The organism is Paraburkholderia megapolitana (assembly GCF_007556815.1).
GTDB classification, from domain to species: domain Bacteria; phylum Pseudomonadota; class Gammaproteobacteria; order Burkholderiales; family Burkholderiaceae; genus Paraburkholderia; species Paraburkholderia megapolitana.
The window spans coordinates 3,587,031-3,644,701 of the sequence record NZ_CP041745.1 but is presented as its reverse complement, the minus strand read 5'-3'; the positions used below and the strand labels follow the sequence as shown (position 1 = coordinate 3,644,701).

Genomic DNA, 57,671 nt, shown 5'->3' with positions numbered 1-57,671 from the left:
GATGTCCTGATCTCCAGCGATGACCTTCGACGGTTCATCGTAGGGATTCAACGAGTCGTAGGCCGACTGGTAGGAGATTGCCTGGCCGTTGCTGGCCGGGCTCTGGATAACCGACGTCACATTGACGACGGGCTGGTTCTGCGCGTTGTTCGTGCGGTACAGCAGTTGTTGCGCGGTGACCGGCGTCGCAATTCCCGCGACGTGATAGGGCACGGTCCGCGTCTTGAGCACGGTACCCAGCGGGATCGAGGATAGCGGTGTGCTGCCGGTGTAGGTATAGAACGGATCGGTTGCGGCTACGGTAACCGGAGCCGCAACCGCCAGCGTCGTTGTCACCGCTGCCGCAACGGCTGCGAGTAAGCGAAGTTTCAGGCCCATACGATGACTCTCCTGGATGGAGCCGGCGATCTTTTCATGGTCCGCCCCCACGCATCCGTTATCGCGATAGCTTGGGTACGGGCGTCGCCGACATAAGCAGGCCGATCCGGGTAGCCGGAGATAACCTGCTGGATTGGGTGTACTCGGGATTGACTCAGTCGTGCTGTGGGGTACGACAGGTGTTGCGTCAGAAATCGGGGGGCGCCATCGCTCGTCTCCTCGTAGTTTTGGAATCCTATTTATCAAGCATATTTAATATTTCGCAACTGCCACTGGCTTACTCATTTAAGCACACAGCACGAGTTTTTACCGCCGTTTGGAGCTAAAAGCCTAATCGGATAACAAGCTAATTTTGAGATGCCGAGGGTTATCGCATTGCGGTGTTGGCGACGTCATAGTGGAAGGGTTTCAGCCGTTTCGAGTGCATCATTTGTGGCCGCCGGAAGGAGATTTTTTGAGTATTATCTGGCGCAGGAGTTTCTACAAAACCCCGTAATGAAACACAGAAGATTCAGGACCACCGAGCCATGACGAGAGTCACAGCACCCCGTTCGAACACAACGGTCTCCATTGCCTCGCTTAAACCGCGTGCGGTACTCCTCGTCTGCTTTGTCGGCTCCATGTGGATGGTCTGGGCGGTCTCGGCGGCTTTGCCGTTTCTGAACCTGGCACAGTATGGTGTCGTGCCTCGCACATTTCGCGGTCTCGTCGGTATTCTGTTCGCACCGTGGTTGCATGCCAACCTCGCGCACCTGATGGCGAACACGGGCGCCCTCGTCGTGCTCGGCTGGCTTTGCATGTGGCCGCGCATCGCGGAGTTCTGGCAAGCGACACTCGCCGGTATGCTCGGCGCCGGCGCGACTGCGTGGCTGCTCGGCGCACCGGACACGGTGCATATCGGCGCGAGCGGGCTCGTGTTCGGCTACGCCGGTTACCTCGTCGCACGCGGGTGGTATACGCACAGCGTCTTTTCTATTGTGGTCGCGCTGTTTGTCGCGGGCGTTTATGGCGTTAGCGTGCTGTCCGGCGTGTTGCCGCTCACGCCGGGCATTTCCTGGCAGAGCCATCTTGGTGGAGCGCTAGGCGGTATTCTTGCGGCGCGCATCGCCGCACGCGTGCGGCGCTCCGGCTGACTGCACACTCGCAGGGTCGCTTTTCTGATGCGAAAGGGATCGGACACAGGGCAGTTTCGCTCTCTGCGAACAGGCCAATCCACGCATTGAAGATAAAAGCACCGTCAACCTGGCTGACGGGAATAATAAATCAGTAATCCATATGTATTGGATAAGCTGGAAATCTAAAGCGATCCTCAACTCCGACATCGGTCGACCGAAAATATCGAGACGTGGCCTCGCGATAAAAGATTCGTTTAACTAATTTAAATCTAAAAAACGACCTGAATATCGCACGAGTTGGCCTCAAATAATCCCACTATTTGCAATGCCGTTCCAGGGGAAAAACCTAATGTCTGACCAAACCTTACCCGTGCATATTTGAACGAAATATTCATAGGTGGATTCAGCATAAATCTTACCAGGAGACATGATGAAAATTTTGGTCAATCAAAAGCGGCGCAAGCTGCTGAAGTTAGGGGGCGCGGCTGCCATCCTTCCGGTTGCAGGACATGCCGGCGCCGCCACCAGCTCTCCATCCGGTACAACCGGTGATCCCTCCGCATTCCCCACCGATTCAGCTTCCCTTTCAATATCGTCAGATTCATCGCTTGTATCCCCCGATCAGGCGCTGCTGTTCAACTACGACACGCCCGCGGTCGAATCGAGCATCCAGTTTCAGGGCTTGCCCGTCGGCAACGGACGTCTGGGTGCGATGTCGGGCGGCGCCAGCGACCGCGAAGCGCTCTACCTGAACGAAATCACGTTGTGGTCGGGCAGCAAGAACGTCGTCGATCTTGCCTACACGACGACGGGAATGGGCAGCTACCTGACGCTCGGCAAGCTCTACATCGATCTGCCCGGTCACGCCGGCGCGACGAACTACCAGCGTTCGCTCGACATCAGCAATTCGATCGTGCGTACGCAGTACAGCGTCGGCGGCAGGAGCTATAGCCGCGAGATCTTCAGCAGCTTTCCCGACAACGTGATCGTGATTCGTCTCGCGTCTCATGGCGGCACGTATAACGGCACGATTTCCCTTGTCGACGGACAGGGCACGCAGACCGTCGGCGAATCGAACCAGGCGCTGTCGTTCTCCGGTGCGGTGAGTGGCAGCGGTGAACTGTACTCAACCTACATGGCCGTCGTGCCGGATGCGGGTACTGCGACGCTCAATGCGGCCACTGCGCAGATCACACTCCAGGGTTGCCCGGCGCTCACGATCATCGTGGCGGCCCGCACCGACTACAACGGGCGTTACGTCGACAATTACCTGAACGGTGTCAGTCCGCGCGACACCGTGATCGCCGATGTGAAAAGCGCAGCGGGCAGGCGTTACCGCGACCTGCTCGAGCGTCACGTGCGGGACTACCGCGCGCTGTTCGGACGCATGGACCTCAATCTCGGCAGATCGACCGATGCGCAAAGAGCGCTGACGATTCCGGAGCGGCTGGTGGCGCGTCAGGCTAACCCCACCGTGGCCGATCCCGAACTCGAAGCGATGTATGTGCAGTTCGGACGCTACCTCACGATCTCGTCGTCGCGCGGCTCGCTGCCTGCGAATCTGCAAGGCTTGTGGAGCACCACGAACAACCCGCCGTGGATGGCCGACTACCACACCGATATCAACATCGAGATGAATTACTGGCTGGCCGATCGCGCCGGTTTGCCGGAGTGCCAGCAACCGTTCGTCGATTACGTCACCGGACAGTTGCCGTCGTGGCAGCAAAACACCCTGAATCATTTCAACGATGCCGCGAACGTGAATTACAGCAATTCGGACGGCAAGGTGGCGGGCTGGACCGTGGCGATTTCGACGGGCATTTACGGTTCGGTTGGCTGGGACTGGAGTCCGCCTGCGAGCGCCTGGTATTGCCGCACGCTGTGGAATCACTACCAGTACACGCTCGACAAGGCGTATCTCGCGAGAATCTATCCCGTCATGAAATCGGCCTGCGAATTCTGGCAGGCACGTCTGATCAGGGACCCGGTATCGGGCCTGCTCGTCGACGACAAGGACTGGTCGCCGGAGCAGGGGCCGCACCAGCAGCTCGGCATCACGTTTGCGCAGGAACTCGTCTGGGATCTGTTCACCAACTACGGAACAGCTAGCGGACTGCTCGGCAAGGATGCCAGCTTCGCGCAAACCATCGCGGGTCTGAAATCGCAACTCTATCTGCCGAAGGTAAGCCCGACGACCGGGCAGCTACAGGAGTGGATGGACGACAGCATCGTCGGCGAGGTGGGGCATCGACATCTCTCGCCGCTGATCGGCTGGTTCGAAGGCGAGCGGATCACGCTCGATAGCGACCCGAAACTCGTCGCCGGTGTGAAGGCACTGCTCACCGCGCGCGGTTTCGATTCGTTCGGTTGGGCGCTTGCGTGGCGCATCGCGTGCTGGGCGCATTTCCACGACGGCGCAACCAGCTATTCGATGATCCCGAAGTTGCTGCGTTATTCGGAGGGCAACGACGGTATCGACGGTACGTTTGCCAACATGTTCGATGCGTACGCGCTGTCGAGCAACTCGTCGGCGTTCCAGATCGATGCGAACTTCGGCGGGCCGGCAGCGATTCTGGAAATGCTGCTGCAAAGCAGGATGGATCGCATCACGGTGCTGCCCGCGCTGCCGTCGCAATGGGGCACGGGGCATGTCACCGGGTTGCGCGCGAAAGGTGGCTTCTCGCTGGATCTGAAGTGGAGCCGCGGCGCGCTGTCGTCGGTCAAGCTCACCAGCGTGGGTGGCACACGAACCACCTTGCAATACGGCAGCGTGGTGCGAGCCGTAACGGTGCGAGAAAACGGCACGGCAACATTCGACGGCAACCTGCGGCCGCTTTCGTGAACCACTAGTGAGTCACTAACGGGCCGCAAGGCCCGTAGCAAAACATCGTATCGGTGCTTACCGGGAAGCCCCCGGTTTCATTCAACCAAGGAAAATCATGAAAACCCTGAGTCGCACGCAGGTGTATCTGCTTTTCGTGAGCGTCTTGATGGTCTTCGGCCTGGTCGCCTGCGGCGGCGACCAGAATTCCACCGAGGCGGCAAGCGCCCTGAAGGCCGTGGCTAACACGGCCACATCGGCTGCATCGGCCGCAGATGCGCTCTCGCAACGAGGAGGCGCACCGGCGCAAAGCACGATCGCATTGCCGCCGATGGGCTGGGCATCGTGGAATGCGTATGGCTGCACCGTCACCGAAGATCTGGTGAAGACAGCCGCGGACGTGATCTCCGATGGTTTGAAGAAAGATGGCGCGCTGAAGAAAGCGGGCTACAGCTATATCAACGTCGACGATTGCTGGTTCGCGCCATCGCGCGACGCGCAGGGCAACCTGGTCGCCGACCCCGTCAAGTTCCCGAGCGGCATCAAGGCGCTGGCTGCCTACGTGCACGCTCGCGGCCTGAAGTTCGGCATCTACGAAGTACCCGCGGCCGAAACCTGTGCCCAGCGCAATAACCTGTACCCAGGACACACCACCCCGATGGGCAGCCTTGGGCACGAAGTTCAGGATGCCAACACGTTCGCCTCATGGGACGTTGACTACGTGAAGTACGACTGGTGCTCGCCGGACGGCACGGTCGACGATCAGGTCGCGGGTTTCCAGATGATGCGCGATGCACTGAACAGCGCGGGGGCCGCAAAGAATCGACCGATTGTCTACAGCATCAATCCGAACAGTTTCCACGTCGACAAGACGGGACGTTCGTATGACTGGGGCCAGGTGTCGGATCTGTGGAGAAGCACTGAGGACATCACGTACGACACGGGCACGCCGGGCCATCAAAGCACGCCCGATTTCTCCCGAATCGTGAACCAGAATTTCTACGGCAATCTGTTTCCGGAAGCGCAGCACACTGGCGTCTATAACGATGCGGACATGATGCTTGCCGGGTTCGGTCTGACGGCTGCGCAGGATCAAACGCACATGAGCTTGTGGGCGATTTCGGGTGCGCCGCTTATCCTGGGTCTCGACCTGACGACGCCGGTTAGCGCAGCAACGATGGCGACACTGACCAACCCCGAAGTGCTGGCCGTCGATCAGGACGTACGCGGTATGCAGGCAATTCGTGTCGCAGAGCCGCGCGACGGTCTGGGTGTGTGGGCCAAGCTGCTGTCCGGCCAGGGTCGTCGTGCGGTGGTCCTGCTCAACACGACGGGGACCGCGGCAGCGATCACGGTGAACTGGGCAGACCTCGGACTGAACCCCGCCGCTTCAGCCAGTGTCCGCGACATCTGGGCACACCAGGATCTCGGTTCGCACGCGTCCAGCTACACGGTCGCCAATGTACCCGCGGGCGGCTCCGTCATGCTGACGATCGCCGGTACAGACGATGCATCGAAAGTCGAGCCGGCCACACCCGAGAAGCACGAAGCCGGCGTAGCACGCTATACGCTGAACGCGACCAACGGCGGGTACATCGACGTCGACTACCAGAACACAGGGAAATCCGCGCTGAAGGTGCCGTTGATCCTCAACGAAAGCGTCCTCACGACGATTACGCTTCCCGTTACCAGCGGAAACGCGCAAGGCAGAATCACGCTGTACATGCCGTTCCAGCCGGGCAGCAACAAGTTGACGTTCGTGCTCCCCAACCCGGGCCGTCACGCACCGACTGTCGGCAAGGTGACGTTGATCGCCGGTCCGCAACCTGCATTGCCGCCGGTCATCTATGCGGCAGCAGACCCGGCCAATACCGTCCAGGACGCGTCGGTGGCGGAGTGCAACATCTGCAGCGGTAACGAGAAGATCGGCAATCTCACCAACTCGGATTCGAGCCTGCAGTTCAACAACGTCGTTGCTGCCGCCGATGGACAGTACGCGGTTCCCGTCGTGTACATCAGCGCGGATGACGGTGGCGGTGCGCCTCGCGCGTTGAATGTGAGCGTGAACAACGGGCCGCCGGTTGCCGTGCAGTTTCCGGGTGAAGGCACCTGGGACTTCCCGATCCTGTCGAGCGTTCAGGTCGTGGTGCCGCTGAAAGCCGGCACGAGCAACACGATCAAGTTCTCCACGATACCCGGCAACTACGGTCCCGATCTGGATGGCCTGGGCCAGGCAGCCAAACAGTAAGACGGTGTGTGACGAATCGATGCCGCCGGGTTGCCGGGTTGGATCGGCGGCATCGCATAGATAGCGATCTATAACGATCCATGGAGACAGGCATGAAGAATCTCTTGATGCGGATTGCGCTGCCGCTGGTACTGGCTGCGAGCGCGGTCCAGGTATCCGTCGCCGCCGACACGGTTGCTCAGCCCGATACCACCGCAACGACAGCGGCAGCGTGGCAAAAAGGCTCGCGTTTCCGGCATGACGAAGTCGCGGTTCTGTTCGTGATGGGGCAGAGCAATAGCGCGGGTCTGAACGGTCTACCCGCCAGTTTTGTGTTGACCGGTGCCGCGGCTCCGGGGGCCGGCAGTGGTGCAATGTCCGCGCCCAACGTTTGGGGTATTCGTAACGACGGGTGGGGGAATATCACCGGTAATGCCGACGGGTCGGGACCTTCATTTACACAACCGATCTCCACCATCGATCACGTGTCCTGGGTGAACTGGACCGACAGCACGTCGTCCGACATGAACCTCGGCTACTACGGCGGCAGCGGAAACGCCGCGAATTTCGCGGCCTATGCGTGGCAGTCGGCGATCAACGCGGGCGAGCCGCTGCCCGATCTGTACATCATTCATATCGGCTGGGGCAGCCAGGGTGTGGACGTCGCGGACGATGCATTCAGCGGCTGCTGCGACTGGACCGTGCATGGCGTCAATCTCTGGCAACCGATGCTCGATGCGACCAAAACCCCGACCTGGGCGCTTGCTCCGTTTGCGCGCCGCATGATGTACCTCGGGCTGAAGCAGATTCTCGCGACCGGCAAGAAGCCGCGCGTTCTCGGTCTCGAGTGGAATCAGTGGGAAGCGGAAGCTGCGCCGCTGAACTCCGCCGGGAATGCGACGACGATCGGTCGCGCACCGCAAAACTACGCTCATCTGTTCAGCAGCTTTTTTGCGTCGGTAGGTTCGGCGTTTCCAGTGATGATCGTGAAGCCGCTATCGACTGCGTACGACAACGTCACCAATGGGGCCGCGCCTTATAACCCCGCGGCGCTCGCGTCGATGCAAAAGGTGTTCGGCGGTTTTGTCGATGCGGATGCACGCGTCTTCAGTTTCGTCGATGCGTCGCAGTCACCCGACTGGAACGGCCAGGGACCGGGCTTCGGTATTTTCCAGGGGGGCTCGCTGGGCGGTGGGGATGGCAGCGTGCACTACAACCTCGATACGCAGAAGTGGTTCGGCGAACAGGCGATCGCGGCATGTCTCGGCGTCGCGAGATCGTGCGGGCCGCGCATTGCAGCGCTTCCGCGACGGTTACCGAATTGAGCGCAGATCACGCTTCAACGAGTCTATGAGGTAGCGACAGCGAAAGCTCCCCGAGGTGGGAGCTTTCGTTTTTTGTTGAACATAGTGAGTGCCTGAAAGGCGCATCAGCTGCCGAAATACAGCGAGCAGAAGCTCACCGGTCCAACACACGACGCACTGTGATTTGCGCTGCTCATCGGCGCGCGCGTACCGCTACTGCTGGCACCCGACGCCGCCGCGCCGACACCGCTCGTATCCTGCGCCTTCATCTGCGCGACCTGATGCGCGTAGATCGGACTTACGTCGGGATACGACGCATCGGTGACGAAACGCAGCCCGTCGTTTTCGGCCTGAATCAATTCCTGGCGGACTTCGGCACGGGTCTTTTCCTGTGCGAAAGCGTTCGTGAATACGCCGCTCGAAGCGATGGCAACGAAGGACACGGCGATAAGAGAGAGCTTGTTCATTTGGAACTCCTGAGTGGTGAGGGACGACTGCTGTGTTCATAGCCGTAAACCTCACCACACACGCCGATATTCCCGCGATTAGAAAAAACTTTAACGATGCCGCGCGTGAGCAGGCTGGCATCGCGCGACCGCACGAGTGCACAGAAAATATCGACGACAACGGGGAATAAGAGCGAACGTCAGGTGTTGTACGTCGCAATCAGCGCGATGAGCGCCCTACGAGCGCTGCATGGAAAGATGAAGCCGATCGTTACGCCGTGCGTTCGATGCTGACCGCACCAACCGGCCTTTTCGCCGGGACGAACGGCAACGGAAACCAGCGCGCCGCCAGCTTGAGCGTGCTGACCGATCCACCTACTGCAAGCAGGATCGGAATCAGCAGATCGTGATTGACGCGCGTGAACTCGAGAATCAGAACGACGGCGGTAATCGGCATCTGCATCGACGCGGCAAGGAACGCGGCAGCGCCAACGATAGCGAACGCGCCCGGTTGCATGCCAGGCCAGATCTGATTCAGCAAACCTGCAATCACCAGCGCGAACAGTGCGCCGATTGCAATTCCAGGCGTAAGCAGGCCACCTTCGGCGCCGCTGCGCAGACTGCTGCTGGTGATGACGACCTTCAGCACGAGCAGTATCGCCGCTAGCCCGACTGTGAGGTGGCTGTCGAAGCTGAGCCCCGCCGGTCCTTTGCCGTTACCGAGCAGTTGCGGCCACGACATCGCAAGCAAGCCGATCACAGCGAAGTTGAGTATCGTCAGAACCGGCAGCCGCCAGTCTTTCGGTGCGAGTGCGCGTGCCCGGCTCGTCAGACGCGTAAAGCCATACGCTGCGAGTCCGAACAGCGGTCCGCATACCACCGACGACACCATCAGTTGTGCGGTCAGCGTGAACTGCGGCACCTGGTACTGGTGCTCGTTGCCCAGACCGATCCACGCGACGACTGCTGCAATCGCGGAGGTCGCGAGAGCCGGCACGACAACGGCCCAGTCGAACGTGCAGAGCAGGACTTCGAGCACAAACACCGCGCCACCGAGCGGCACGTTATAAACCGCCGCGAGACCGGCTCCGGCACCGCAGGCCACCATGATCTGCCGGTCTCTTACCGAAAGCCCGGCGCGTTGCGCCAGCCAGGCTGCCCACACCGAGCCGATTTCGCGCGGTGCAACTTCGCGGCCGAGCGGCGACCCCATTGCCACGGTGATGATCTGCAGCAGTGCGTGGATGGTCGTGCTGACACCCGGCATGCGCGGGTTATCGCTTTTCACGGCCTGCCGGATGCTGACGAGCGGGCGGCCGAAACGATACAACGCCCACCATCCGAAACCCGCAATCAACCCGCACACCGTCAACACGAGCAACCGCCGCAGCGGCACCGTATCGGTCACGCCTTCGAGGAAGCTTTCCGTACTGATCATGTGCGCCACGCTGTAGCCGTAGGCGACGTGCTGGATTGCATGCAGCAGGAGCGCGAGCGCCATGCCGCCGATGCCAGCGCCCACGCCCGTCAGAACGGTGACCACGGCAAATCTCACGAGCGAACGAGGTGCCTCCGCGGGTCCCGTGCGACGATCGATCTCGGCTGACATGTTGTGGCTCCCGGTATAGGTGGACATTGAGTCGCGGCTGACGGAATCGTAACTCCCATCTGGCCGGATTCTTTGCCCTGAATACTATTCCGCAGCGCAACATGATTCAAATTGTTTATTTGAATCAATTGATGCGTGTTTTGAATATACCGGGGGCCACACGTCTTCTGATGGCAACTGCGGGGTGCTTCACGGCGTCGTCTTAAGTTGCCGGCCCAGTCAACATCGCCGTAGCCGCTGAGTCCGGCAGCGCATGCCGCGAACTCAACACATCGTCGATCAATCCATATTCCTTCGCCGCCGCGGCCGACATGAAGTTATCGCGATCCGTGTCTTTCGCGATCGTTTCGATGCTTTGCCCGGTGCGTTCGGCGAGTATCGAGTTCAGCCGTTGGCGCTGATAGAGCACTTCGCGCGCCTGGATGTCGATATCGGCGGCCGTTCCCTGGCTGCCACCCGACGGTTGATGGATCAGGATCCGCGCGTTCGGCAGCGCGTAGCGCTTGCCGCGCTGGCCGGCCGCGAGAAGAAACGAGCCCATGCTCGCGGCGAAGCCGGTACACAGCGTGGCCACTTCGGGCTTGATAAACTGCATCGTGTCGTAGATCGCCATACCGTCGTAGACTGAACCGCCAGGCGAGTTGATGTAGAAAGAGATGTCCTTGTCGGGGTTTTCGGATTCGAGGAACAGCAACTGCGCGACGATCAGGCTCGCCGATTGATCGTTCACCGGACCGACCAGAAACACGATGCGCTCGCGTAGCAGGCGCGAATAGATGTCATAGGCGCGCTCGCCGCGGCCGGACTGTTCGATGACGGTCGGCACAAGGCCGAGCCCCGAGAAACCGGGGGGCGGGGGATGGAAGGGCATGCGTTCCTCGCAGTGAAAGAGTGGCCCTGCGCCAGAAAGAAAGTAAGGTGGCGCGAGGTCCTAATCGCATGACGCAAGGGCGAGACACCGCGTGACAGATAAATTTTTTCGCTGGAGTGTCACGCCGACCATGGTTCAAACGTCAACCGGAAAAGCGCGTGAGCGCGCGCAGTTTTCACGTTCGTCTTTGGAGCGTTGCGAATGTCACACATGAGTCACACATGACGGAACAGACAAACGATCCCGCAGCGGCGTTCGATGCCGCACGCGCACGGCTGCTCGCACTCGCGTACCGGATGCTCGGCAGCCGCGCGGAAGCCGAGGACATCGTGCAGGACGCCTGGCTGAAGTGGCGGTCAGCCAGTGCCGACGAAGTGCGCACACCCGCTGCCTGGCTCACCACGATTACTACACGCCTCGCGATCGACCGGTTGCGGCATCTGCAATACGAGCGTGCGTTGCAGACGGGCGGCGCGTTCCCGCAACCGTGGCTCGACGAATTCGCGCCGTCGGCGGAAGAGCTTGTATTGCGCGCAGCGGAATTGTCCCGCGGCGTACTGCTGCTGCTCGAGCGGCTCAAGCCCGAGGAACGCGCGGCATTCGTGCTGCACGAGGCGTTCGATTGCGAATACGCGGACATTGCGAAGATTCTCGACCGGCCGCCATCGACTTGCAGGCAAATCGTGCATCGCGCGAAGAGTCGTCTGCAGCGGGCGGGTGCGCCGTTGCCGGCGGCCGATCCGGCCGCGCATACGCGGCTGGTCGAACAACTGCGGGTAGCGATCGATGAACAGGACAGCGCGAGCCTGCTGCGATTGTTCGGCGCGCTACCGGAAGTGGTCGACGACGCGCTCGACGTGGTAGCCACGACGACGTTCGTCGCCAGCATGAAGGGCTGCGCGGCCGAAGCCATGTCGATGGACGACACGCCGGGTCTCGCGCTGCTGCGCGCCGGCGAGATCGTGGCATGGCTGGATATCACGGCGGACGACGACGGCACCGACACCATCGCCGCGCTGCGTGTGGTCACCGATGCGACGAGCCTGCAGGCCGCTAACGAGCAATTCGGTCTGCTCGCCGTGCAGCGCCTGCTGAAGCGGATTCGCGCGCGTTCTCTCGTGCGCCCGTCCGTATCAGTTACGGTGTGCGGCGACTTCCCAGTTGATGTCGACGCATAGCACCTGAACGCCGTGCGCAGTCTGCGCGGCGATCGATGCGGTGACGCACAGGTGCGCCTCGTTGATCGACAGATACGGCGGCGTCACATGGACGAGGCCAGGTGTGCGCACGGCTTCGATGAAATACGGCCGACGTTCCCAGCTAGCGCCTTCCGAGTGCAGCAACGGACGAAACCGCTTCGCGCGCTGCGATGCGCGGCCGGGCGGCAACACGTTATCGCCGATCTGCCGGCCTGACGCATCGAGCAGGAAGCAGCGAGCGGTTTCGTCGAGCGCAAGCAGCGCGGTGGTTGCATCCGCCACGGTTTTGCCCGCGATCAGTTGCGTGCTCGCCTGTTTCAGCGCGATGACATAAGGGGCAAGGCGCTTCGCCTGGGCACGTTCGCGTGCGGCGACACGTTCGCGCAGCGCTGCCGATAGCGCATCCATCACGCCCGCGGCCGTCTGCGGTTTCACCGGGTCGACGCTCGGGCCCGCGAAGTACGTCCCCTGCACGAAATCCACATTGCACTCGAGCGCGATCAGGGCATCGCGTTCGGTGGACAGACCGCCCATCAGTACGAGCTGCCCCGATTCGTGCAACAGCGACACGAGGCCCGGCAGCACGCGCTCGATATGCGAATGCTCGCTCGCCTGCGCAAGAATGCAGCGATCGAGCGTAACGATGTCGGGTCGCAACTGCCACACGCGGTCGATGTTCGAGTGCTTCGCACCAAAGCCATCGAGCGCGATCAGAAAGCCGGATTTACGCAACGCGTCGACGATCTCGGCGAAGCGCGTCGTTTCGCCGCCCGCCTGTTCCGACACTTCGAGCACGACACGCTGCGGCGGCAAGCCGAGCGCCTTCAGGCTCGCGAGCAGCGCATCGCCGTAGCTCGTGTCCATCAGCGCGGCCGGGTGCAGGTTCAGGAAGAGCCACTCGTCGTGGCTGTCGAACGCATTGAAGTTGCCGAGATGCAGCGATTCGGCAAGTCGTCCGAGTTCGAGCAGATCGCCGCGCCGCGCCGCCTGCGTGAACACTTCGTGCGACGGCACTTGCAGCGCCTGTTCGTCGTGCGCGCGCAGCGATGCGTGGTAGCCGATGGCGCGCCGGTGCGACACCGAAAACACAGGCTGGAACACGCTGAAGACGGTGTAGCCGCCATACAGGACGGTGCGCCGGGCGCCTTCGTCGCCGGCCATGGGGCGCGGCGGCTGGAAACCGGGAGGATCGAGGTCGATGATGCTCATCATGTCGGTCTTGTGAAGGGCGGGCCGTGCGCAAGCTCGCTTGATTCGCTGGGGCTGCCCGCAAGTTTACAGGATAGGCGAGCAAGAAACATGCGCGTGGAGAAAGTGGTTTCTGCGCAGATCCGGCTGACGTTCGTGAGTTTTTGCTGCGCGTCGTGCGTCTTGCCGCACAGCGCTGGTGCGCGACGTGCCCCGAAGTGTTCGTGAAGTGCTGGTTTTGGCGAACGCACACGAGCATCCGTTGCGGGTAAACCAGTGCGCATAACCCGCACCATTGATTGAACCGCTGCGGGCGTACTCCGCGTCGAACGTCGAGCGCCGGGTCAGGTCCGCTCGGACGGATCGGTTTTCTTTGCCGCGCGGCGGATGTCCGGTGCGAGCTGCGCGAAGATCCACGACGTGCCGGCCGTGATGATGCCGACGCACAGGAACGTCGCGTGGAACGCGGGCAGCGTATTGACTGCGGTCGCGCGCGGGATCAGGCCGGTGAAGGTAGCGAGCAGTGCGCCTGCCACCGTGACGCCGAGGCTCATCGACAGCATCTGTACCAGCGAAAACAGGCTGTTGCCGCTGCTCGCGCCGCCGGTGCCGAGATCCTTCAGCGTGAGCGTGTTCATCGCGGTGAACTGGATCGAGTTGACGCCGCCGAAGAACGCAAGCTGCACGAGCCGCAGCCATAACGGCTGGTCTGCGCTCGTCAGCGAGAAGCTCGCCATGGCGAGCCCGACCAGCACCGTGTTGATGACGAGGATGCGCCGATAGCCGTACTTCGTGATCAGCTGCGTGACGATGCGCTTCGATGTCATACCCGCGGCGGCGACCGGCAGCATCATCAGGCCCGCTTCGAATGCCGAGTAGCCGAGGCTCACCTGCAGCAGCAGCGGGATCAGGTACGGCATCGCGCCGCTGCCGATCCGCGCGAACAGGTTGCCGAGCAGGCCGACGCTGAACGTGTGGATCCTGAACAGATCAAGCGAGAAAATCGGCTGCGGTGCGCGCACCGCGTGCAGCCCGTAGGCGACGAAGGCAGCGAGGCTGAGAATCAACAGCACCAGTACGGCGGCATGTTGAATGCCGAGTTCGGTGCGCCCGTCGAGCGCGAACGAGATCGCCACCATGCCGAGCACCAGCAGCAGATAGCCCTTCATGTCGAACGGCGCGGTGTCCGGATTGCGGCTGTCGGGCATGAAGATGAACGTCGCGATGCAACCAATCAACCCGACCGGCACGTTGATCAGGAAGATCCAGTGCCACGACGCGATCTTGACGAGCCAGCCGCCGAGCGTCGGTCCGATCAGCGGCCCGACCAGGCCCGGAATCGCGACGAACGACAGCGCTGGCAGATAACGCTCGGCGGGAAAGGTGCGCAGCACCGCGAGCCGGCCGACCGGCAGCAGCATCGCGCCGCCCACACCCTGCACGATGCGCCAGAGCACGAGCTGCGTCAGCGTATGCGCGTTCGCACACAACAGCGAGCCGATCGTGAACACGAGGATCGCGCTGAAAAATACGCGCCGCGTGCCGAAGCGGTCCGCGAGCCAGCCCGATACCGGGATCATGACCGCCATCGTCAGCGAATATGCGATCACCACCGATTGCATCCGCAGCGGCAGCTCGCCGAGGCTCGTCGCCATTGCGGGCAGCGCGGTGTTGACGATCGTCGAGTCGAGCGTCTGCATGAAGAAGCCGGTGGCGACGAGCCACAGCATCACGGTGAGCATTCGAGGGGATGGTGAGGCGGGCGGGGCGGCGGTCGATGGTGTGGACATGAGGGCGTTGGGGGCCTGAGACGCGCGGCTGCGACACAGCGCTGCGGTTGAACCTGGTGGACCGGGTAGGCCACATTCTAGGGAAAAGGTCGGGATAGCCCAAGTCCTGCTTCTTTGCCGGTCGAGCTGGCGCGCTACCATGCAAGCTTTCCGCCCCTTGTCCGTTGGCCCAAACCATGAATATCCGTTTCCTCGAGACCTTCATCTGGCTGGCGCGACTGCGAAACTTCCGCCTCACCGCCGAAAAACTGCATACGACCCAGGCGGCCGTATCGAGCCGCATAGCGTCGCTCGAAGACAGCTTCGACGTGCGTCTGTTCGACCGCAACTCGCGCTCGGCGACGCTCACGCCCGCTGGCCGCAAGCTGCTCGCTTACGCCGAGCGCATCGTGCGACTCGGCGACGAGATGCGCCGCGAAGTCGACGATGCGAGCGGCGATGCCGGGTTGATACGCATCGGCGTGATCGAATCGATCGTGCATAGCTGGTTTCCCGCGCTGATGACCGTGGTACGCGATCGCTATCCACGTCTCGAGATCGAGGTGACGAGCGACACGACGATCCATCTCGAGCAATTGCTGCGCACCGACTCCGTCGATCTGATCCTGCAAACCGATCTGCTTTCCGGGCCGGAGTTCGTCAATCATCCGCTGTGCGAATTTCCGCTGCGCTGGGTGGCGAGTCCGACGCTTGGCCTGTCCGGCAGCACGATCGATCTCGATCGCGTGGCCGAGTTTCCGGTGCTCAGCTTTTCGCGTCACTCGGGGCCGCATGCCGCGCTGGAACGTGTGTTCGCCGATGTCGAGCGGCCCGCGCGGATCAATTGCATCAGCTCCGTTGCCGCGATGATCCGGCTCGTCGCGGACGGTTTCGGTGTGGCCGTGCTGCCGCCCGCGATCATCCAGCGCGAACTGACCGAAGGCGCGCTGGAGCTGCTGGATGTGGACGGCGGCTTCGCGCCGCTGCCGCTTATCGCAACCCATCGCGCGCAGGGCGGCGAGCTGTCGGCGCGCATCGTCGAGCTGGCCGCCGAGCAGGCGAGGGTGTTCGTACACGCGCTTGGGCCCGCGCTCGTAGGCACCGCGACCGCGGCACGCCCGCCGCGTGCTGCAAGCAAACGCGCCGCAGCAGCAAAGCCGCGTCAAGGAAAGGCTAACGCCAAGGCTCCGGCGGCGAACGCGCCGCGCAAACGTAAGCCATAAGAAAACCTGTTCGCTGCGGATTTTTTTTCTTGTTGGATTGAAGTGGCGCGTACTGGCGACACTGTGCACTGACCGATTTCTCTCAGTGCGCAGGAGCGTTGCCCATGAATCTCAAACCACCCTCTCCGTTCGGCCAGCTGTGCATCTGGACCGATACCGAAGCGGATCCGCTGGTGGACGCCGACTTCAACGCCTGGTACGACCGCGAACACATGCAGGAGCGCGTTGGGTTGCCGGGCTTTCGGCATGCACGCCGTTTTCTGGCTAACGACGGTCAGGCGCGCCGCTATCTCGCGCTGTATGTGACCGACTCGCTCGGTGTGTTCGATAGCGCGTCGTACAAGCAGGCTTTTACCGTGCAGACGGACTGGTCGCTGCGCAACTTTGCGCGCATGACGAATACGCAGCGGCGCGTCGGCGAACTGGTGCTCGAAGCCGGCGCAGGCGAGGGCGGCCAGCTCGCCTTGTTCGTACTGCCGCCGCAAGCCGCCGATTCAACGCGCTGGCATGCGCACGCCGAAGCCAGCGCGCGGCAGGCGGGCATACACGCGATCCGGATGTTTTGCACCGATGCACGACTCTCCACTCCGCTCGCGACGTCCGGCGGCACACCTCAGCTTGCAGCGGCCGATGCGATTGTGTTCGTCGAAGGCAGCGATGCCGCGGCGACTCGCGCGGTGGCCGAAACGCTGGCACGCGAGGCCGGTGCATCGCCGGACGACGTGCGTACCTTCAGCCTCCTGTGGCGCCTTGGCGCGTAGCGAACTGCCATTCAACGCCCGACGACCGGCATCCATCCCAACCTGGAGAATCTGATGAACACCGTTGCACAACCCGCGGTGCTCGGCCGTCCGCGTGCGGGCCGGGGGCGGCTCGCGACCGCCAGCATGGTCGGCACGTCGCTCGAATGGTATGACTTCACGGTCTACAACACGCTTGCCGCGCTCGTCTTCAATCACCTGTTCTTTCCGTCCGTCGATCCGCTCGCTGGCACGCTGCTCGCGTTTTCCACCTATGCAGTCGGCTATGTGTCGCGGCCGCTCGGCGGTCTGGTGTTCGGCAATCTCGGCGATCGCGTGGGGCGCCGTGCGGTGCTGATGATCACGCTCGTGCTGATGGGCATTACCACCGCGTTGATGGGCGTGCTGCCCACCTACGAGACCGCCGGCATCCTGAGCCCGATCCTGCTGATTGCGCTGCGCTTCGTGCAAGGCGTGGCGCTTGGTGGCGAATGGGCCGGTGCGGTGCTGTTATCGGTCGAGCATGGTGATCAGAAGAAGCGCGGGCTCAATGCGTCGTGGACACAGGTCGGGCCGTCATTCGGAACGTTGCTCGGGACCGGCTTTATCGCGGCCATCACGATGACGATTTCCTCCGGCGATTTTCTGTCGTGGGGTTGGCGCGTGCCATTTCTCGCGAGCCTGCTGCTGGTCGCGTTCGGCATCTGGGTGCGCAACGGTGTCGAGGAAACCCCGCAATTCCAGCAACTGAGCGACGCACACGCCACCGCGAAAGTACCGGTAGCCGAGGTGTTCTCGCAGCATTGGCGGCGGCTTCTCATCGCAGGTGGCTCGCGGATCGGCTCGGATGTGCTGTATGCGCTGCTCGTCGTGTTCACGCTGACCTATGTGACCACCGTGCTCAATCTGCCGAGATCGCTGGCGCTCGGTGCCGTGCTGGCCGGCACCGCGTTCAATGCGTTGAGCGTGCCGCTCTTCGGAGCGTTGTCCGATCGCTTCGGCCGGCGGCCGGTGTATCTGGCCGGCGTCGTGGCGGCGATCGTATGGGCGTTCGTGTTCTTCGTGCTGATGGATAGCGCGCGGCCGCTCACCATCGTGCTTGCGGTTGTCGTGGGTCTCGTCATCCACGCGATGATGTACGGTCCGCAGGCGGCATTCGTCACCGAGCAGTTTCCGACGCGCGTGCGTTATGCCGGTTCGTCGCTGGCCTATACGCTGGCGGGCATTGTCGGTGGTGGCTTTGCGCCGCTCATTATCGTTGCGCTGTATCGCCACTGGCATGGCACGACCGCGGTGTCGATGTACGTGAGCGGGGCGCTCGTCGTCACGGCCATCGCGTTGCTGGCCGCGCGCGAAACGGCGAAGCGGCCGCTCGAAGGTTGAGTCGGCAAGGCGGTGCTGCCGAAGCAGGGCTGTCGGGGCGGCTGTCTATGCGCCCCGCGGCCGGTTCGAAATCCATGCCGCCGGGGCGCGTTTTTGTTGCGGCCGGCGGCGAGTCCAAAGGTGGCCCACGCCGATCACCGCGGGCCCGCGCTATCACCGCGCGAGTTGCGCCGCCGCAGCAAAGAACGCGTGCGCACGCGGGTCGTTGCCGAACGCCGCGTTGATACGAATCCACGGGCTCGTCTCCGCATTGGGCCGGAAGTAGCTGCCCGGCGGGACCGTCACGCCAAGCGGCTCACCACACTCGACGAGCCGCGCCGCATCGTCGATACCGGGCACGCGCGCCCACACAAATTGACCGCCGAGCGGTTTTTCGAACACTTCCCAGCCGTTATCTTCGAGCGTCTGCACGGTGAGGCCCATCGCATCGCTCATCCGGCGCCGCAGCCGCTCGAGATACTTCCGGTACATGCCGCGCTCGAGCAGCGCAACCGCGACCGCTTCGACAAAACGCGAACCGCCGATGCTCGTCAGCATCTTGATGTCGATCAGATCCTTGACGATCGCGTGGCTCGCCACGAGGTAGCCGATGCGCAGCGACGACGACAGCGTCTTCGACAGTCCACCGATATAGACCACATGTTCGAGCTGATCGAGCGTCGCGAGCCGCGCGGTCGGTTCGCTCTGGAAGTCCGCGAAGATGTCGTCTTCGACGAACGTGAAATCGTGCTCGCGGGCGAACTGCAGTAGCCGGAACGCAACCGGCGGCGACACCGACGTGCCGGTCGGATTGTGAAACACGGTGTTGATGAAGAACAGCTTCGGCCGATGCTGCTGCAACTGTGCCTGCAGCACATCGAGGTCCGGGCCGCCGTGATTGCGCGGAATGCCGATCAGCTTGACGCCGTGCAGCTTCAGCAGGCCGTTCAGATTGAAGTAGCCGGGGTCTTCGACAAACACCGTGTCGCCGGGCTTGAGCCGGTAGCGCATCAGCAGATCGAGCGCGTGGCTTGCACCATTCGTGATGAGAATCTGCGACGCATCCACGACGATGCCGAGCTGTGCGATGCGTGCCTGCAGATGTTCGCGCAGGGTCGCATTGCCGAGCGGCGTCGAGTAGTCGATCAGGCTCTCGGTGTCGACGCGCGAGACGTGGCGGATGGCATGCACGAGGCTGTCCATGTCGCGCCACGCTTCGGGCGTGAACCCGCTGCCGAGCTTCAGCGTTCCGCCCGGATGGTTGAACTCCTGCAGGAGATGAACCGATTCCTCTTCGGCACGACGTGGGTCCGAGGTGCCGCGGCCCGACATGCCGGTGCGCAACCGCTCGGCCACGTAAAAACCTGAGCCGTGACGCGAGTCGACATAACCAAGCGAGACGAGCCGGTCATACGCCTCGATCACCGGAAAGCGGCTGATTGCGTAGTCGGCGGCGAACTGGCGGATCGAGGGCAGCTTCGCACCGGGGCGCGCTGCGCGCGAACGGATCCACGTTTGCACGCCGTGCACGATCTGCTCGATGAGCGGCACGCCGTTGTCGCGGTCGAGTTCGATATCGAGTTTCATCTGCGTCCTCCTGGTCCCGCTGTCGAGGCGCCGGTTTGCGCAGTTGTTCGCGCAGTTGTTCAGCAACTGTCCGGTTTTTCGACTGAACAGTTCTGTCAAAACTGTTCAGAAGTGTTCATGGGTTTCTGATCATCTCACAGCAATAATGTTTCAACCAGAGTGCCCTGCAAGGAGAACAGCAATGCGCGAAATCCGTACTTTCGAACTCGAACACGGCGAGCCCGCGGCCGCCTGGCGTGCCGCGCAGCCGCTCGTACTCAAAGTGATGGCGGGCGAGGTCTGGTTGACCGTCAGCGGCGATCTGACCGATCACTGGCTTGCCTCTGGCGAGTCTTTCGAACTGCCGCGTGGCGCGCAGGCGTGGATCAGTGCCGGACGCACGGGTGCGCGTGTCGCGCTGGCGGTCGAGGAAGGGCGTCTTGGCACGTCGCGGCCGGCTGCCGTTGGGCTGCGTTCGCCGGCGCGTAGCTGGCTGCCGCGCTGGTTGCTTGCTGCGTAGTCGAGCGATCTAATCGCGCCGTGCGACGAACCGACGTCACTCTTCGTAGTGTTCGCCGATGTAACGGGCGCGCGGCCGGATCAGTCTTCCGTCTGCCGCCTGCTCCATTGCATGGGCGATCCAGCCGACTGTCCGCCCAACCGCGAACAGCGTGAACGCTGCTTCCTTCGGTAGATCGAGCACGCGCTCAAGGGCGGCGAGAGCGAAGTCGACGGTCGGTTCGGCGCCCGTGGTTTCTCGCACCGTTTGCGCGAGCGCGAGGATTGCCGGCAGCGGCGAGCGTGCCGGCGCGCATTGCGTCAGCGCCTCCAGCAGCAACGCCGCGCGCGGATCGCCTTGCGGGTACAGCGGATGACCGAAGCCGGACAGCACCGCACCTGGCGCACCGTCGTGTTCGTTGTGCGCGATACGGGTGGCGAGGAAGCGGTTGGGATCGCCGGCACGCTCGGCTTCGTCGAACAGCGCCGCGACGCGCGTGGTTTCGCCACCGTGACGCGGTCCTGCCAGCGCGGCGAGACCGCCCGCTACCGCACCGAACAGATGCGTGCCGGTCGACGTAATGCAGCGCACGGTAAACGTGGACGCATTCAGCTCATGATCCGCACACAGCACCAGCGCCATACGCAGCAGGTCGGCTTGCCGCCGGTTGCGCACGCCCCAGGCCGCGGCGAGTTGCCGGTGCAGCGGATTACCCGACGGCGCCGTCGAGATCATCGCGGCAGCGAGCAGCCGCACCAGTGAACACGCTGAATCGAGCTGCGCATCGCGGCCGAGCGCCCAGACGCGCGGCATCTGGGCGGCCGCCGCGGGCAGCAACACGAGCGCACGATCGAGCGGTGCGCTGTCGCCCCAGAGCTTCAGCCATGCCGCCCATTGCGCAGCGGAAGGCGGTCCCGGTTGCGTCGGTGGCGTATCGGCAATGCGTCGCGGCGTACATTCCCACAGCAGCGCGGCAACCTCTTCGAGGCTTGCCTTGCGCGCGAGATCGATTGCATCGCGGCCGCGATAGAAAAGCCGGCCGTCTGTAATCAGCGTGATCGACGATTCCAGCACCGGCACGCCCCAGTCCAATACCTTCTGCGCAACCTTGCCTGCCCGTTTGCCATCCGCCTTGCGACGCGCAAGACGGCGCACATCGGCGGCGTCGTATAGATGGCGTTGCCCTTCGACATCCGGCGTCGAGCGCAGCATGCCGCGGCTCACGTAGGCATAGAGCGTAGCGACGCTGATGCCGAGTGTTTCGGCGGCTTCGGTGGCGGTGAGTTGATCGGGCATGGGCGGGTATGGCGGGTATGTGTATAAGAGCGGCGGAAAACCGTAGAAATCGATCTATGTTGATTATATTAATCAAGATTGATTGCGATAAGAGGCAATTCTAGACTCGAAGCCATTCTTCCTGTCAGGCAATGTCGATCAACATGACTCCCTCTCTTGCACTCGATCATCTCTGGAGCATCGCCGGCTGCGATCCGGCTGCGCTCTCCGCCGTTTCCATCACAGGTGCCGATCCCGCGCTGCCGTCCGTGTATCGCGTCGGCACGCTGGCGGCATCGACGATTGCTGCAACCGGGCTTGCCGCTGCCGAATGTTTTCGTTTGCGCACCGGTTGCCGGCAGCGCGTCGACGTCGATGTGCGTCGTGCGCTGGCCGCGTTTCGCAGCGAGCGCTACCTCCGTGTGAACGATGGACCGCCGCCCGCGCTGCGCGATCCCATCATGGGTTTCTACGAGACTCGCAATGGTCGTTGGGTGCAACTGCATACGAATTTTCCGCATCATCTGCACGGCGTGTTGAGCGTGCTCGGTTGTGCGAATGAGCCTGCGGCGGTGGCCGAGGCGATCCGCGGCTGGGACGGCGCGGCGCTCGATCAGACGCTCGCCGATGCGGGCCTGTGCGCCGCGCTGATCCGTTCGCCGCGCGAATGGGCCGCGCTCGAACAGGCGAAGGCCATTGCCGATCTGCCGCTCTTCGAGATCGAGCGAATCGGCGATGCGCGGCCCGAAGCGCCGGGCCGGGGCGGCTTCGACCGGCCGCTCGCTGGCGTGCGAGTACTCGATCTGTCGCGCATCATCGCGGGGCCGACGGCGGGTCGCGCGCTCGCGCAGCATGGTGCGCAGGTACTGTTGATCAATGGTCCGCATCTACCGAACATTGCGCCGCTCGTGATCGACACGGGGCGTGGCAAACGCTCCGCTGCGCTCGATCTGCGCGACAACGCGGCGCACGCCCAGTTACGTGAACTGGCAACTCGCGCCGACGTGTTCCTGCAGGCCTATCGTCCTGGTGCACTCGCGGCGCATGGCTTCGGCCCCGATGCGCTGGCGCAGATGCGGCCGGGAATCGTCTACGTCTCCGTGTCCGCGTATAGCCACGCGGGGCCGTGGGCGACGCGTCGCGGTTTCGACAGTCTTGTGCAATCCGCGAGCGGTATCGCGTGGACGGAGAGTCGCGCTGCGCAGAGCGAAGCGCCGAAGCATCTGCCGTGTCAGGCGCTCGATCATGCGACCGGCTATCTGGCGGCGTTCGGCGCGATGACGGCGCTTGCGCGGCGCGCGACCGAGGGCGGTAGCTGGCATGTGCGGGTGTCGCTGGCGCAGACCGGCCGCTGGCTGCAGTCGCTCGGGCAGATCGAAGAGGGCTGGCGTACGCCCGACGTCACGCTGGAAGACGTCGCCGACTGTCTCGAGACTGTCGATTCGCCGTTCGGTCGCGTGCGCGGCACGTTGCCCGCAGAACACCTGTCGGAGACGCCGCCGTTTTTTGCGCGACCGCCCGTGCCGATCGGACATGACGCGGCGTGCTGGGAAGACTAAGCGAGACGTAACGCCTACTTCCGCAACTCCGCGACAAAGTCGTAGTAGTCGTTGCGACAATACGTATCGGTCAATTCGATCGCCCGCTGATCGGCCGTATAGCCGACGCGGGTGATCAGCAGCAGCGCCTCGTTCGTGGCGATGCTCATTTGCCGCGCGATCTCTTCGCTCGCGTTGACTGCGCGAAAGTGCTGCAACGCACGCACGATCGACAGCCCGCGATGCTCCAGATAGCTGTACAGCGAGTCGCCGATCGCTTGCGGATCGGGAATCACCGAGGCAGGGAAGGTCGAATTCTCGACGGCCATCACGATGCCGTCCGCGAGCCGCAGACGGCGCAACCGCGTCACGGCCGCCGCCGGCGACAGGCCCAGCTGGATCACTTCATCGCGATTGGCCGGCAGGATGTCGCGCGACAACCATTGCGAGCTCGGTGTGAAACCGCGTCGACGCAGCATTTCGCTGAAGCTCGACAGACGCGACAGCGGATCTTCGTAGCGCGGCGTGATGAAACTGCCCGCGCCCTGGGTGCGGCGGATCAAACCCTGCTCGACGAGCAGCGCGATCGCCTTGCGGGATGTAATGCGCGATACGCCGAGCGCATCGGACAGGACGCGTTCCGACGGCAGCGCCTCGCCGGCATTCCAGCGGTTTTCGTGAATCGCGTTGCCGAGCTTGCGGGCGAGCTGCAGGTAAAGCGGTGTGTCGTTTTCCGGGTCCGGGCGCAGGTCGCGCCAGCGGTCTTCCGAGGCTGAGGTCATGGGACGGACGCAAGAAGGGCAAGCGACAATTCTATGACATCGGCGCGTCGCGTTATAGCGGCCTTTTGCCTGGCCGCTGCCCGCACCTTCGACGAGCGGCTACACTGAGCCGGTTCGCATCGACGGCGGCCCGTCGTAGCAGGGGCCTTGCGCATTTCAACGGAGACATCATGACGACCGGTTTCCCCAGCGTTGCATTGCCCAACGGTGAGCGTATTCCGAAGCTCGGGCAGGGTACGTGGGAGATGGGCGAGCGGCAGGCGCAACGCGCGGCCGAAATCGCTGCGCTGCGTACCGGTATCGAACTCGGGATGACGCTGATCGATACCGCCGAAATGTACGGCGACGGCGCCACCGAATCGCTGCTAGGCGAGGCGCTTGCTGGTTTGCGCGATGACGTGTTTCTCGTCAGCAAGGTCTATCCGCACAACGGCAGTCGCCGCGGAGTGCAGGCCGCGTGCGAGCAGAGCCTGAACCGCTTGAAGACTGATCGGCTCGACTTGTATCTGCTGCACTGGCGCGGCTCGGTTCCACTCGAAGAGACCGTCGCCGGATTCGAGGCATTGCGTCGGGCCGGCAAGATTCGTCACTGGGGTGTGAGCAACTTCGATACCGACGATATGGAAGAGCTGGTTGGCGTAGCGGGCGGCGAGCACTGCGCGACGAACCAGATTCTCTATAACGTCGCGCGCCGTGGACCGGAGTTCGATCTGCTGCCGTGGCTCGCGGATCGGAACATGCCGGCGATGGCCTACAGTCCCATCGATCACGCGCGCCTGCCGAAACGCTCGCCACTCGACGATATTGCCGAAGCCCGTGGCGTGTCGGTGTTTCAGGTGGCGCTCGCGTGGACGCTGCGGCTACCGGGTGTCTTCGCGATTCCGAAGTCTGGACGACTCGAGCACGTGCGCGACAATCGCCGCGCACTCGACCTTCACCTGAGCGAAACAGAGTGTGCGCAGATCGATGCGCACTTCAGACCACCGCGCAGCAAACGACCACTCGAAATGCTGTGAGCGCGAGCGACCTGCCGCATCAATTGCAGGCGTGGTGCAGATGGACCGAGCCGAGCACGGCGACTTCGGCGGGCGTGCGTTTCAGCGAATCGTCGCTGACCTGGGCCGCATCGGCGACGAATTCATCGACGATCGACGACACCGGCACACCGCGCAGACACAGCGACACGCGCTGCGTTTCGTTGGCCGGCAACGCCGCGCGCTCGCCGAGGAACAGCACACCATATTGATAACCGTGGATGACGCCGCGGATCGCGCCAATGCATTGGGCATGTGCATTGTTGTCCTTGTCGCGGCACTGCTGTGCGAGTGACCACGCGGAAAAGCTGGGATCGACGGGTGGTGCGGCTTGTTCCTGTTCGTTGCCGGTAGCGGCGGGTGCGGCCGGCGCGGGTGTTTGCGCGCGGACCAGCGCAGGAACGAAGCCAATCGCCGCAGCGATCAACAGTGCAGCAGCCGCGCGCGATGAAGCGTGGGGAACGTTTCGATTCATACGTGTTGCCCTCATATCGATCGTTGAATCTGCTATGAGGCACTGCGGACTGTTTGGTTCCTGGGGCGCTTCTGGTTAGCGGTTGATGCGACTGGAATTTCAGGGGCTGCAAAAAGCGAAAGCGGCCGGCGGTGCGCGCGCCGACCGTTGCCTGAGAGCATCCTGCATGTCCCGGCTCCCGGCGGCGACGCTCGACCGGGGGATCGAGACGTCGCCGCCGATGCTGGCCGGGGGGATGCAGCCTGTCGAGGGGCTGCGTCGTGGGGCGCGGCGCGGGGGCGCCGTCGCACGGATCTAATGTCCGTTGCCACCACCTTTGCCGCCGCCTCCCGCGCCAGATCCGCTGCCGAAGCCTCCGCCGAAGCCACCTTTGCCCGAACCTGCGCCGAAGCCGCCACCCATACCACCCATTCCACTACCGAAGCCGCCACCGAAGCCCCCGCCGAAACCGCCGGCAGGACCGCCGCTGGGACCGCCAGGGCCGCCTTGACCGCCGCTGCCGCAACCGCACCCGCCAGTGCCGCCGCCACCGCTGCCGCCACCACCGCCACTGCTACCGCCACCACCGCTGCTACCACCGCCGCCACTGCTGCCGCCACCACCGCTGCTACCGCCACCGCTGCTACCGCCACCGCCACTGCTACCACCGCCACCGCTGCTACCGCCACCACCGCTGTTGCCACCGCCACCGCTGTTGCTGCTACCACCACCACTACCGCTACTGCCGCTGCCCTTGCCACCTGAACCACTGCCGCCGCTACCGCTGCCACTGCCGCCGGAACCTGCAGAGCCGCCCGAGTTGCCCGAGCCTCCGCCGTGATTCGGCATGCAATGACCGGCATCGCCGGTACAGGTCCTCACGAGGAAGACAAGCGAGGCATCGTCCGCGGCGCTCGAGGCACCGACGGCAGCCGCTCCAGTCGCGGACGAGCTGTCCTGCGCGAGCAGCGCGACCGGCGCTGCGCCGCTCGCGGGTAGCGGTGCATCGGCTGAGACGATCCACTTGGGCAGTACTTCGTCGGCAGGCGCTCCGTGCGCACCGTGTACCGTCAGCAACATTCCTGTGCCGGCAGCCAGAAGCGCCGTACCCCGCAGCATCACGTAGTAATACTGATTTAACGTTGTAGTTTTCATCACTGCTCTCCCTGCGAGATGGCGTTCCTCGTCGACGTCATCTCCATCCTGTTGTGCACGCGAAGCAGGCCGGACAGCGCGCAGCAACGCTGCGCGGTTTATCCGTGGCCAGGCTCCAGTGTGCATACCGCAACGTGCGCACGAACGGATACGCCCGATGGCGCGATCGTTCATAGCGCGAGGTTCGCGCGGACGGTGGATGGCAGCTTGCTCGCCGTCGTGATGTCCGTCCTGCGTGAACCGGATGCCTGCGGGTTACTTAGCGATAACCATGCCATTGGCCGGGAAGCCGCGCCGTGCATGGCAGCGGCGAAGTCACCGTGGCGGTGGCAGCGATAAATCAGTGGAAAATGTTTCGAACCTGAAACGCGCGGCGAGCCATCCTGTTCAGGCGCGCTGCATCTGCTCAGGCGTGGTGGTGCGTGTCGCCCTGCAGGGCGCGAAGGTCGGCGAGCGGGATATGACAGCGGATGCGGTGGTCGGCACCGGCATCGAGGAAGAGTGGGTCGTGTTGCTCGCAGATCTCGCCGAGCTTGCGGAGACAACGCGTATGGAACACACAGCCCGACGGCTGCGCGGCAACACTCGCGCGGATCAGCGCCCAGGCATCGCCGGTTTGCGCCACCGGTGGAACAGTATCGAACCGATCCAGCACGCGGTGAAGAGCGCGACGATGCCGTAGCCGAGCGGACCGAACTGGTCGTTGGCCGCGCCGATCGCGTCCCACATGCCGCCGCTGAAACCGAGCTTGTCGGACAGCAGCCCCAGCGCCTCGATGCCGCCGATCACGATCGCCACCAGCGCCGACACGAACGTGATGCTCGCGTTGTAGTAGAGCTTGCGCTTCGGGTCGTCCATCGCCCAGCCGTACGCGTGAACCATCAGGACGTTGTCGGTGGAGTCGACGAGCGTCATGCCCGCGGTGAAGAGCGCAGGGAACACGAGGATCGAGTAAAGCGGCATGCCCTTGCCCGCTTCGGCGGCGGCGATGGCGAGCAAACCGATTTCCGTTGCCGTGTCGAAGCCGAGGCCGAACAGCACGCCGACCGGGTACATGTGCCAGCTTTTCGTGACGAGGCGGAACAGCGGACGTAGCGCGCGCGACAGCAGACCTGCGGGCGCAGCGACATTCGACGCATGTTCGTCAACGGACTCGCTGCCGTTTTGCACATTGCGGTAGCGACGCCACACGTCGCGCAGGATCACGAGGTTCACGCCGGCGAGCACCAGCAGAAACGAAGCCGACACGAGCGTGCCGATCGTCCCGCCGATCTCCTTGAACGTATCGAAGCTGCTGTGCAGTTTCAGTGCGGTGAGCGCGATGCCGACGGTTGCGGCGACAACGATCGTCGAATGACCGAGGGAAAAAGCGAGACCCACGCCGAGCGGTCGCTTGCCGGTTTGCATCAGCTTGCGCGTGACGGCGTCGATGGCCGCGATGTGATCCGCGTCGACTGCGTGACGCAGGCCGAAGCCGTACGCGAGCAGCGCCGTGCCGAGCAGCAGCGGGTAATGGCGAAACGCGATCAGCGCCCATGCCCAGGCAGCCAGATTGGCGGCGATCAGCGCCGCGTAGAGCATGAAGAGGCGAGGGCGCAGGCTGGCGGTCGGCGTCATGACAGTTGAGCGATGAAGATGAAGGGAAGCCGGTCGAAGCGGTGCGGCTCAGTGTTCGTGCGGGTGCTTGTGGATCGGGTCGACCCAGTGCACGGTCTGCGGCGTTTCGACCGCGTCGATGTTCAGATTGACGACAACCGCTTCGTTATCGCTGCGCACGAGCACGCATTCGAGCGGATCGTCGGTACTCGCGTTGATCTCCTGATGCGGCACGAACGGCGGCACGAAGATGAAGTCGCCAGGCCCGGCTTCGGCGGTGAACTCGAGCTGTTCGCCCCAGCGCATCCGCGCATGGCCGCGCACAACATAGATCACGCTCTCGAGCGCGCCATGATGATGCGCACCGGTCTTCGCATTCGGATGAATCGTCACTGTGCCGGCCCAGATTTTTTGGGCACCGACGCGAGCGGCGTTGATCGCGGCCGCCCGGTTCATGCCCGGCGTTTGCGCGGTATTCGTGTCGAGCTGATCGCCGCGGATGACCTTGACGCCGTTGTCGCGCCAGTTCGGCGTCGGTGCGGTGTGATCGTCGTGGCTGTCGTGGCTATGGTGGTCATCGTGGTGGTGGGTCATCTGCATCTCTCCATCGTCTGTCCGGCGTCGCGTGGACCGCCGTGATTCACGTCGTATTCTGCCCGGCCAAAATTGAGTAACCGATGTTTCCTGCTGCGCCCGTTGCGCCCACTGTGCTGATGCGATCGGGGCGTACCCACGAACCGGAGGCCCAAAAAGAAAAAGCCCATTCATCCAGAACGGGCTCCTTCCCAACTAACAGCGATAAGTGATTTACCGCTGCTTCGTGTTGACGATCGCTTCCGCCACGTTAGTCGGCGTTTCCGCGTAGTGCTTGAACTCCATCGTGTAGGTGGCGCGTCCTTGCGTGAGTGAGCGCAGCGACGTCGAGTAGCCGAACATTTCCGCGAGCGGCACTTCGGCGCGCACGAGCTTGCCGCCGCCACCCGCGATGTCTTCCATGCCCTGGACGATACCGCGCCGCCCCGACAGGTCGCCCATCACGTTGCCCATGAAGTCTTCCGGGGTTTCCACTTCGACGGCCATCATCGGTTCGAGCAGCACGGGCTTCGCGCGGCGCATGCCTTCCTTGAATGCCATCGAACCAGCCATGCGGAACGCGTTTTCGTTCGAGTCGACGTCGTGGTACGAACCGAAGGTCAGCGTGGCCTTCACGTCGACGACCGGATAGCCCGCGAGCACGCCGGACTTCAGCGTCTCCTGGATCCCCTTGTCGACGGCCGGAATATATTCGCGCGGCACGACACCGCCCTTGATCGCGTCGACGAATTCGTAGCCGCCGCCCGGTTTTTGCGGTTCGAGCTTGAGCACCACATGGCCGTACTGACCGCGTCCGCCCGACTGCTTGACGAACTTGCCTTCGACGTCTTCGACCGAGGTGCGGATCGTTTCGCGGTAAGCGACCTGCGGTTTGCCGACGGTGGCTTCAACGCCGAACTCGCGCTTCATCCGGTCGACGAGAATTTCCAGGTGCAGCTCGCCCATCCCGGAGATGATGGTCTGGCCAGATTCTTCATCCGTTGCGACGCGGAACGACGGGTCTTCCTGAGCCAGACGGTTCAGCGCGATGCCCATCTTTTCCTGGTCGACCTTGGTCTTCGGCTCGACCGCCTGCGAAATGACCGGCTCGGGGAAGATCATCCTTTCGAGGATGATGACGTGGTTCGGATCGCACAACGTGTCGCCGGTCGTGGCGTCTTTCAGGCCCACGGCGGCGGCGATGTCGCCCGCATACACTTCCTTGATTTCCTTGCGCTCGTTCGCGTGCATCTGCAGGATCCGGCCGAGGCGTTCCTTCTTTTCCTTGATCGCGTTGTAGACGGTGTCGCCCGAATTCACGACGCCTGAGTACACGCGGAAGAAAATCAGTTGGCCAACGAACGGGTCCGTCATGATCTTGAACGCGAGCGCGGAGAACGGTTCGTCGTCTTTCGGATGACGTTCTGCTTCGTTGTCGTCTTCGTCGTGACCCATGATGGCGGGCACGTCGACTGGCGACGGCAGATAGTCGATCACCGCGTCGAGCATTGCCTGCACGCCCTTGTTCTTGAACGCGCTACCGCACAGCATCGGTACGATCTCGTTCTTGATGGTGCGGGTACGCAGGCCGAACTTGATTTCTTCTTCGGTCAGCGTATGGCCGTGCAGGTATTTGTCGAGCAGTTCCTCGTTGGCTTCGGCAGCGGCCTCGACCATCTTTTCACGCCATTCGTTGGCGGTGTCGACGAGTTCGGCCGGGATGTCGATGTACTCGAACTTGATGCCCTGGTTCTCTTCGTCCCAGACGATCGCCTTCATCTTCACGAGGTCGACCACGCCCTGGAAATGATCTTCCGCGCCGACCGGAATCTGGATCGGCACGGCGGTGCCCTTCAGGCGCTCGGTGATCTGCCGCTGCACGCGGAAGAAATCGGCGCCGACGCGGTCCATCTTGTTGACGAACGCGATGCGCGGCACCTTGTACTTGTTCGCCTGACGCCACACGGTTTCGGACTGCGGCTGCACACCGCCGACCGAGTCGTAGACCATGCACGCACCGTCGAGCACGCGCATCGAACGTTCCACTTCAATCGTGAAGTCGACGTGGCCCGGGGTGTCGATGATGTTGATGCGGTGTTCCGGATAATTGCCGGCCATGCCTTTCCAGAACGCAGTCGTGGCAGCCGACGTAATCGTGATGCCGCGCTCCTGCTCCTGCTCCATCCAGTCCATCGTCGCCGCACCGTCGTGAACCTCGCCGATCTTGTGAGTCACGCCGGTGTAGAACAGGATGCGTTCGGTGGTGGTGGTTTTGCCGGCATCGATGTGAGCACTGATACCGATATTCCGGTAACGCTCGATGGGAGTCTTGCGGGGCACGTGAATCTCCTTGGATTGGGGCGCGCCGGTGAAAAAGGCGTCGAGGGCAGCTTACGCTACCCGGGCGATTGCGGTGCTACTACGGTGTAAAGACTACAAGCATAGCGCCTGTGTCAGGCTTTTGCAGGAATCTTCCCAGTGGCGGCCTGATGCCACCGCCGGGACCGGGGCGTTGCTGTCGGGCCACCATGTAAAAAGCCGGCGCGCCTCGTGGCGCGCCGGCTTGGCCATTTCTCAACGAAGGCGGGGCGAGCAACTCGCCCGAACCTCATTGCGCAGCGGGCAGCCCCTGAATCTTCGTGCCGGGCGTGATGCCTTTCGATGCAAACCAGCCCTTGCTCATTTCGAGCGCATACACCCCGTTGTTTCGCGGGCAATGGTTGTCGGTCGTTTCGGCCTGCATCTCGTCGATGTCGGTGACGGTGCCGTCGGCGCGCATGAAGGCGATCGACAGCGGGATCAACGTGTTCTTCATCCAGAAGCAGTGCACCGCGTTCTCGTTGAAGACGAACAGCATGCCTTCATTCGGCGCGAGCTGCGACCGGTACATCAAGCCTTGTTCGCGGTCCGCGTCATTGGCTGCCACCGCGGCGTCGATCACGAACATGCCGGCCGTGAGCTTCGCGCGCGGAAAATCGCCGGGCTGTTTGGCGCCCGCGGGCATCTGCTGCGCATGCGCGCTATTCACACCGGGAACGGCAAACCAGACCGACGACAAGGCAGCGAGAGGCAGCGCGATCGCAATCGCAAGACGCGCAATCGACGGGCGCAGGGGAAATCGCACGGCAACACTCCTTGCTGGAAAATAACCCGCGCATGTTACGCGAGCGCGGCAAAAACAAAAAGGCAGATCGCCTTTCAGCAATCTGCCTTTCAACGCCGTAAGAACGGCAATACTGCTAGTTCTTGACTGCGTTTTTACAACCAGCTTAGTTCGAAGCTGCTGCCGGAGCTTCGGCTTCCGAAGCTGCCTTCTTTGCGTGGTGCTTCTTGGCTGCGTGCTTCTTAACAGCCTTCTTTGCCGGTGCCGAAGCAGCTTCAGCCGGAGCAGCAGCCGGAGCGACCGGAGCCGAAGCTTGTGCGAAAGCAGCCGTTGCGAACAGGCCAGCGACCAGAGCAGCGATCAGTTTGTTCATTTTGTAAATCCTCAGCATGAGTTGCGGTTAATTGACCAGATGACCCGGTTCTTGGAGTCATGCCGGTAAACGTGCCATCCACCTTTCGGTTGACAGACCCATCGAAGAATTTCGTCGAAGGGCACTGCGAGCGCTCGAACCACCTGCACCCACCGTTGGAGCGGCGTGTGCAAAGGCCCTTAAGGCTGAATGCCGGATAGCTTCGGACGGCATCTGCGTCGAATAACGCGTGAGTTCTCTACGCGGTTGACGAAAAACTTTCGTGCAATTTCGGGATTGCTTATTCGCGGTGGATTCGTGCGCTTGTGTATAGGGCAGTACGCGCGGGCCAGGTTGTCGTGGAAAAACAGAAATGCGTGCTGGCACAACGAGTTAGCGCGCGAGTTAGCGCGTGTTGGCAAATCGCTCGATGCCTTTGCGAGCGTTCGCAAGGTGCACGCGGGCTTTATCGCGTAATGCCGTCCCATGGCGCACGCGTCGGCAGGTCGATACTTTCGCCGGGCTGCAGACCGAGCGAAAAAATATCGAGTGCGCCGATACCGACACGCACGAGTCGCAGGGTAGGGAGGCCGACCGCAGCTGTCATGCGGCGGACCTGGCGGTTCTTGCCTTCGGTGATCGACAGTTCGATCCAGCTGGTCGGGATGGCCGCGCGATAGCGGATCGGCGGCGTGCGTGTCCACAATGTGGCCGGCGGCTCGATGAGCTGTGCCTGGCAGGGGCGTGTCACGTAATCGCCGAGATCGACGCCGCTTGCGAGCGCTGCCAGTGCCGCCGCATCCGCTGCGCCTTCCACCTGTGCCCAGTAACGTTTGACCAGCTTGTGCCGAGGCTCGGCGATGCGCGCCTGCAACGCGCCGTCGTCGGTGAGCAGCAGCAGACCTTCGCTGTCCGAGTCGAGCCTGCCGGCCGGATAAACGCGGGGCAGCGTGATCCAGTCCGCCAGCGACGCCCGCGTTTCGTGCGGGGAAAACTGGCAGATCGTCCCAAAGGGCTTGTTGAGAGCGATAAGGCGCATGCGTGAGTCCGGCAGATCGGGTGCCGCAGGACGCCCGCGCAGCGCGGGTTCTGTGGCAAATGGCGGGATATTAATGCATAATACGAAACGGTAGGTCTTTTGTCTTATATAAGACCTAGACGAATCGGTGTTGCGTGCGCGGCATCGCGTGCGGGAATTGTCATGGTCTGCAGCGGGCGCGCATGCGCACCTGTGGGCTAGAATAGCGGCCTGGCCGCTTGTTGGCGCCCGGCATTGCGCGCAGCGAGAAGCGCCCGGTTCCGCAGTCCATCGTCTGCATTTCCCCACAGAGCTTTCATCAGCACAGCCATCACTGGAGTCGATCATGCCGTATCAGCACATCAAGGTTCCGACCGGCGGTGACAAGATCACTGTCAACGCGGATTACTCGCTCAACGTTTCCGACCAGCCGATCATTCCGTTCATCGAAGGTGACGGTACCGGCCAGGACATCACGCCGGTGATGATCAAGGTCGTCGACGCGGCGGTCGAAAAAGCCTACGCAGGCAAGAAGAAGATCCACTGGATGGAAGTCTTCGCCGGCGAGAAAGCGACCAAGGTGTACGGCCCGGACGTGTGGCTGCCGGAAGAAACGCTCGACGTGGTGAAGGAATATGTGGTGTCGATCAAGGGTCCGTTGACGACCCCGGTTGGCGGCGGCATCCGTTCGCTGAACGTGGCGCTGCGCCAGGAACTCGACCTGTATGTCTGCCTGCGCCCGGTGCAGTACTTCAAGGGTGTGCCTTCGCCGGTGCGTGAGCCGGAAAAGACCAACATGGTGATCTTCCGCGAGAACTCGGAAGACATCTACGCCGGTATCGAATGGCAGGCCGAGTCGGAACAGGCGAAGAAGGTCATCAAGTTCTTCCGCGAAGAAATGGGCGTGAAGAAGATCCGCTTCCCGGAAACGTCGGCGATCGGCGTGAAGCCGGTGTCGCGCGAAGGGACCGAACGTCTCGTGCGCAAGGCGCTGCAGTACGCGATCGACAACGATCGCCGTTCGGTGACGCTGGTCCACAAGGGCAACATCATGAAGTTCACGGAAGGTGCGTTCCGTGACTACGGCTATGAGCTCGCGCAGAAGGAATTCGGTGCGGAGCTGATCGACGGCGGCCCGTGGATGAAGATCAAGAACCCGAAGACGGGCAGCGATATCGTCGTGAAGGATGTGATCGCCGACGCGTTCCTGCAGCAGATCCTGCTGCGTCCGGCCGAATACGACGTGATCGCTACGCTGAACCTGAACGGCGACTACATCTCGGACGCACTGGCTGCGCAGGTTGGCGGCATCGGTATCGCGCCGGGTGCGAACCTGTCGGATTCGGTGGCGATGTTCGAAGCGACGCACGGCACGGCGCCGAAGTACGCGGGCAAGGACTACGTGAACCCGGGTTCGGAAATTCTGTCGGCGGAAATGATGCTGCGTCACCTCGGCTGGACCGAAGCGGCGGACGTCATCATCAAGTCGATGGAAAAGTCGATTCTGCAAAAGCGTGTCACGTATGACTTCGCGCGTCTGATGGAAGGCGCGACGCAGGTGTCGTGCTCGGGCTTTGGTCAGGTGTTGATCGAGAACATGTAAAGCCATTCCGGAGTGATCCGGAAAACCTCACAAAACCCCGGTGCACATCCGATGTCGCCGGGGTTTTTTGTCTCCAGCGCTCCGATTTAGATTTGCTCTAGTTCGTGCTCTGCAGATTCAAGTCGGATGCGCATGCCTAGCGCGTGCACGACCGCCAGGATCGTTCCGAATTCCGGGTTCCCTGTATCGGATAGTGCGCGGTACAGGGCCTCGCGTTTGATGCCTGAATCACGGGCAAGCGAGGTCATTCCGCGCGCTTTGGCGATGGTTCCCAAAGCGGTCTGAATGAGGCGCGCGTCGCCGCTTTCAAGCGCGTTGTTTAGATAGTGACGAATCGTATCTTCGCCACGCAGATATTTCGAGCCGTCATAAGGCTTGGCGCGGCTCGTCACCGCTGTTTTCGTTGCCATGTCAGTTCTCCCTTGCCAACAGGTGGAACTGTAACCCATGGGGGACATCCCGACGGCCGATTTCCCGATACTTAGCTATTGCTCGAAGGGACCAACACCGCGCGACATGGATCCGGCGAACTCCGGCCACCACGCTGGGCTGCCGGAGCTTTCCAACCGGGATGGCCAGCTTCAGCCGTCCCGTGCCGTGAATGTACCGCTCACATCGAGTGCGTATTCAATGCCCGACGCCAAGCCCCGGCAAGACCTGCGTACCTTCCGCTACAACCGCATTCAGCAGAGTCGGTTCGAGACCGAGCAACTGCACGATAGTCGGCGCAACCTGGGTAGTCTGAACCCGGGCCTTCTCGGTGCGACCGCCGTGGAAGCGCGCGAACGATACGACGAGCGCGAGGTGGCTGTCGTCCGGTGCGTTGCCGCCGTGCTCTTCATCCTTCGCCTTGCTCGACGTATAGATGACGCCGGGATTCGGCTGCACGATGATGTCGGGCGTACGGCCTTGTGCGGGATCGCCGAACCACTTCGACAGACGCGCGCCAGTCAGGATGTAAGCCTGCGGGCCATCTGCACAGATGCCAGGCGCATTGCATGCGAGGTTGGCCTTCAGCGACGTGACCACCGCATTCAACTGGCTCTGATCGCGCAACCAGATAAGGCCTACGTCATCGGTCTGCACGAAGCCGGTGTCGACGAGACCCGAGCCGTCGTTCAGATTGCCGGTCTTCGTGTTGTTCTGGCCGAAGTTGCCGTTCGGATCGAGATAGTTGTTCGCCTCGAGCAGCTTCGTCAGCGTGTCGCCGTTCTTCACCAGCTTCGTATGATCGGTCGGCGACTGGCCATGCTTCGCCGTCACGATAACCACCGTCGAGTTATACAGGTTGCGCTGCTTGAGTTCCGACACGACCCGGCCAAGTGCTTCATCGACGTAACCAATCGCGCCGGCCACTTCGGTGCCCGGTGTGAAGTCCGCATCGAGATACCCGCCGCCCGAGGCAACCGTCGCTTTCTCCGCGACGCTCAGCGTCTGGAAGTTCGTACCGAACAACGTCGGAATGGTGGCGTTACTCGCGCCGGTCGAATCCTTGCCGTCGATCTCGTTGATCAGCACTTGCACGTGATAGTTATCGAACTTCTCGGTGTGCGTATAGCTGTCGAGGTAGTTCGTGTTCGTAGCCGGATCGATCGAGTTGATCTCGGTGCGCGCGAGATCGTCGACGCCGCGGCCCGACGGTCCGTTCACCCAGTCGTAACCCCACGCGTGCTTGTCGGCCCACGCCGTGCGCGACCCATGAATGTGCTCCTTGACGACTTCGAACACCGTGTTCGTCTTCACATAGTTGTGCGGATAAACCGGCGTACAGCGACCGTTGATCAACGCATGCGGGATGGCCTGGGGATTGAAAGCGCCACCACCGTCGAGGTGGATCAGCGGACCGCCGTTCTCTGCATCGATACCCGTTGTTTCATCGAACACGACATTCCAGCCCTGCTTGCCCGAGCACGTTGTATCCGAAGGTGCGAAGAACGTACGGTCATACGTGACGTCGTAGAACAGCCCGGCGCTCTTCGGCGAACCGCCCGTTAGCAGCGCGGCAAGACCGGGGAACGAATCCGACAGACCCGGTGTGTACGCATTGGTGTACGTCACTCCCGCTTTGGCGAGCAACGCGAGATTCGGACAGGTATTCGCTGCGACACAACGTGCGACATCCTGCTCATGAAGACCGTCCACGCTGATCAGCAATACATGCTTCACGTCGCTACCGCGACCGTGATCCTGCGCTGTTGCGGCCACACTGACGAACGTCAGGGCGCTCGCCCCGACAACTGCACTGACTCCAGACCACCACCTGATTTTTTTCATCGTTGACCTCGTCGTTCTGCATTGGACTGCTCATACCCGGGGTCGCAATCTGCATGTGCAATGCAAACGTTTGATGAAGCGGGGCTTTCGTTTCTCTATCGGGTCGATGGAGAGGCAGATGGAATATGGCGCGAAAGAAAGTGTGAGATTTTGTATCGGGGTACTGATTGCGTTCAGGGTCACACACATGTTGAGAGTGTTTCTTGTTCTACATCCGTGCTGGATGAAAGCATGCGTGGGCAATGCGTCGAGACTCGGTGCGGTATGATTCCCGCACACCTTTGTCTGCGTCCTCGCATGTCTTTGTCGTCGCGTGTCCTCATCGTGCTGTGCGCCGTCCTGCTGTTCATGCAGGGTGCGTCGGCACACATGTCGATCGCTGGAGACGATCATGTCGTCGCCCATCGCATCGCCGGTATCGAACATTCGCAGGTCGTAGCCGGCGAAGCGGCGCACTGTGCCGGCATGCATTGCACACACGGTCATGGACAATGCTGCACGACGATGTGCGGCGCGCACTGCGGCGCACTCTTCGCAGCGCTGCGTTTCGAGCCGTGGACGCCCACCGCTACGTTACCGCTTCCGCTTGCCGATCCTCATCGCGTCGGCGTCTCCTACGCGCCGCTGCTGCGGCCGCCGATCGCCTGATCGCTGGTCGCATCGCCCGGGCTTTACGCGGAGCGAGCGGCACAATGTCTCCATCGAACACACTGGTCAGGCAGGCACTCATGCCGCCGACCCTGAAAACGAATGCGCGCGAAGCCGCTGAACACGCTGCCGTCGCGCGCAAGTAACGAGGAATCGATCGATGATCCGCAGAGAATTTCTGGTCCGCACGTTGAGCGCGGCGGTGGCATCGCTGGTCGCGCGCGGTGCGTTCGCGCAGAACGCACCGCATGACATGCACGATATGTCCGGCATGCAGGACATGAAGGGTATGGAAGGGATGGGGAGCATGCCCGGCATGTCGTCGCATGCCAGCGCAGCGACACACGCCACCGCGACCCTCGCTCCCGCTGACGCACTGCCGGCCGGCCGCCCGCTCGCCGCATTGCGCGTGCTTGCCAACGAGAGCCGCGAGCCAGGCGTGTTTCGCGCGACGCTGGTCGCACATCCGGTGCAGCGCGAGATGCTGGCCGGTAAGCCGACCACTTTCTGGCAATACGACGCGATGAACGGTGGCGCGCTACCGGCGGCCAACGCATCGCAGGGCCCGGTGGTCGGCCCGCTGATCGACGTCTGCGAAGGCGACACCGTCGAGATCCGTTTCATCAACCGGCTCGCCCAACCGTCTACGATCCACTGGCACGGTTTGCCAGTGCCACCCGACCAGGACGGCAATCCCGCCGATCCCGTCGCGCCGGGCGCGACCCGCGTCTATCGTTTCACGTTACCGGCGGGCAGCGCCGGCACGTACTGGTATCACCCGCATCCGCACATGATGTCGGCGGAACAAGTGTTTCGCGGGCTGGCCGGCCCGATCGTCGTGCGTGCGGCCGCCGATCCGCTCGCGGCATGGCCGGAACGTCATCTGTTCTTCTCGGATCTGCGGCTCGCGAGCGACGGCTCGATCCCGCCCAACGACATGATGGACTGGATGAACGGCCGCGAAGGGCAGTTCGTGCTGGTGAACGGCGCGCGCCGTCCGCGCATCGTCGTGACCAACGACGAACGCTGGCGCGTCTGGAACGGCTGCAATGCGCGGTACCTGAAACTGTCGCTGGGTGCCGCGTCGTTCGTTCAGGTCGGCACCGACGGCGGCTTGCTGGAAGCGCCGCGCGACGGGCTGACCGAGCTGTTGCTCGCACCTGGCGAACGTGCGGAACTGATCGTACGCGCGGGTGCGGGCTCGCGGCAGGCCGTGCTGAGCGCCGCGGTATACGACCGCCGCAAGATGTCGATGTCCGAGGGCGATAGTCTGCCCGCCGATCCCGCCCGCGCGCTGGCCGACGTCAGTTTCGAGCCGCCCGAAAAAAATGCGCAGGCGCCGCGCGCGCTACCCGCGAAGCTCGCCGTGATCGCACCACTCGTCGCATCGACGGTACGCAAATCGGTCGTCTTTTCCGAAAAGATGGATATGTCCGCGATGCACCGCCCGGGCGCGTCCGCGCACGGCATGCCGGCGGGAATGACGTTCATGATCAATGGATCGACCTTCGACCCGGCGCGCGTCACGCTGACGAGCCGTCGCGACGAAGTGGAAATCTGGTCGATCGAAAACCGCACCGACATGGATCATCCGTTCCATTTGCACGGCACGCAGTTTCAGATAATCGAACGGCAAAGCGGCGGCGTGACGACGCCGGAGCCTTATCGGGCATGGCGCGACACCGTGAACGTGCAGCCCGAAGAAACAGTGCGCATCGCGACCGTGCAGCACATGGCGGGCGAGCGCATGTTCCATTGCCACATCCTCGAGCATGAGGATCTGGGCATGATGGGCACGCTGCGCGTCGTTTGAGCGGCGCATTGTCCGCTCGCGCAGGACCCCAAAACGAAGAAACCCGGCACGAGGCCGGGTTTCCGAGGGTACGGGAATCGAACAGATTCAGGCGGCAGCCTGGATGTTCGATGCCTGCTTGCCTTTGGGGCCTTGCACGACCTCAAAGCTCACCTTCTGACCTTCCTTGAGGGTCTTGAACCCATTCATCTGGATGGCCGAAAAGTGTGCAAACAGATCCTCACCGCCTTCGTCGGGCGTAATGAATCCGAAACCTTTCGCGTCATTGAACCATTTGACCGTACCAGTTGACATACCTACTTCCCCTGTAACTCATGTTCCTACCACGAGCACGCTCGAAAAGCTTAACGACCGCGGCTGCAGCCGTCCCCTCCTCACAAGCTCACCTTCGGCATTTTTTTCGGAATTAATGGCTGGTTGAAAAAAGTGCCAGCTTGATTGTTGAGGCTCTTAATTCGAGTGTCAAGAAAATTTTGAGACAGGCGCCGGGCCGTTGCGGGAATCCCATTTTCAGGGTTTTTCCCGCTTTTCTTTATATATGTTCACGCGAGCGTGGTGTCTTGAAAAGTCGCATAATCGACTCACATGGAGTTCTGCGGGTCGTGGCGAGTGTGGTGCGGCCAACGGGTCCCGGCGGGTTATGCGATACTCGATCCAAAGGTAGTTTTGATTGATGCAAGATCGACTTTCGGGAGGGCCGGCACCGCATTCGGCTCATCGCGGAGCGCTCGCGCCGACACACTCGGCTGCAGGGCCGAGGCGGAATGGTCACCGGCCGGGCGGTCGGGGTTTTGGCAGGATTGCGGGCCTGTCCGAGATGTTTAGAATGGGTGTATGGCGATTATTCCGGACAAGCAGGACGGCACCGTACTGGAGCGGCAGGAACAAAAGCTGAAACCGCCATCCATGTATAAGGTGGTGCTGCTGAATGACGACTTCACGCCGATGGAATTTGTCGTGATGATCGTGCAGGAGTATTTCAGTAAAGATCGTGAGACCGCAACGCAGATTATGTTGAAGGTGCATCGCGAAGGTAGGGGAGTCTGTGGGGTCTATACGCGGGACATCGCGTCGACCAAAGTCGAGCAAGTCGTTACCCACGCACGGCAGGCCGGGCATCCGCTGCAGTGTGTGATGGAGGAAGCATGATTGCCCAGGAACTGGAAGTCAGCCTGCACATGGCGTTCATGGAAGCACGCCAGGCGCGGCACGAGTTCATAACGGTCGAACATCTTTTACTGGCCCTGTTGGACAATCCGACGGCCGCAGAGGTGTTGCGCGCATGCGCGGCCAACATCGAGGATCTGCGGCAGAACCTGCGCAACTTCATTCATGACAACACGCCAACCGTGCCAGGCACGGATGACGTCGACACGCAACCCACGCTCGGTTTCCAGCGCGTGATTCAGCGCGCGATCATGCATGTGCAGTCCACCTCGAATGGCAAGAAGGAAGTGACCGGCGCGAACGTGCTGGTGGCGATCTTCGGAGAAAAGGATTCGCACGCGGTGTACTACCTGCAACAGCAGGGCGTCACGCGGCTCGATGTCGTGAACTTCATTTCGCATGGCATCGCGAAGACAAGTAGCACCGACCCCGCGAAGGCGAGCGACGCGAACGCCGAATCTGATGAAGCCGGCGCGCAGAAGGAAACGCCGCTCGCGCAATTCACGGCGAATCTGAACCAGATGGCGAAGGACGGCCGCATCGATCCGCTGATCGGTCGCGAAGCCGAAGTCGAGCGCGTCGTGCAGGTGCTGTGCCGTCGGCGCAAGAACAACCCGCTGCTGGTCGGCGAGGCCGGCGTCGGCAAGACGGCGATCGCGGAAGGGCTTGCGTATCGCATCACGCGTGGCGAAGTGCCCGACATCCTCGCGGATGCCCAGGTGTATTCGCTCGACATGGGCGCGTTGCTCGCCGGTACGAAGTATCGCGGCGATTTCGAACAGCGCCTGAAGACGGTGCTCAAGGAATTGAAGGAGCGCCCGCACGCCATTCTGTTCATCGATGAAATTCATACGCTGATCGGCGCGGGTGCCGCATCGGGCGGTACGCTCGACGCATCCAATCTGTTGAAGCCGGCGTTGTCGTCGGGTGTGCTGAAGTGCATCGGCGCAACGACGTTCACCGAATACCGCGGCATCTTCGAAAAGGACGCTGCACTGTCACGCCGCTTCCAGAAAGTCGACGTGACCGAGCCGACTGTCGAACAGACGGTGGCGATCCTGCGCGGCCTGAAGTCGCGTTTCGAAGAGCATCACGGCGTGAAGTATTCGTCGGGTGCGCTGTCGGCGGCGGCTGAACTGTCGGCACGTTTTATCACCGACCGTCATCTGCCCGACAAGGCGATCGACGTGATCGACGAAGCCGGTGCAGCGCAACGCATCCTGCCGAAGTCGAAGCAGAAGAAGACGATCGGCAAGGGCGAGATCGAAGAAATCATTTCGAAGATCGCGCGTGTGCCGCCGCAAAGCGTATCGCAGGACGATCGCAGCAAGCTGCAAACGCTCGATCGCGACCTGAAGAGCGTCGTGTTCGGGCAAGACCCGGCTATCGATGCACTGTCGGCCGCGATCAAGATGGCGCGCGCGGGCCTCGGCAAGACGGACAAGCCGATCGGTGCCTTCCTGTTCTCCGGCCCGACGGGTGTCGGCAAGACCGAAGTGGCGCGGCAACTTGCGTTCACGCTCGGCATCGAGCTGCTGCGCTTCGACATGTCGGAATACATGGAGCGTCATGCGGTGAGTCGCCTGATCGGCGCGCCGCCAGGCTATGTCGGTTTCGACCAGGGCGGTTTGCTGACCGAAGCCGTCACGAAGAAGCCGCATTGCGTGCTGCTGCTCGACGAAATCGAAAAGGCGCATCCGGACATCTACAACGTGCTGCTGCAGGTGATGGACCACGGCACGCTGACAGACAACAACGGTCGCAAGGCGGACTTCCGCAACGTCATCATCATCATGACGACGAACGCGGGCGCCGAATCGATGCAGAAGTCGACGATCGGTTTCACGACCAAGCGTGAAACCGGCGACGAAATGGTCGATATCAAGCGCATGTTCACGCCGGAGTTCCGCAACCGTCTGGACGCGACGATCAGCTTCCGCTCGCTCGATGAAGAAATCATCATGCGCGTGGTCGACAAGTTCCTGATGCAGCTCGAAGATCAACTGCACGAGAAGAAGGTCGACGCGCTCTTCACCGACGCGCTGCGTGCGCATCTTGCCAAGCACGGCTTCGATCCGCTGATGGGTGCACGGCCGATGCAGCGCCTGATCCAGGACACGATTCGCCGCGCGCTTGCCGACGAACTGTTGTTCGGCAAGCTCGTCACCGGTGGCCGCGTAACGGTCGACGTAGACGAGAACGACAAGGTGCAGTTGACGTTCGACGAGCAGTCGGAGCCACGCAATCCGAATCCTGAGGCCGTCGAGGTCGAGTGATTCCGAAGCTGGAGCAGGCTGAAACAAGAACGGCGTGGGCTTAAAAACCCACGCCGTTTTTTATTGCCCGGCTTGCCACCGCGCGCGTGAAGCGAACCCCTCAGTGCTTCCCGGTGCTACCAAAACCACCCGCACCACGCTCGCTCTGCTCGAAGTCATCGACGATATTGAACTGAGCCTGCACGACCGGCACGATCACGAGTTGCGCGAGCCGTTCCAGCGGATTCAGCGTGAAGGTGGTTTGCCCGCGATTCCATGTCGAGATCATCAGTTCGCCCTGGTAATCCGAATCGATCAAACCGACGAGATTGCCAAGCACGATGCCATGTTTGTGACCGAGCCCGGAGCGCGGCAGGATCAATGCCGCATAGCCGGGGTCGCCCACGTGGATTGCGAGACCCGTCGGCACGAGCGCGGTTTGTCCGGGCTCGAGTACCAGCGGTTCGTCGAGGCACGCGCGCAGGTCAAGCCCAGCGCTGCCCGTTGTCGCGTAATGGGGCAACTGGTCGCGCATCTTCGGATTGAGAATCTTCAGGTCGAGTTTCATGCGGTTTCGGAAGAGGTCAGGAAAGAAGAGGGGGCTTTAGCGTTTCAGCTGGAACGCATCGGCAAGCAGTTCATAGGAGCGCAGCCGCGCGCGATAACTGCCCGCGACGGTCAGCACGATCAGTTCGTCGGCCTGGAAATGGTCTTTGATCGCGAGCAGGCGTTCGGTCACCGTCTCGGGTGTGCCGATCACGCTGCGCGGTTTCTCGCGCGCGATCACCAGTTGTTCGCGTTCGCCGTATTCCTGCGCAAGTCCCTGTTCGATCGACGGGATCGGTGCGTTCAGGCCGTAGGCCATCTGCACGCGGCGCAGGTCGACGGCTTTTTCGAGGTCGGCGGCTTCCTGTTCGGTGTCCGCGCAGATGACAAACACCGCGGCCGCGAGGTACGGCCGCGCTTCGTTGCCTGCCACGAAGCGCTCGCGATACGCCTCTGCGACCTGATGCCCGAAGTGCGCGTTGATGAAATGCGCGAAGGCGAAGCGGATGCCAAGCTGCGCAGCAAGCAACCCGCCGAATTCGCTCGAACCGAGCATCCACAACTGCGGCCGCGTGTCGACTTGCGGCTGCAGCAGCACGCCGTGGGCGATATGGTCGGAGGGGAGTGTGCCGTTCATCAGACCAACCAACTCGGCGACCTGTTGCGGAAAGATGTCGCCGCGGTTGTACGCGCCGGCCGCGACCGCTTGAGCAGTCTTCATATCGCCGCCCGGTGCGCGCCCGACGCCGAGATCGACGCGGTTCGGGAACAGTGCTTCGAGCATCATGAACTGTTCGGCGAGCTTGAACGGGCTGTAGTACGGCAGCATCACCCCACCGGAGCCGATCCGGATGCGCTTCGTCACGCTACCGAGCCGCGCGAGCATCACTTCAGGACAGGGATTGGAGACGCCGCGCAGACCGTGATGCTCAGCGCACCAGTAGCGCGTGTAGCCGAGGTCGTCGGCGAGCTGCGCGAGTTCGACGGTCGCCGCGACCGCATCGGCCACCGAGTGCCCATCGATCACGGGCGTTTGATCGAGCACGGAAAGTAGCGTCATGACTGTACCGCTCCGGGGATTTCAGTTCAGCGGATCAGGCTTGTGTCGGGTAGACGCTTTGCGATCTCCGCGATCAGCGTGCCCGCCAGCGCGCGTTTGTCCGCGCGCGGCAGTTTCGTCGCACCGGACGCTTCGAACAGGACCACTTCGTTGTCGTCGAGGCCGAAGGTCAGCGGACCCAGGTTGCCGATCAGCAGCGGCACGTTCTTGCGCACGCGCTTCTCTTCGCCGTGCAACTCGAGATCGCCGCTTTCCGCGGCGAAGCCGACACAGAACGGTGGATGAGCAAGCTTCGCGACCGCCGCTAGGATGTCCGGATTTTCGACGAACGTGAACGTCGGCATCGGTTTGTCGGCGGTCTTCTTGATCTTCTGTGGGCTTGCGTGATCGACGCGCCAGTCGGCCACTGCAGCCACACCGATGAACACATCGCAGTCGGCCACCGCGCGCATCACGGCGTCGTGCATCTGCTGCGCGGTCTGCACGTCTTCGCGATAGACGCCCCACGGTGTGTCGAGCGCAACCGGCCCCGCGATCAGATGAACCTCTGCACCTGCCTGTTGCGCGGCGCGTGCGAGCGAGAAGCCCATCTTGCCGCTCGAACGATTCGTGATACCACGTACCGGATCGAGTGGTTCGAAGGTCGGACCCGCGGTGAGCAGCAAGCGGCGACCCGCGAGGACTTTCGGATGGAAGAACGAAGCGATCGCTTCGTAAGTGGCTTCGGGTTCGAGCATCCGGCCGTCGCCGACTTCACCACAGGCTTGCGGACCCGAATCCGGTCCGAGCACTTCGACGCCGTCTGCGCGCAGTTGCGCGACGTTGCGTTGCGTGGCCGGGTTCTGCCACATCTGCCGGTTCATGGCGGGAACGACGAGCAGCGGGCAATCGCGCGCGACGCACAGCGTGGACAGCAGGTCGTCGGCCATGCCGTGCACAAGACGCGCGAGAAAATCCGTCGATGCCGGCGCGATCACGATGGCGTCCGCTTCGCGCGACAAATCGATGTGCGGCATGTTGTTCGCGATGCGCGCGTCCCACTGGCTCGTGTAGACGGGGCGGCCCGACAGTGCCTGCATGGTGACGGGCGTGATGAACTGCGTGGCCGCGTCGGTCATCACGACCTGCACGGTCGCGCCGGCCTTGATGAGCAGGCGCGTGAGTTCAGCGATCTTGTAGCAAGCGATCCCCCCGTCAGACCGAGGACGAGATGTTTACCTGCGAGTTCTCCGGGTGCGACAGTGGCCAACGCAAGCCTCCGACAAAACATGGGCGACCGGCGCGTGCTGCACCGGTCTGCGAACCGCTACGGCATCAGCGCGAACCGCGCACGCGCCGCAATTCGTCGAACACGAGCAGAGCAGCGCCGATCGTGATCGCGCTGTCGGCGAGATTGAACGCCGGCCAGTGCCATGCGCGCACGTGAAAATCGAGGAAATCGATCACGTGGCCATACATCAGCCGGTCGATCACGTTGCCGAGCGCACCGCCGAGTATCAGCGCCAGCGCCGTGCAAAAAAGCCGCTGCGCACCGTGCCGTTTCAACAGATAGCCGATGACGAGCGCTGCGACGACGCCGAGGGCTGTGAACCCCCAGCGTTGCCAGCCGCCTGCCGTGGCGAGAAAACTAAACGCGGCACCACGGTTGAACACCAGAAACAGGTTGAAGAACGGCGTCAGTTCATACGGTTGAGCGTACGCAAATACTTTCGATACGGCGATCTTCGACAACTGGTCGAACAGAATCACGATCAATGCAACGCCGAGCCATGGTGCGAGCGTTCCGCCGCTCGATTTCGACAGGGTTTTGGGCATTATGCCGCGCTCCTCGTTTCGCCGCTGCCGAACAGGTTGCTGATGCAGCGTCCGCACAGCGTCGGGTGTTCGGCGTTCTCGCCGACGTCCGCACGGTAGTGCCAGCAACGCTCGCACTTCAGGTATTTCGAGGCGATCACTTCGACGCTTTCATCTGCTTCGCTGTCCACCCGCACGACCGTTGCCGCCGAAGTGATCAGTACGAACTTCAGGTCGGCGCCGAGGCTGGCGAGCGCATCGTGACGCGCACCGCTCGTGCGAATCTCGACTTCCGCTTGCAGCGACGAACCGATCAGGTTCGCGACACGCGCTTCTTCGAGTGCTTTCGTCACGTCGCTGCGTACCGCGCGCAGCAGTGTCCATTTGTCGAGCAGCGCGGCTGCCTCGGGTACATCTGGGAACGCGTGATACGTCTCGGTGAAGATCGTCTCGCTGTCCGGCTGGAACACCTTCCACGCTTCTTCCGCGGTGAACGACATGAACGGTGCCATCATTCGCAGCAGGCTATGCGCGATGTGATACAGCGCGGTCTGCGCAGCGCGACGTGCGGCGGAATCAGGTGCGGTCGTATAGAGCCGGTCCTTCAGCACGTCGAGGTAGAAGCCGCCGAGATCTTCCGAGCAGAACGTTTGCAGCTTCGCAACGACTGGATGGAACTCGTATCGGTCGTAATGCGCGAGCACATCCGTTTGCAACGCGGCGGACAACGCCACCGCATAGCGATCGATCTCGAGCCAGTCTTCTACCGGGCGTGCATGCTCTGCAAAATTGAAGTCGGACAGATTCGCGAGCAGGAAGCGCAGCGTGTTGCGGATCCGGCGATAGCTTTCCGTCACGCGCTTGAGAATTTCTTCGGAGATCGAGAGCTCGCCCGAATAGTCGGTCGAGGCGATCCACAGACGGATGATTTCCGCGCCCAGCCGGTTCGAGACTTCCGCCGGGTCGATGCCGTTGCCGAGCGACTTGCTCATCTTGCGGCCTTCGCCGTCGACGGTGAAGCCGTGCGTGAGCAGTGCGTTATACGGCGGCCGTCCATCGATCATCGACGCCGTGAGCAGCGACGAATGGAACCAGCCGCGGTGCTGGTCGGAACCTTCGACATAGATGTCGGCGGGGAACTGCAGCTCTTCCTTGTGCGAGCCGCGCAGCACATGCCAGTGTGTCGTGCCCGAATCGAACCAGACGTCGAGCGTGTCGCGGTTCTTCTCGTAGAGATTCGCGTCGTCACCGATCAGTTCGCGCGGGTCGAGCGTTTGCCATGCTTCGATGCCGGCCTTTTCGACACGTTGCGCGACTTGCTCAAGCAACTCGATCGTGCGCGGATGCAGCTCGCCGGTTTCCTTGTGCACGAAGAACGCCATCGGCACGCCCCATTGACGCTGGCGCGACAGCGTCCAGTCGGGGCGATTCGCGATCATCGAAAACAGGCGTTGCTTGCCCCACGACGGATAAAACGCCGTTGCCTCGATCCCTTCGAGCGCGGTTTCGCGCAGCGTTTTCTCGCTGTCCTTCGGCACGACGTCCATGCCGGCGAACCACTGCGATGTCGCGCGATAGATGATCGGCGTCTTGTGGCGCCAGCAATGCATATAGCTGTGCGTGTATTTCTCGCTGCGTAACAGCGTACCTGCGTCGCGCAGTGCTTCGACTACCTTCGGGTTGGCCGCCCAGATCGACAGGCCGCCGAACAACGCCAGTGATTCGATATAACGCCCATCGCCCATCACCGGATTGATGATGTCGGAGTCGGCCATGCCGTGCGCCTTGCACGACACGAAGTCCTCGACGCCATAAGCCGGCGACGAATGGACGATGCCGGTGCCGGTATCGGTGGTCACGTAGTCGCCGAGATACACCGGCGACGTGCGCTTGTAGCCGGGATGCGCGGACGCGAGCGGATGATGGAAGCGCAGGTTCGCGAGCTTGGCACCCACAGTCGTTGCGAGCACCGTGCCTTCCAGACTGAAGTCCTTCATGCACGCTTCGACGCGTTCCTGCGCGAGGATCAGCAGGCCGCGCGACGTATCGACGAGCGCGTACACGACTTCCGGATGCACGTTGAGCGCCTGGTTCGCGGGGATTGTCCACGGTGTGGTCGTCCAGATGACGATGCCACCTTCGTTGCGCGGCAGCGCGGCGAGGCCGAAAGCCTGAGCGGTTTTTTCCGGATCGGCGAACGGGAACAGCACGTCGATGGTCGGATCGGTCTTGTCCGCGTACTCGACTTCTGCTTCAGCTAACGCGGAGCCGCAATCGAAGCACCAGTTCACCGGCTTCAGACCGCGGAACACGTAGCCCTTTTCCATGATCTTCGCGAGCGCACGAAGCTCACCGGCTTCGTTCACGAAGTTCATCGTCTTGTACGGGTTGTCCCATTCGCCGAGCACGCCGAGCCGCCGGAAGCCGGCTTTCTGGATCTCGATCTGCTCGGTCGCGTAGGCGCGTGCCTTCTGCATGACTTCGGCAGCCGGCAGCGACTTGCCGAACTGCTTCTCGATCTGGATTTCGATCGGCATGCCGTGGCAATCCCAACCCGGCACATAGACCGCGTCGAAGCCGGCGAGATTGCGCGCCTTGACGATCATGTCCTTGAGGATCTTGTTCACCGCGTGGCCGAGGTGAATGTTGGCGTTCGCATACGGCGGACCATCGTGCAGGATGAACTTCTTGCGGCCCTTACTGGCGGCGCGGATCTTTTCGTAGATCTTGTTTTCCTGCCAGTCCTTGACCCATTGCGGTTCGCGCTTCGGCAGGTCGCCGCGCATCGGGAACGGCGTGTCGAGCAGGTTGACCGGGTAGCGGCTCTGCGGTTTCGAATCGGCTTTCTTGTTGCTCATGATGAAGTCGCGTTAGATACAGTGTCTGGGTGTATGCGGTCCGCGCTACGGCGCGAGCTGTGCGGGGAGCGTCCGGTGGGCGGTTCCGCGCGGTGCGCGGCAGGCCTGCCGGAACGCGGCGATCGGTACTGTGCAGGCAGCGTGCCGGCACGGTACCGCATAAGGCTAGCTAATTCGATCGGTCGCCGAGGTGGCGAAGCCCGTTGCGCTGCGGCCCGGTGCAGCGCCACCGGCGGCCGCGAACCACTCGCGTGCATGGGCGACGTCGCGGGCGATCGCAGCGGTCAATGTTTCGAGATCGACGTACTTCTCTTCGTCGCGCAGCTTCTTCAGGAATTCGACGCGCACGAGCTTGCCGTACGCATCGCCGTGCCAGTCGAGCAGATGCACTTCGAGCAGCACGCGGCCGGAGTCGTCGACGGTCGGCCGCAGGCCGAGGCTTGCGACGCCCGGCAACGGTTGGTCGCCGATACCATGCACACGGACCACGAAAATGCCCGCGAGCGCCGGCCGCTTGTGGGCGATCGGCAGGTTCAGTGTGGGGAAACCGAGATCGCGGCCGAGTTTCATGCCGTGTACGACGTGACCGCTAATCAGGTAGTCGCGACCGAGCGCGCCACGCGCCGCATCGAGATCGCCGGCGATGAGCGCCGCGCGCACACCGGAACTCGAAATGCGCGCGCCGGATGGATCGGCAACGGTCGCCATCTGCTCGACCTCGAAACCGTGATGGTTGCCGGCCGCCTTCAGCGAGGCGAAGTCGCCGGCGCGCCGGGCACCGTAGCGGAAATCGTCGCCGATCATCACCCAGCGCGCGTGCAGCCCGTTCACGATGATCCGTTCAACGAACGCATCCGGTGACTGGCTCGCGAAAGTCTGGTTGAAATGCTCGACCACCACACGGTCGACGCCGTTCATGCGCAGCGCTTCGAGCTTGTCGCGCAGCATCGCGATGCGCGGCGGCGCGCCGGCCGGGTTAAAGAATTCGCGCGGGTGCGGCTCGAAGGTCATCACGCAGACGGGCAGCCCGCGCGCATCGGCGGCGGCGCGCACGTGCGCGAGCAGAGCCTGATGGCCGCGGTGGACACCGTCGAAGTTGCCGATCGTCAATGCGCACGGCGCACGGCTTTCGGCATTGGGAAGACCGCGGAAAACTCTCACGATAGCGGGGTGTTATATGAGGCGGCCGGAATGCCGCAAAACGAATGATTATAAACGCTCGGAGCCGGCCACGGCGGCGCAGCGCGGTTCGAGGGTTCCCGAATGATAAAATCCGCCAATGAAAAAACTCGTCATCCTGATTTCGGGGCGGGGCAGCAACATGGAAGCGGTCGTCCGCGCCTGCGCGCGTGAGCGCTGGCCGGCGCAGGTCGCCGCCGTGATTGCCAGCCGTCCTGACGCCGCGGGCCTTGGGTTCGCCGCGTCGCAAGGCATTGCCACGGCGGTCGTCGACCACCGCCAGTACCCTGACCGCGAGGCCTTCGACGCCGCGCTGGCCGCGCAGATCGACAGCTTTGCGCCCGACCTGGTCCTGCTCGCCGGCTTCATGCGGGTGCTGACCGCCGGCTTCGTCGACCGCTACGCGGGGCGCATGCTGAACATCCATCCTTCGTTGCTGCCGAGCTTCCCCGGTCTGAAAACGCATCAGCAAGCGCTCGACGCAGGCGTCCGTCTGCACGGCGCATCGGTGCATTTTGTCACGTCGCAGCTCGATCACGGGCCGATCGTCGCCCAGGCGGCGGTGCCGGTACTCGCCGGCGACGACGCCGCGACGCTCGCCGCCCGCGTGCTGGCCGCCGAACATATCCTTTACCCACGCGCGGTGCGCTGGTTCGTCGAAGGGCGTCTTGCCCCGACGGACTGCGTGTCGCCGTAACACCGCCCGAGCCGCAGTGGCTCTTTGCTGAAACGACAAGCTACGCCGGAGAGGGCGCATGAGACTACATGGATTCCTGATTGGACAAACCGAAACGCTGCTGGCCGAGGTCCTGAAGTTCGCGGGCCCGGCCGACGCTACTACCAGCCGCTTTTTCCGTGCTCACCCGAAGCTCGGGCATGGCGAGCGCGGTGTGATCGCCGAGGCCGTGTTCGCCGTGCTGCGTCGCCGGATGGAGTTCGCGCATCTGGCCGAGAGCGGCGCGGGCAGCCCCGCCCGGCGGCTTGCGCTGCTCGGCCTGATGCAGACGGCGGGCCGCAGTGCGCTCAAGCCGTTCGTGTCCGATTCCGAAAGCACGTGGCTCGAACACGTGGCGAAGATCGATCCGGAGAGCCTGCCGCTGCGTATCCGCATGAACCTGCCCGACTGGATCTGCGACGCGCTCAACACACGCTTTCCGCCCGAGGAACTGGCCCAGCTCGCTGCGGCGCTCAACTACCCGGCACCGCTCGATCTGCGCGCAAACCCGCAAAAGGCGAGTCGCGATGAAGTGTTGAGCGCGCTCGGCAAGGCCGGCATCGAAGCGGGCGCGACACCGTTTGCGCCGTTCGGTGTGCGCGTGGTCGGCAAGCCGCCGCTCACGAAGCTCGATGCGTTCCAGAACGGCTGGGTCGAAGTGCAGGACGAAGGCAGCCAACTGCTGTGCTCGCTGGTGGCGCCCAAGCGCGGCGAGATGATCGTCGACTTTTGCGCAGGCGCGGGCGGCAAGACGCTCGCGCTCGGCGCGATGATGCGTTCCACCGGTCGCCTCTATGCCTTCGACATTTCCGACCGGCGGCTCGCGAAGCTCAAGCCGCGGCTCGCACGCAGCGGGCTGTCGAACGTGAACCCGGTGCTGATCGACAGCGAGCACGACGCGAAGATCAAGCGCCTTGCGGGCAAGATCGATCGCGTGCTGGTCGACGCGCCGTGCAGCGGGCTCGGTACGTTGCGTCGCAACCCGGACCTGAAGTGGCGCCAGACGCCGGCGTCGATCACCGAACTCGCGCCCAAGCAGGCATCGATTCTGGCGAGCGCGTCGCGTCTCGTGAAGAAGGGTGGCCGGCTCATCTATGCGACGTGCAGCATTCTCGAAGCGGAGAACGAGGCGATCGTGACGCAGTTTCTCGCCGATCACGCGGATTTCGCGCTGGTGCCGGCGCGCGACGTGCTCGCTGAACAGCGCATCGACATCGATACCGGCGACTATCTCTCGCTGTGGCCGCATCGCCACGCAACCGACGGCTTCTTCGCGGCCGTGCTGGAACGCCGCGGCTAGGCCGAGGCCGATTGCGGCGCGCAACCTTCGATTTCACGTGAGACACCTTTGACGACCCTGTCCGATCGCATCCTGTCCCATATGCTCGGCGGCCTCACGCGCGATTTCGGTCAGCCGGGGATCGTATGGCAGGCGGGCGTGCTGCTCGGCACGCTGGCGCTCGCGTGGCTGCTTGCACGGTGGTTGCGGCGCTTGCTAGACCTGCGGCGCCAGACGCGTTACCAGACGCTGCGCTTCGGCGCAGAGAGTCTGAACAAGGCGTTTTTCCCGCTGCTCGGCGGTGTGTTCGTGCTGATCGCGCAGGCAATTGCCGAGCAGTTCATGGACACGTCGCTACTCGATCTCGCGCTCGTGCCGCTATTCGGCATCGGCCTGATCTATCTCGTGTTCTTCATCGCGCGGCGCGTGTTCGGTGCGCACGGCGAGACGCATGCATGGCTTTCGCTCGTCGAGAAGCTCGTCTCACTGGTGGTGTGGGCGGGCATGGTGTTCACCGTGATGGGCATTCAGGACGATGTGCTCGCGTGGATGGGGAGCGTGAAGTTCCGCATCGCGAATACTCACCTGACGCTGCTGTCGCTGTTAAACGGCGTGCTCTGGGTGTGCGTGACGATGATCGTCGCGATGTGGCTCGGTGCAACGTTCGAAGAGCGGCTGATCCGCTCCCGTTCGCTCGATGCGAACCTGAAGGTGGTGCTGGCGCGGGTCGGCCGGGCGCTCTTCATGCTGGCGGCCGTGCTGATCAGCCTGTCGCTGGTCGGCATCGACATCACGGTGCTGGGGGTGTTCGGCGGTGCGCTTGGCGTTGGGCTCGGTTTCGGCTTGCAGAAGATCGCGAGCAACTACGTGTCGGGTTTCATCATCCTGATCGACCGGTCGCTGCGCATCGGCGACACGATCAACGTGAGCGGACTGCAGGGTATGGTTACGCAGATCCGCACGCGCTATACGGTGGTGCGCGGGCTCGACGGCAACGAGACGCTGATTCCGAACGAAAAGCTGATCACCGACGTCGTGCAGAACCAGTCGTCGTATCTGACGCGCGGCTATGCGAAGGCGGCGGTCCAGGTCGCCTACACATCGGATGTCGAGCAGGCGATGGCCTTGCTGGTCGAAGCGACCCAGGGAGTGAGCCGTGTGCTGCAGGAGCCGGTACCGACGCCTTACCTCGCCAGCTTTGGCCCCGACGGCATCAATCTCGAACTGGGTTTCTGGATCGAAGACGCGGCGACGGGGACTGCGTCGGTCCGCTCGGCGGTGAACCGGAATATCTGGCGACTCTTTGTCGAACACGGCATTTCGATTCCGTACGCGCAACGTGAAGTGCGAATTGTGGGCAGCGCCAGCGACATGCTGCCACAGGCGGTAACAATGACCGGGCACGCCGCAAACAAGTCTGCGCCCCCGCCAGACGCCCCGCCAGAGCCTGTCGCACGCTAAAAACGGCATTCAAAACACTGCGTCGAAGCCCCGCGAATTCTCGCCAGGGTAAAAAAATATCCATTTGTTACATACACTTGGAACGGTTCTAGTAAACTACCGTCCAATCTCGACGTATGCTTTCACTTTCTTGACATCCGCCACTGCGCGGATGTTTTCTGTTCCACAGGTAAACGACCTTGTTGAATTCCTCGCTTGATTTCCTTGGCAACGGCCTGCTGCGTCTTTCGTGGTGGCAGATCATATTGTCCGCACTGGCAATGACGCACGTGACGATCATCGGCGTGACGGTGTATCTGCACCGCTGCCAGGCGCATCGCGCGCTCGATCTGCACCCGGTCGCCAGTCATTTCTTCCGCCTCTGGCTGTGGATGACCACGGGCATGCTGACCGGCCAGTGGGCTGCGATTCACCGCAAGCACCACGCGAAGTGCGAGACCGAAGAAGATCCGCATAGCCCGCAGACGCGCGGTTTCTGGAAGGTGCTGCTCGAAGGCGCCGAACTGTATCGCGCGGAAGCGAAGAACGAAGAAACGATGCGCAAGTTCAGCCACGGCACGCCGAATGACTGGATGGAACGCAACGTCTACTCGAAGTACCCGATCCTCGGTATCAGCCTGATGATGGTGATCGACGTTGCGCTGTTCGGTATCGTCGGTTTGAGCGTGTGGGCTATCCAGATGATCTGGATTCCGTTCTGGGCCGCAGGCGTGGTCAACGGTCTCGCGCACTTCTGGGGCTACCGCAACTTCAACTCGGCAGATGCAAGCACGAACATCTTCCCGTGGGGCATCCTGATCGGCGGCGAAGAGCTGCACAACAATCACCACACGTATGCGACGTCGGCCAAGATGTCGAACAAGTGGTTCGAGTTCGATATCGGCTGGATGTACATCCGCATTCTCTCGGCGTTCCGTCTGGCCAAGGTGAAGAAGATTGCACCGACGCCGCGTCTGTCGACGGGCAAGCTGGTTCTCGATCAGGACACGCTGCAAGCCGTGCTCGCAAACCGCTACGAAGTCATGGCCAGCTACGGCAAGGCTGTGAAGCGCGCGTATCGTCAGGAACTCGCGCATCTGAAGGAAGTGGGCGCCCGCGAAAAGTACCAGGTCATGCGCAATGCGCGCAGCTGGTTCCACAAGGAAGAGTCGGGTCTCGACGAACCGCAAAAGCGTCAGTTGCCGCAGATCTTCGCGAACAGCCAGAAACTGCGCACCTATATCGAACTGCGCAACGAACTGGCGTCGATGTGGGAGCGTTCGAATGCGTCGCGCGACCAGTTGCTGACGCAGTTGCAGGACTGGTGCCACCGTGCTGAACAGAGCGGCATCAAGGCTCTGCAGGAATTCGCCATGCGTTTGCGCCGCTACGCCTGAGTACGAAATCCTTTAGAATTTCGGCACGTCATAAAACCCCGCGTTGGCGGGGTTTTTCTTTTTGGGGCGCGTCCGGAACATCTCGCGGCGTGCCGCAGATCAGTCGGACAGGAGCCACCATGAATCAGGCGATCAGGAGCGTCGAATACGACCGGCCACAGCCCCAAGGGCTGATATGCGGTGTCGGTCAGGCGTGGGCAAAGGTGCCCGAGACGCCGTCGGCGGAGGAGCGGGTTGCGCTGAAGGCGCGCATCCGCGCGTTGCTTGCGCGCGAAAAGGCGGTGCTCGTCGCGCATTACTACGTGGACGCGGAACTGCAGGAACTCGCCGATGAGACCGGCGGCTGCGTTGCGGACTCGCTTGAGATGGCGCGTTTCGGTCGCGATCATGAGGCGCAGACCCTGGTAGTTGCCGGTGTGCGTTTCATGGGCGAGACGGCGAAAATCCTGAGTCCTGGCAAGCGCATTCTGATGCCCGATCTCGATGCAACCTGCTCGCTCGATCTCGGCTGTCCCGCCGACGAATTCTCTGCGTTCTGCGATGCGCATCCCGACCGCACGGTGGTTGTCTACGCGAACACGAGCGCAGCGGTGAAGGCGCGCGCGGACTGGATGGTGACGTCGTCGATCGGGCTCGAGATCGTGGCTGACCTGCATGCGCGTGGCGAGAAAATCTTGTGGGCACCGGACCGGCATCTCGGTGGCTATATTCAGAAGAAGACCGGTGCGGACATGCTGCTGTGGCAGGGCTCGTGTCTCGTGCACGATGAGTTCAAGGGGATCGAACTCGATCTGTTACGCGCCGAGTATCCGCAGGCGAAAGTGCTCGTGCATCCGGAGTCGCCGGAAAGCGTCGTGGCGCTTGCCGATGTCGTCGGCTCGACGACGCAGTTGATCGATGCGGCGCAGCGGCTCGACGCAACGCACTTCATCGTAGCGACCGATCTCGGCATCCTGCACAAGATGCGGCTCGCAGCACCTGGCAAGATATTTATCGAGGCGCCGACCGCCGGCAATAGCGCGAGCTGCAAGAGTTGCGCGCATTGTCCGTGGATGGCGATGAACGGCCTCACGAATCTCGCCAACGTGCTGGAGCACGGTCAGAACGAAATCTTCGTCGATGCGGCCATCGGAGAGCGGGCGAAGCAGCCGATCGACCGGATGCTCGACTTTGCGGCGCGCCACAAGAAGCGTGTGCAGACCAGCGGCGATCTGGCGCGGGACGCGGCGTTGTTTTCGAACGTCGGCCCGGCGTAGTAACGTTGGGGGCGCCCGGTCACACGTTGCGGTTGCGCACCCGCTCCGGCGACAACACCGTCGGCAGCGCCTTCGGCAATGTGGCGGGCCAGTCGCGGCTGTAGTGAAGGCCGCGGCTTTCACGACGCGAGCGCGCACTGTCCACAATCAGCGACGCGACGTCGACCAGATTGCGCAGCTCGAGCAGATCCCGGCTCACGCGGAAGTTCGCGTAGTACTCGTGGATCTCGTCGCGCAGTAGCGCAAGACGATGCTTCGCACGCGCGAGCCGTTTGTCGGTACGCACGATGCCGACGTAATTCCACATCAGCCGACGCAGTTCGTCCCAGTTGTGCGCGACCACCACTTCCTCGTCTGGATCGGACACGCGGCTTTCGTCCCAGTCCGGCAGCGGCGCGTGTACTGCAGCGCTAAAACCTTCCTTTTCGATCGATGTCGCCGTCGATCGCCCGATCACGAGACATTCGAGCAGCGAGTTGCTTGCCAGCCGGTTCGCACCATGCAGGCCCGTGCATGATGTCTCGCCGACCGCGTACAGGCCCGCCAGATCGGTGCGGCCCGCGAGGTCCGTGACGACGCCGCCGCACGTGTAGTGCGCGGCCGGCACGACGGGGATTGGCTGCTGGGTGATATCGATGCCGAACTCGCGACAACGCGCGAGGATAGTCGGGAAGTGCTCCTGCAAGAACGCCGCCGGCTGATGACTGATGTCGAGATACACACAGTCGATGCCGCGTTTCTTGATTTCGAAATCGATCGCGCGCGCAACGATGTCGCGTGGCGCGAGTTCGGCGCGCTCGTCGTGATTCGCCATGAAGCGCGTGCCGTCGGGCAGTTTCAGGATGCCGCCTTCGCCGCGCACCGCTTCGGAAATGAGGAACGACTTCGCATAAGGATGAAACAGGCAGGTCGGATGAAACTGGATGAACTCCATGTTCGACACCCGGCAGCCGGCGCGCCAGGCCATTGCGATGCCGTCGCCGGTCGCTGTGTCGGGGTTGGTCGTATAAAGATAGACCTTGCCTGCGCCGCCGGTAGCGAGCACGGTGTGCGGCGCTTCGATGGTGACCGTGCGGCCGCTGGCTAGATCGAGCGCATACAGGCCGTGGCAGCGTCGCCCCGGCAAGCCGAGCCGGTCCGAGGTGATGAGATCGATGGCGTAATGGTCTTCGAGCAGCGTGATGTTCGGG

The 57,671-nt window shown here is 62.6% G+C and carries 46 protein-coding genes and 3 pseudogenes (2 of these 49 cut by a window edge); 21 read left to right on the top strand and 28 right to left on the bottom strand.

Features of this window, described 5'->3' with window-relative positions; all coding sequences use genetic code 11:
- A protein-coding gene (locus FNZ07_RS29570) for a lipase family protein (protein ID WP_091011214.1) crosses the window boundary here: on the bottom strand, positions 1–378 show its 5' portion. 933 nt of this gene lie to the left of the window's left edge; only the first 378 of its 1,311 coding nucleotides appear in the window; the start codon lies at positions 376–378; its stop codon lies off the left edge, out of view.
- A gap of 527 nt (positions 379–905) precedes the next feature.
- Here FNZ07_RS29570 and FNZ07_RS29565 point away from each other — a divergent pair.
- The 4 genes from FNZ07_RS29565 to FNZ07_RS29550 all read left to right on the top strand — a co-directional run bounded on the left by FNZ07_RS29565 (position 906) and on the right by FNZ07_RS29550 (position 7,866).
- Positions 906–1,511 (top strand): rhomboid family intramembrane serine protease, encoded by a 606-nt coding sequence (locus FNZ07_RS29565; protein WP_091011215.1) that lies wholly within the window; start codon positions 906–908, stop codon positions 1,509–1,511.
- 409 nt (positions 1,512–1,920) lie between these two features.
- The gene (locus FNZ07_RS29560; protein WP_091011216.1) at positions 1,921–4,335 is read left to right on the top strand and encodes a glycoside hydrolase family 95 protein; all 2,415 of its coding nucleotides are present in this window, start codon (positions 1,921–1,923) and stop codon (positions 4,333–4,335) included.
- A gap of 97 nt (positions 4,336–4,432) precedes the next feature.
- Positions 4,433–6,562 carry an alpha-galactosidase D gene (locus FNZ07_RS29555; RefSeq protein WP_091011217.1) on the top strand — a complete coding sequence of 710 codons (2,130 nt, stop codon included), beginning with the start codon at positions 4,433–4,435 and terminating at the stop codon, positions 6,560–6,562.
- Positions 6,563–6,654: 92 nt separating this feature from the next.
- Positions 6,655–7,866, top strand: coding sequence for a hypothetical protein (locus FNZ07_RS29550; protein ID WP_091011218.1), 1,212 nt, complete (start codon positions 6,655–6,657; stop codon positions 7,864–7,866).
- A 104-nt stretch (positions 7,867–7,970) separates the two neighbouring features.
- On the opposite strand, the gene FNZ07_RS29545 is transcribed toward FNZ07_RS29550, so the two are convergent.
- The 3 genes from FNZ07_RS29545 to clpP all read right to left on the bottom strand — a co-directional run bounded on the left by FNZ07_RS29545 (position 7,971) and on the right by clpP (position 10,771).
- The gene (locus FNZ07_RS29545) at positions 7,971–8,312 is read right to left on the bottom strand and encodes a DUF4148 domain-containing protein (protein WP_091011219.1); all 342 of its coding nucleotides are present in this window, start codon (positions 8,310–8,312) and stop codon (positions 7,971–7,973) included.
- A gap of 250 nt (positions 8,313–8,562) precedes the next feature.
- The gene (locus tag FNZ07_RS29540; RefSeq protein WP_091011220.1) at positions 8,563–9,900 is read right to left on the bottom strand and encodes a chloride channel protein; all 1,338 of its coding nucleotides are present in this window, start codon (positions 9,898–9,900) and stop codon (positions 8,563–8,565) included.
- Positions 9,901–10,102: 202 nt separating this feature from the next.
- The gene (gene clpP / locus FNZ07_RS29535) at positions 10,103–10,771 is read right to left on the bottom strand and encodes an ATP-dependent Clp endopeptidase proteolytic subunit ClpP (RefSeq protein WP_091011221.1); all 669 of its coding nucleotides are present in this window, start codon (positions 10,769–10,771) and stop codon (positions 10,103–10,105) included.
- Between the two features lie 221 nt (positions 10,772–10,992).
- Here clpP and FNZ07_RS29530 point away from each other — a divergent pair, with 221 nt between their 5' ends.
- A complete protein-coding gene (locus FNZ07_RS29530; RefSeq protein WP_091011222.1) occupies positions 10,993–11,949 on the top strand; it encodes a sigma-70 family RNA polymerase sigma factor in 957 nt (318 codons plus the stop codon).
- On the opposite strand, the gene FNZ07_RS29525 is transcribed toward FNZ07_RS29530, so the two are convergent.
- Together FNZ07_RS29525 and mdtD are read right to left on the bottom strand one after the other, a co-directional pair.
- A complete protein-coding gene (locus FNZ07_RS29525) occupies positions 11,905–13,179 on the bottom strand; it encodes an EAL domain-containing protein (RefSeq protein ID WP_091011624.1) in 1,275 nt (424 codons plus the stop codon). The genes FNZ07_RS29530 and FNZ07_RS29525 overlap by 45 nt on opposite strands.
- Positions 13,180–13,502: 323 nt before the next feature.
- Positions 13,503–14,948 (bottom strand): multidrug transporter subunit MdtD, encoded by a 1,446-nt coding sequence (gene mdtD, locus FNZ07_RS29520; RefSeq protein WP_091011223.1) that lies wholly within the window; start codon positions 14,946–14,948, stop codon positions 13,503–13,505.
- A gap of 176 nt (positions 14,949–15,124) precedes the next feature.
- On the opposite strand from mdtD, the gene FNZ07_RS29515 reads away from it, so the two are divergent.
- The 3 genes from FNZ07_RS29515 to FNZ07_RS29505 all read left to right on the top strand — a co-directional run bounded on the left by FNZ07_RS29515 (position 15,125) and on the right by FNZ07_RS29505 (position 18,273).
- The gene (locus FNZ07_RS29515) at positions 15,125–16,150 is read left to right on the top strand and encodes a LysR family transcriptional regulator (RefSeq protein WP_091011224.1); all 1,026 of its coding nucleotides are present in this window, start codon (positions 15,125–15,127) and stop codon (positions 16,148–16,150) included.
- A gap of 104 nt (positions 16,151–16,254) precedes the next feature.
- On the top strand, positions 16,255–16,911 hold the full coding sequence (locus FNZ07_RS29510) for a DUF4286 family protein (RefSeq protein WP_091011225.1): 657 nt from the start codon (positions 16,255–16,257) through the stop codon (positions 16,909–16,911).
- 54 nt (positions 16,912–16,965) lie between these two features.
- Positions 16,966–18,273 carry an MFS transporter gene (locus FNZ07_RS29505; RefSeq protein ID WP_091011226.1) on the top strand — a complete coding sequence of 436 codons (1,308 nt, stop codon included), beginning with the start codon at positions 16,966–16,968 and terminating at the stop codon, positions 18,271–18,273.
- 153 nt (positions 18,274–18,426) lie between these two features.
- Here the strand turns inward: FNZ07_RS29505 and FNZ07_RS29500 are convergent, their stop codons facing one another.
- The gene (locus tag FNZ07_RS29500; RefSeq protein ID WP_091011227.1) at positions 18,427–19,839 is read right to left on the bottom strand and encodes an aminotransferase-like domain-containing protein; all 1,413 of its coding nucleotides are present in this window, start codon (positions 19,837–19,839) and stop codon (positions 18,427–18,429) included.
- A gap of 181 nt (positions 19,840–20,020) precedes the next feature.
- Between FNZ07_RS29500 and FNZ07_RS29495 the strand changes: the two genes are divergently transcribed.
- Positions 20,021–20,338 carry a DUF2917 domain-containing protein gene (locus FNZ07_RS29495; RefSeq protein WP_091011228.1) on the top strand — a complete coding sequence of 106 codons (318 nt, stop codon included), beginning with the start codon at positions 20,021–20,023 and terminating at the stop codon, positions 20,336–20,338.
- 36 nt (positions 20,339–20,374) lie between these two features.
- Here the strand turns inward: FNZ07_RS29495 and FNZ07_RS29490 are convergent, their stop codons facing one another.
- On the bottom strand, positions 20,375–21,613 hold the full coding sequence (locus tag FNZ07_RS29490) for a citrate/2-methylcitrate synthase (protein ID WP_091011229.1): 1,239 nt from the start codon (positions 21,611–21,613) through the stop codon (positions 20,375–20,377).
- A gap of 143 nt (positions 21,614–21,756) precedes the next feature.
- Between FNZ07_RS29490 and FNZ07_RS29485 the strand changes: the two genes are divergently transcribed.
- A complete protein-coding gene (locus FNZ07_RS29485; RefSeq protein WP_091011625.1) occupies positions 21,757–23,151 on the top strand; it encodes a CoA transferase in 1,395 nt (464 codons plus the stop codon).
- 14 nt (positions 23,152–23,165) lie between these two features.
- Here the strand turns inward: FNZ07_RS29485 and FNZ07_RS29480 are convergent, their stop codons facing one another.
- Entirely contained in the window at positions 23,166–23,912 is a 747-nt protein-coding gene (locus FNZ07_RS29480) for a GntR family transcriptional regulator (protein ID WP_091011230.1), read from the bottom strand.
- A 170-nt stretch (positions 23,913–24,082) separates the two neighbouring features.
- On the opposite strand from FNZ07_RS29480, the gene FNZ07_RS29475 reads away from it, so the two are divergent.
- Positions 24,083–24,928 carry an aldo/keto reductase gene (locus FNZ07_RS29475; protein ID WP_091011231.1) on the top strand — a complete coding sequence of 282 codons (846 nt, stop codon included), beginning with the start codon at positions 24,083–24,085 and terminating at the stop codon, positions 24,926–24,928.
- A gap of 19 nt (positions 24,929–24,947) precedes the next feature.
- Here the strand turns inward: FNZ07_RS29475 and FNZ07_RS29470 are convergent, their stop codons facing one another.
- The 9 genes and pseudogenes from FNZ07_RS29470 to FNZ07_RS29430 all read right to left on the bottom strand — a co-directional run bounded on the left by FNZ07_RS29470 (position 24,948) and on the right by FNZ07_RS29430 (position 33,218).
- Positions 24,948–25,421: a hypothetical protein gene (locus FNZ07_RS29470; RefSeq protein ID WP_091011232.1), complete on the bottom strand. Its 474-nt coding sequence runs from the start codon at positions 25,419–25,421 to the stop codon at positions 24,948–24,950.
- 294 nt (positions 25,422–25,715) lie between these two features.
- On the bottom strand, positions 25,716–26,555 hold the full coding sequence (locus FNZ07_RS33790) for a hypothetical protein (protein ID WP_170275859.1): 840 nt from the start codon (positions 26,553–26,555) through the stop codon (positions 25,716–25,718).
- 406 nt (positions 26,556–26,961) lie between these two features.
- Positions 26,962–27,141 (bottom strand): annotated as a pseudogene (locus tag FNZ07_RS34590) (hypothetical protein); the annotation flags it as partial.
- Positions 27,142–27,149: 8 nt separating this feature from the next.
- Complete coding sequence (locus FNZ07_RS29455; RefSeq protein ID WP_091011234.1) at positions 27,150–28,172, bottom strand: HoxN/HupN/NixA family nickel/cobalt transporter; 1,023 nt, start codon at positions 28,170–28,172, stop codon at positions 27,150–27,152.
- A 48-nt stretch (positions 28,173–28,220) separates the two neighbouring features.
- Complete coding sequence (locus FNZ07_RS29450; protein WP_091011626.1) at positions 28,221–28,745, bottom strand: cupin domain-containing protein; 525 nt, start codon at positions 28,743–28,745, stop codon at positions 28,221–28,223.
- Positions 28,746–28,958: 213 nt separating this feature from the next.
- Positions 28,959–31,064: an elongation factor G gene (gene fusA / locus FNZ07_RS29445; RefSeq protein ID WP_091011235.1), complete on the bottom strand. Its 2,106-nt coding sequence runs from the start codon at positions 31,062–31,064 to the stop codon at positions 28,959–28,961.
- 268 nt (positions 31,065–31,332) lie between these two features.
- Positions 31,333–31,848 (bottom strand): DUF192 domain-containing protein, encoded by a 516-nt coding sequence (locus tag FNZ07_RS29440; protein WP_091011236.1) that lies wholly within the window; start codon positions 31,846–31,848, stop codon positions 31,333–31,335.
- A 145-nt stretch (positions 31,849–31,993) separates the two neighbouring features.
- A complete protein-coding gene (locus FNZ07_RS29435) occupies positions 31,994–32,200 on the bottom strand; it encodes a hypothetical protein (protein WP_091011237.1) in 207 nt (68 codons plus the stop codon).
- Positions 32,201–32,645: 445 nt separating this feature from the next.
- Positions 32,646–33,218 carry a pseudouridine synthase gene (locus FNZ07_RS29430; protein ID WP_170275858.1) on the bottom strand — a complete coding sequence of 191 codons (573 nt, stop codon included), beginning with the start codon at positions 33,216–33,218 and terminating at the stop codon, positions 32,646–32,648.
- 325 nt (positions 33,219–33,543) lie between these two features.
- On the opposite strand from FNZ07_RS29430, the gene icd reads away from it, so the two are divergent.
- On the top strand, positions 33,544–34,800 hold the full coding sequence (gene icd, locus FNZ07_RS29425; RefSeq protein ID WP_091011238.1) for an NADP-dependent isocitrate dehydrogenase: 1,257 nt from the start codon (positions 33,544–33,546) through the stop codon (positions 34,798–34,800).
- 86 nt (positions 34,801–34,886) lie between these two features.
- Here icd and FNZ07_RS29420 read toward each other — a convergent pair whose 3' ends face one another.
- The gene (locus FNZ07_RS29420; protein WP_091011239.1) at positions 34,887–35,210 is read right to left on the bottom strand and encodes an addiction module antidote protein; all 324 of its coding nucleotides are present in this window, start codon (positions 35,208–35,210) and stop codon (positions 34,887–34,889) included.
- Between the two features lie 217 nt (positions 35,211–35,427).
- Positions 35,428–37,074: an alkaline phosphatase family protein gene (locus tag FNZ07_RS29415; protein WP_091011240.1), complete on the bottom strand. Its 1,647-nt coding sequence runs from the start codon at positions 37,072–37,074 to the stop codon at positions 35,428–35,430.
- Positions 37,075–37,371: 297 nt separating this feature from the next.
- Between FNZ07_RS29415 and FNZ07_RS29410 the strand changes: the two genes are divergently transcribed.
- Together FNZ07_RS29410 and FNZ07_RS29405 are read left to right on the top strand one after the other, a co-directional pair.
- Complete coding sequence (locus FNZ07_RS29410; protein ID WP_091011241.1) at positions 37,372–37,722, top strand: hypothetical protein; 351 nt, start codon at positions 37,372–37,374, stop codon at positions 37,720–37,722.
- A gap of 160 nt (positions 37,723–37,882) precedes the next feature.
- Positions 37,883–39,535, top strand: a complete 1,653-nt coding sequence (locus tag FNZ07_RS29405) for a multicopper oxidase family protein (protein ID WP_091011242.1) — start codon at positions 37,883–37,885, stop codon at positions 39,533–39,535.
- Positions 39,536–39,622: 87 nt separating this feature from the next.
- Here the strand turns inward: FNZ07_RS29405 and cspD are convergent, their stop codons facing one another.
- Positions 39,623–39,829, bottom strand: coding sequence for a cold shock domain-containing protein CspD (cspD, locus tag FNZ07_RS29400; protein WP_091011243.1), 207 nt, complete (start codon positions 39,827–39,829; stop codon positions 39,623–39,625).
- A 540-nt stretch (positions 39,830–40,369) separates the two neighbouring features.
- Between cspD and clpS the strand changes: the two genes are divergently transcribed.
- Positions 40,370–40,684, top strand: coding sequence for an ATP-dependent Clp protease adapter ClpS (gene clpS / locus FNZ07_RS29395; RefSeq protein ID WP_091011244.1), 315 nt, complete (start codon positions 40,370–40,372; stop codon positions 40,682–40,684).
- Positions 40,681–42,978 (top strand): ATP-dependent Clp protease ATP-binding subunit ClpA, encoded by a 2,298-nt coding sequence (gene clpA, locus FNZ07_RS29390; RefSeq protein ID WP_091011245.1) that lies wholly within the window; start codon positions 40,681–40,683, stop codon positions 42,976–42,978. The genes clpS and clpA overlap by 4 nt, the downstream gene beginning before the upstream one ends.
- 100 nt (positions 42,979–43,078) lie before the next feature.
- Here the strand turns inward: clpA and dut are convergent, their stop codons facing one another.
- From dut to FNZ07_RS29360, 6 genes and pseudogenes are all read right to left on the bottom strand, one after another.
- Complete coding sequence (dut, locus tag FNZ07_RS29385; RefSeq protein ID WP_091011246.1) at positions 43,079–43,525, bottom strand: dUTP diphosphatase; 447 nt, start codon at positions 43,523–43,525, stop codon at positions 43,079–43,081.
- 36 nt (positions 43,526–43,561) lie between these two features.
- A complete protein-coding gene (locus tag FNZ07_RS29380; RefSeq protein WP_091011247.1) occupies positions 43,562–44,563 on the bottom strand; it encodes an LLM class flavin-dependent oxidoreductase in 1,002 nt (333 codons plus the stop codon).
- 26 nt (positions 44,564–44,589) lie between these two features.
- A pseudogene (coaBC, locus tag FNZ07_RS29375) lies at positions 44,590–45,833 on the bottom strand (bifunctional phosphopantothenoylcysteine decarboxylase/phosphopantothenate--cysteine ligase CoaBC).
- Positions 45,834–45,877: 44 nt separating this feature from the next.
- Complete coding sequence (gene lspA / locus FNZ07_RS29370; RefSeq protein WP_091011249.1) at positions 45,878–46,378, bottom strand: signal peptidase II; 501 nt, start codon at positions 46,376–46,378, stop codon at positions 45,878–45,880.
- The gene (gene ileS, locus FNZ07_RS29365; protein WP_091011250.1) at positions 46,378–49,215 is read right to left on the bottom strand and encodes an isoleucine--tRNA ligase; all 2,838 of its coding nucleotides are present in this window, start codon (positions 49,213–49,215) and stop codon (positions 46,378–46,380) included. The genes lspA and ileS overlap by 1 nt, the downstream gene beginning before the upstream one ends.
- Positions 49,216–49,380: 165 nt before the next feature.
- Entirely contained in the window at positions 49,381–50,376 is a 996-nt protein-coding gene (locus tag FNZ07_RS29360) for a bifunctional riboflavin kinase/FAD synthetase (RefSeq protein ID WP_091011251.1), read from the bottom strand.
- Between the two features lie 118 nt (positions 50,377–50,494).
- On the opposite strand from FNZ07_RS29360, the pseudogene purN reads away from it, so the two are divergent.
- From purN to nadA, 5 genes and pseudogenes are all read left to right on the top strand, one after another.
- Positions 50,495–51,153, top strand: a pseudogene (purN, locus tag FNZ07_RS29355) (phosphoribosylglycinamide formyltransferase).
- A complete protein-coding gene (locus tag FNZ07_RS29350; RefSeq protein WP_091011253.1) occupies positions 51,150–52,409 on the top strand; it encodes an RsmB/NOP family class I SAM-dependent RNA methyltransferase in 1,260 nt (419 codons plus the stop codon). Before purN ends, FNZ07_RS29350 begins: the two are co-directional and overlap by 4 nt.
- Positions 52,410–52,490: 81 nt before the next feature.
- Positions 52,491–53,849, top strand: coding sequence for a mechanosensitive ion channel family protein (locus FNZ07_RS29345; protein WP_091011254.1), 1,359 nt, complete (start codon positions 52,491–52,493; stop codon positions 53,847–53,849).
- Between the two features lie 179 nt (positions 53,850–54,028).
- A complete protein-coding gene (locus tag FNZ07_RS29340) occupies positions 54,029–55,225 on the top strand; it encodes a DesA family fatty acid desaturase (RefSeq protein ID WP_091011255.1) in 1,197 nt (398 codons plus the stop codon).
- A 119-nt stretch (positions 55,226–55,344) separates the two neighbouring features.
- Entirely contained in the window at positions 55,345–56,481 is a 1,137-nt protein-coding gene (gene nadA / locus FNZ07_RS29335; protein WP_091011256.1) for a quinolinate synthase NadA, read from the top strand.
- Positions 56,482–56,500: 19 nt separating this feature from the next.
- On the opposite strand, the gene nadB is transcribed toward nadA, so the two are convergent.
- Positions 56,501–57,671, bottom strand: partial view of an L-aspartate oxidase gene (gene nadB / locus FNZ07_RS29330; RefSeq protein WP_091011257.1) — the 3' portion only. The gene runs 428 nt beyond the window's last position; 1,171 of the gene's 1,599 nt are visible here — the last part of the coding sequence; its start codon lies off the right edge, out of view — the gene reads right to left on this strand; its stop codon occupies positions 56,501–56,503.

Coding starts and splice junctions, on each gene's coding strand:
- FNZ07_RS29435 (WP_091011237.1), bottom strand. CDS start 32,200: ATGAACAAACTGATCGCTGCTCTGGTCGCTGGCCTGTTCGCAACGGCT.
- FNZ07_RS29555 (WP_091011217.1), top strand. CDS start 4,433: ATGAAAACCCTGAGTCGCACGCAGGTGTATCTGCTTTTCGTGAGCGTC.
- FNZ07_RS29500 (WP_091011227.1), bottom strand. CDS start 19,839: ATGAAACTCGATATCGAACTCGACCGCGACAACGGCGTGCCGCTCATC.
- FNZ07_RS29410 (WP_091011241.1), top strand. CDS start 37,372: ATGTCTTTGTCGTCGCGTGTCCTCATCGTGCTGTGCGCCGTCCTGCTG.
- FNZ07_RS29485 (WP_091011625.1), top strand. CDS start 21,757: ATGACTCCCTCTCTTGCACTCGATCATCTCTGGAGCATCGCCGGCTGC.
- dut (WP_091011246.1), bottom strand. CDS start 43,525: ATGAAACTCGACCTGAAGATTCTCAATCCGAAGATGCGCGACCAGTTG.
- FNZ07_RS29455 (WP_091011234.1), bottom strand. CDS start 28,172: ATGACGCCGACCGCCAGCCTGCGCCCTCGCCTCTTCATGCTCTACGCG.
- FNZ07_RS29350 (WP_091011253.1), top strand. CDS start 51,150: ATGAGACTACATGGATTCCTGATTGGACAAACCGAAACGCTGCTGGCC.
- mdtD (WP_091011223.1), bottom strand. CDS start 14,948: ATGTCCACACCATCGACCGCCGCCCCGCCCGCCTCACCATCCCCTCGA.
- nadA (WP_091011256.1), top strand. CDS start 55,345: ATGAATCAGGCGATCAGGAGCGTCGAATACGACCGGCCACAGCCCCAA.
- FNZ07_RS29565 (WP_091011215.1), top strand. CDS start 906: ATGACGAGAGTCACAGCACCCCGTTCGAACACAACGGTCTCCATTGCC.
- FNZ07_RS29380 (WP_091011247.1), bottom strand. CDS start 44,563: ATGACGCTACTTTCCGTGCTCGATCAAACGCCCGTGATCGATGGGCAC.
- FNZ07_RS29530 (WP_091011222.1), top strand. CDS start 10,993: ATGACGGAACAGACAAACGATCCCGCAGCGGCGTTCGATGCCGCACGC.
- FNZ07_RS29405 (WP_091011242.1), top strand. CDS start 37,883: ATGATCCGCAGAGAATTTCTGGTCCGCACGTTGAGCGCGGCGGTGGCA.
- FNZ07_RS29540 (WP_091011220.1), bottom strand. CDS start 9,900: ATGTCAGCCGAGATCGATCGTCGCACGGGACCCGCGGAGGCACCTCGT.
- FNZ07_RS29550 (WP_091011218.1), top strand. CDS start 6,655: ATGAAGAATCTCTTGATGCGGATTGCGCTGCCGCTGGTACTGGCTGCG.
- FNZ07_RS29420 (WP_091011239.1), bottom strand. CDS start 35,210: ATGGCAACGAAAACAGCGGTGACGAGCCGCGCCAAGCCTTATGACGGC.
- FNZ07_RS29515 (WP_091011224.1), top strand. CDS start 15,125: ATGAATATCCGTTTCCTCGAGACCTTCATCTGGCTGGCGCGACTGCGA.
- lspA (WP_091011249.1), bottom strand. CDS start 46,378: ATGCCCAAAACCCTGTCGAAATCGAGCGGCGGAACGCTCGCACCATGG.
- FNZ07_RS29430 (WP_170275858.1), bottom strand. CDS start 33,218: ATGCGCCTTATCGCTCTCAACAAGCCCTTTGGGACGATCTGCCAGTTT.
- FNZ07_RS29525 (WP_091011624.1), bottom strand. CDS start 13,179: ATGAGCATCATCGACCTCGATCCTCCCGGTTTCCAGCCGCCGCGCCCC.
- FNZ07_RS29560 (WP_091011216.1), top strand. CDS start 1,921: ATGATGAAAATTTTGGTCAATCAAAAGCGGCGCAAGCTGCTGAAGTTA.
- FNZ07_RS29510 (WP_091011225.1), top strand. CDS start 16,255: ATGAATCTCAAACCACCCTCTCCGTTCGGCCAGCTGTGCATCTGGACC.
- FNZ07_RS29475 (WP_091011231.1), top strand. CDS start 24,083: ATGACGACCGGTTTCCCCAGCGTTGCATTGCCCAACGGTGAGCGTATT.
- FNZ07_RS33790 (WP_170275859.1), bottom strand. CDS start 26,555: ATGAAAACTACAACGTTAAATCAGTATTACTACGTGATGCTGCGGGGT.
- FNZ07_RS29415 (WP_091011240.1), bottom strand. CDS start 37,074: ATGAAAAAAATCAGGTGGTGGTCTGGAGTCAGTGCAGTTGTCGGGGCG.
- FNZ07_RS29480 (WP_091011230.1), bottom strand. CDS start 23,912: ATGACCTCAGCCTCGGAAGACCGCTGGCGCGACCTGCGCCCGGACCCG.
- clpA (WP_091011245.1), top strand. CDS start 40,681: ATGATTGCCCAGGAACTGGAAGTCAGCCTGCACATGGCGTTCATGGAA.
- clpS (WP_091011244.1), top strand. CDS start 40,370: ATGGCGATTATTCCGGACAAGCAGGACGGCACCGTACTGGAGCGGCAG.
- icd (WP_091011238.1), top strand. CDS start 33,544: ATGCCGTATCAGCACATCAAGGTTCCGACCGGCGGTGACAAGATCACT.
- clpP (WP_091011221.1), bottom strand. CDS start 10,771: ATGCCCTTCCATCCCCCGCCCCCCGGTTTCTCGGGGCTCGGCCTTGTG.
- FNZ07_RS29345 (WP_091011254.1), top strand. CDS start 52,491: ATGCTCGGCGGCCTCACGCGCGATTTCGGTCAGCCGGGGATCGTATGG.
- FNZ07_RS29450 (WP_091011626.1), bottom strand. CDS start 28,745: ATGACCCACCACCACGATGACCACCATAGCCACGACAGCCACGACGAT.
- cspD (WP_091011243.1), bottom strand. CDS start 39,829: ATGTCAACTGGTACGGTCAAATGGTTCAATGACGCGAAAGGTTTCGGA.
- FNZ07_RS29545 (WP_091011219.1), bottom strand. CDS start 8,312: ATGAACAAGCTCTCTCTTATCGCCGTGTCCTTCGTTGCCATCGCTTCG.
- FNZ07_RS29470 (WP_091011232.1), bottom strand. CDS start 25,421: ATGAATCGAAACGTTCCCCACGCTTCATCGCGCGCGGCTGCTGCACTG.
- FNZ07_RS29490 (WP_091011229.1), bottom strand. CDS start 21,613: ATGCCCGATCAACTCACCGCCACCGAAGCCGCCGAAACACTCGGCATC.
- FNZ07_RS29505 (WP_091011226.1), top strand. CDS start 16,966: ATGAACACCGTTGCACAACCCGCGGTGCTCGGCCGTCCGCGTGCGGGC.
- ileS (WP_091011250.1), bottom strand. CDS start 49,215: ATGAGCAACAAGAAAGCCGATTCGAAACCGCAGAGCCGCTACCCGGTC.
- FNZ07_RS29495 (WP_091011228.1), top strand. CDS start 20,021: ATGCGCGAAATCCGTACTTTCGAACTCGAACACGGCGAGCCCGCGGCC.